The sequence below is a fragment of the Acidovorax sp. BL-A-41-H1 genome, from assembly GCF_051942715.1.
In genome coordinates this window covers 1-55,851 of sequence record NZ_JBPVJQ010000006.1, presented here as the reverse complement: position 1 = coordinate 55,851, position 55,851 = coordinate 1, and the positions used below count along the sequence as shown (strand labels likewise).

Annotated in this window: 49 protein-coding genes, 2 rRNA genes and 2 pseudogenes (1 of these 53 only partly in view); 19 read left to right on the top strand and 34 right to left on the bottom strand. The window is 65.5% G+C overall.

Annotated features, from left to right (window positions below; translation table 11 throughout):
* Positions 1-597 carry the 5' portion of an excinuclease ABC subunit UvrA gene (gene uvrA, locus ACTPOI_RS13525; protein WP_440109584.1) on the bottom strand. Its footprint begins 5,277 nt before the window's first position, so the window shows 597 of its 5,874 coding nt (coding positions 1-597); it begins with the start codon at positions 595-597; its stop codon lies off the left edge, out of view.
* 226 nt (positions 598-823) lie between these two features.
* On the opposite strand from uvrA, the gene ACTPOI_RS13520 reads away from it, so the two are divergent.
* Both ACTPOI_RS13520 and ACTPOI_RS13515 read left to right on the top strand, forming a co-directional pair.
* Positions 824-1,912, top strand: coding sequence for an ABC transporter substrate-binding protein (locus ACTPOI_RS13520; RefSeq protein ID WP_440112624.1), 1,089 nt, complete (start codon positions 824-826; stop codon positions 1,910-1,912).
* Between the two features lie 272 nt (positions 1,913-2,184).
* The gene (locus ACTPOI_RS13515; protein ID WP_440109582.1) at positions 2,185-3,300 is read left to right on the top strand and encodes an ABC transporter substrate-binding protein; all 1,116 of its coding nucleotides are present in this window, start codon (positions 2,185-2,187) and stop codon (positions 3,298-3,300) included.
* A 380-nt stretch (positions 3,301-3,680) separates the two neighbouring features.
* Here ACTPOI_RS13515 and ACTPOI_RS13510 read toward each other — a convergent pair whose 3' ends face one another.
* The 5 genes from ACTPOI_RS13510 to ACTPOI_RS13490 form a co-directional block, all read right to left on the bottom strand.
* The gene (locus ACTPOI_RS13510; RefSeq protein WP_440109580.1) at positions 3,681-3,896 is read right to left on the bottom strand and encodes a hypothetical protein; all 216 of its coding nucleotides are present in this window, start codon (positions 3,894-3,896) and stop codon (positions 3,681-3,683) included.
* Positions 3,897-4,002: 106 nt separating this feature from the next.
* Positions 4,003-5,676, bottom strand: a complete 1,674-nt coding sequence (locus ACTPOI_RS13505) for an MFS transporter (protein ID WP_069103755.1) — start codon at positions 5,674-5,676, stop codon at positions 4,003-4,005.
* A gap of 291 nt (positions 5,677-5,967) precedes the next feature.
* Positions 5,968-6,621 (bottom strand): 2-hydroxychromene-2-carboxylate isomerase, encoded by a 654-nt coding sequence (locus tag ACTPOI_RS13500; RefSeq protein WP_440109578.1) that lies wholly within the window; start codon positions 6,619-6,621, stop codon positions 5,968-5,970.
* Between the two features lie 110 nt (positions 6,622-6,731).
* Entirely contained in the window at positions 6,732-6,986 is a 255-nt protein-coding gene (locus ACTPOI_RS13495) for a DUF1289 domain-containing protein (protein WP_440109576.1), read from the bottom strand.
* Positions 6,983-7,480, bottom strand: coding sequence for a YbaK/EbsC family protein (locus ACTPOI_RS13490; RefSeq protein WP_440109574.1), 498 nt, complete (start codon positions 7,478-7,480; stop codon positions 6,983-6,985). Before ACTPOI_RS13490 ends, ACTPOI_RS13495 begins: the two co-directional genes overlap by 4 nt.
* Before the next feature lie 194 nt (positions 7,481-7,674).
* Between ACTPOI_RS13490 and ACTPOI_RS13485 the strand changes: the two genes are divergently transcribed.
* Positions 7,675-9,417 carry a diguanylate cyclase domain-containing protein gene (locus ACTPOI_RS13485; protein WP_440109572.1) on the top strand — a complete coding sequence of 581 codons (1,743 nt, stop codon included), beginning with the start codon at positions 7,675-7,677 and terminating at the stop codon, positions 9,415-9,417.
* On the opposite strand, the gene ACTPOI_RS13480 is transcribed toward ACTPOI_RS13485, so the two are convergent.
* Both ACTPOI_RS13480 and ACTPOI_RS13475 read right to left on the bottom strand, forming a co-directional pair.
* Positions 9,407-10,324, bottom strand: coding sequence for a hydroxymethylglutaryl-CoA lyase (locus tag ACTPOI_RS13480; RefSeq protein ID WP_440109570.1), 918 nt, complete (start codon positions 10,322-10,324; stop codon positions 9,407-9,409). The genes ACTPOI_RS13485 and ACTPOI_RS13480 overlap by 11 nt on opposite strands.
* A 108-nt stretch (positions 10,325-10,432) precedes the next feature.
* Entirely contained in the window at positions 10,433-11,350 is a 918-nt protein-coding gene (locus ACTPOI_RS13475) for a LysR substrate-binding domain-containing protein (protein WP_440109568.1), read from the bottom strand.
* A 109-nt stretch (positions 11,351-11,459) separates the two neighbouring features.
* On the opposite strand from ACTPOI_RS13475, the gene ACTPOI_RS13470 reads away from it, so the two are divergent.
* From ACTPOI_RS13470 to ACTPOI_RS13460, 3 genes are all read left to right on the top strand, one after another.
* On the top strand, positions 11,460-12,443 hold the full coding sequence (locus tag ACTPOI_RS13470) for a 3-hydroxyacyl-CoA dehydrogenase family protein (RefSeq protein WP_440112622.1): 984 nt from the start codon (positions 11,460-11,462) through the stop codon (positions 12,441-12,443).
* The gene (locus ACTPOI_RS13465) at positions 12,440-13,297 is read left to right on the top strand and encodes a 3-keto-5-aminohexanoate cleavage protein (protein WP_440109566.1); all 858 of its coding nucleotides are present in this window, start codon (positions 12,440-12,442) and stop codon (positions 13,295-13,297) included. Before ACTPOI_RS13470 ends, ACTPOI_RS13465 begins: the two co-directional genes overlap by 4 nt.
* Positions 13,298-13,366: 69 nt before the next feature.
* Positions 13,367-14,407, top strand: a complete 1,041-nt coding sequence (locus ACTPOI_RS13460) for a Bug family tripartite tricarboxylate transporter substrate binding protein (protein WP_440109564.1) — start codon at positions 13,367-13,369, stop codon at positions 14,405-14,407.
* Between the two features lie 39 nt (positions 14,408-14,446).
* Here ACTPOI_RS13460 and ACTPOI_RS13455 read toward each other — a convergent pair whose 3' ends face one another.
* From ACTPOI_RS13455 to ACTPOI_RS13415, 9 genes are all read right to left on the bottom strand, one after another.
* On the bottom strand, positions 14,447-14,905 hold the full coding sequence (locus tag ACTPOI_RS13455) for a DUF3592 domain-containing protein (RefSeq protein WP_440109562.1): 459 nt from the start codon (positions 14,903-14,905) through the stop codon (positions 14,447-14,449).
* Between the two features lie 38 nt (positions 14,906-14,943).
* The gene (locus ACTPOI_RS13450) at positions 14,944-15,864 is read right to left on the bottom strand and encodes a 2-hydroxyacid dehydrogenase (protein ID WP_440109560.1); all 921 of its coding nucleotides are present in this window, start codon (positions 15,862-15,864) and stop codon (positions 14,944-14,946) included.
* A gap of 63 nt (positions 15,865-15,927) precedes the next feature.
* Positions 15,928-17,955: an acetyl/propionyl/methylcrotonyl-CoA carboxylase subunit alpha gene (locus tag ACTPOI_RS13445; protein WP_440109559.1), complete on the bottom strand. Its 2,028-nt coding sequence runs from the start codon at positions 17,953-17,955 to the stop codon at positions 15,928-15,930.
* A gap of 115 nt (positions 17,956-18,070) precedes the next feature.
* Positions 18,071-18,790, bottom strand: coding sequence for a DUF4126 domain-containing protein (locus ACTPOI_RS13440; protein ID WP_440109557.1), 720 nt, complete (start codon positions 18,788-18,790; stop codon positions 18,071-18,073).
* A gap of 12 nt (positions 18,791-18,802) precedes the next feature.
* Positions 18,803-19,585, bottom strand: coding sequence for an enoyl-CoA hydratase/isomerase family protein (locus tag ACTPOI_RS13435; protein WP_440109555.1), 783 nt, complete (start codon positions 19,583-19,585; stop codon positions 18,803-18,805).
* Positions 19,582-20,100: a DinB family protein gene (locus ACTPOI_RS13430; protein WP_440109553.1), complete on the bottom strand. Its 519-nt coding sequence runs from the start codon at positions 20,098-20,100 to the stop codon at positions 19,582-19,584. The genes ACTPOI_RS13435 and ACTPOI_RS13430 overlap by 4 nt, the downstream gene beginning before the upstream one ends.
* Entirely contained in the window at positions 20,097-21,002 is a 906-nt protein-coding gene (locus ACTPOI_RS13425; protein WP_440109551.1) for a dienelactone hydrolase family protein, read from the bottom strand. Before ACTPOI_RS13425 ends, ACTPOI_RS13430 begins: the two co-directional genes overlap by 4 nt.
* Before the next feature lie 28 nt (positions 21,003-21,030).
* Positions 21,031-22,635: a carboxyl transferase domain-containing protein gene (locus ACTPOI_RS13420; RefSeq protein WP_440109549.1), complete on the bottom strand. Its 1,605-nt coding sequence runs from the start codon at positions 22,633-22,635 to the stop codon at positions 21,031-21,033.
* A 171-nt stretch (positions 22,636-22,806) separates the two neighbouring features.
* Positions 22,807-24,537, bottom strand: coding sequence for an AMP-binding protein (locus ACTPOI_RS13415; RefSeq protein WP_440109547.1), 1,731 nt, complete (start codon positions 24,535-24,537; stop codon positions 22,807-22,809).
* A 97-nt stretch (positions 24,538-24,634) separates the two neighbouring features.
* On the opposite strand from ACTPOI_RS13415, the gene ACTPOI_RS13410 reads away from it, so the two are divergent.
* The 4 genes and pseudogenes from ACTPOI_RS13410 to ACTPOI_RS13395 all read left to right on the top strand — a co-directional run bounded on the left by ACTPOI_RS13410 (position 24,635) and on the right by ACTPOI_RS13395 (position 28,445).
* Entirely contained in the window at positions 24,635-25,789 is a 1,155-nt protein-coding gene (locus tag ACTPOI_RS13410; protein ID WP_440109545.1) for an AraC family transcriptional regulator, read from the top strand.
* Between the two features lie 101 nt (positions 25,790-25,890).
* Positions 25,891-26,640, top strand: coding sequence for a glutathione peroxidase (locus ACTPOI_RS13405; protein ID WP_440109543.1), 750 nt, complete (start codon positions 25,891-25,893; stop codon positions 26,638-26,640).
* A 182-nt stretch (positions 26,641-26,822) separates the two neighbouring features.
* Positions 26,823-27,173: pseudogene (locus ACTPOI_RS13400) on the top strand (helix-turn-helix domain-containing protein); the annotation flags it as partial.
* Between the two features lie 603 nt (positions 27,174-27,776).
* Positions 27,777-28,445 carry a glutathione S-transferase family protein gene (locus tag ACTPOI_RS13395; RefSeq protein WP_440109541.1) on the top strand — a complete coding sequence of 223 codons (669 nt, stop codon included), beginning with the start codon at positions 27,777-27,779 and terminating at the stop codon, positions 28,443-28,445.
* Between the two features lie 48 nt (positions 28,446-28,493).
* On the opposite strand, the gene ACTPOI_RS13390 is transcribed toward ACTPOI_RS13395, so the two are convergent.
* The 4 genes from ACTPOI_RS13390 to ACTPOI_RS13375 all read right to left on the bottom strand — a co-directional run bounded on the left by ACTPOI_RS13390 (position 28,494) and on the right by ACTPOI_RS13375 (position 31,954).
* Entirely contained in the window at positions 28,494-29,918 is a 1,425-nt protein-coding gene (locus tag ACTPOI_RS13390) for a patatin-like phospholipase family protein (RefSeq protein ID WP_440109539.1), read from the bottom strand.
* A 15-nt stretch (positions 29,919-29,933) separates the two neighbouring features.
* A complete protein-coding gene (locus tag ACTPOI_RS13385; RefSeq protein ID WP_440109537.1) occupies positions 29,934-30,587 on the bottom strand; it encodes an HAD family hydrolase in 654 nt (217 codons plus the stop codon).
* 145 nt (positions 30,588-30,732) lie between these two features.
* Positions 30,733-31,203 (bottom strand): YchJ family protein, encoded by a 471-nt coding sequence (locus tag ACTPOI_RS13380; RefSeq protein WP_440109535.1) that lies wholly within the window; start codon positions 31,201-31,203, stop codon positions 30,733-30,735.
* Positions 31,204-31,255: 52 nt separating this feature from the next.
* Positions 31,256-31,954 (bottom strand): DUF4197 domain-containing protein, encoded by a 699-nt coding sequence (locus tag ACTPOI_RS13375; RefSeq protein WP_440109533.1) that lies wholly within the window; start codon positions 31,952-31,954, stop codon positions 31,256-31,258.
* A gap of 177 nt (positions 31,955-32,131) precedes the next feature.
* Here ACTPOI_RS13375 and ACTPOI_RS13370 point away from each other — a divergent pair, with 177 nt between their 5' ends.
* From ACTPOI_RS13370 to ACTPOI_RS13355, 4 genes are all read left to right on the top strand, one after another.
* Positions 32,132-32,611 carry a DUF421 domain-containing protein gene (locus ACTPOI_RS13370; RefSeq protein ID WP_440109531.1) on the top strand — a complete coding sequence of 160 codons (480 nt, stop codon included), beginning with the start codon at positions 32,132-32,134 and terminating at the stop codon, positions 32,609-32,611.
* A gap of 58 nt (positions 32,612-32,669) precedes the next feature.
* On the top strand, positions 32,670-33,041 hold the full coding sequence (locus ACTPOI_RS13365; RefSeq protein ID WP_440109529.1) for a DUF2237 family protein: 372 nt from the start codon (positions 32,670-32,672) through the stop codon (positions 33,039-33,041).
* Positions 33,042-33,191: 150 nt separating this feature from the next.
* Complete coding sequence (locus tag ACTPOI_RS13360) at positions 33,192-34,325, top strand: peptidoglycan-binding protein (RefSeq protein WP_440109527.1); 1,134 nt, start codon at positions 33,192-33,194, stop codon at positions 34,323-34,325.
* 28 nt (positions 34,326-34,353) lie between these two features.
* Positions 34,354-35,379 (top strand): NAD(P)-dependent alcohol dehydrogenase, encoded by a 1,026-nt coding sequence (locus ACTPOI_RS13355; protein WP_440109525.1) that lies wholly within the window; start codon positions 34,354-34,356, stop codon positions 35,377-35,379.
* Positions 35,380-35,523: 144 nt separating this feature from the next.
* Here the strand turns inward: ACTPOI_RS13355 and ACTPOI_RS13350 are convergent, their stop codons facing one another.
* Positions 35,524-36,591 (bottom strand): hypothetical protein, encoded by a 1,068-nt coding sequence (locus ACTPOI_RS13350; RefSeq protein ID WP_440109523.1) that lies wholly within the window; start codon positions 36,589-36,591, stop codon positions 35,524-35,526.
* A 173-nt stretch (positions 36,592-36,764) separates the two neighbouring features.
* Between ACTPOI_RS13350 and ACTPOI_RS13345 the strand changes: the two genes are divergently transcribed.
* The 4 genes from ACTPOI_RS13345 to ACTPOI_RS13330 all read left to right on the top strand — a co-directional run bounded on the left by ACTPOI_RS13345 (position 36,765) and on the right by ACTPOI_RS13330 (position 43,115).
* On the top strand, positions 36,765-37,424 hold the full coding sequence (locus ACTPOI_RS13345; protein WP_440109521.1) for a LuxR C-terminal-related transcriptional regulator: 660 nt from the start codon (positions 36,765-36,767) through the stop codon (positions 37,422-37,424).
* Between the two features lie 150 nt (positions 37,425-37,574).
* Positions 37,575-39,443 (top strand): ATP-binding protein, encoded by a 1,869-nt coding sequence (locus ACTPOI_RS13340; protein WP_440109519.1) that lies wholly within the window; start codon positions 37,575-37,577, stop codon positions 39,441-39,443.
* An 80-nt stretch (positions 39,444-39,523) separates the two neighbouring features.
* Positions 39,524-41,335, top strand: coding sequence for an ATP-binding response regulator (locus ACTPOI_RS13335; RefSeq protein ID WP_440109516.1), 1,812 nt, complete (start codon positions 39,524-39,526; stop codon positions 41,333-41,335).
* A 166-nt stretch (positions 41,336-41,501) separates the two neighbouring features.
* Positions 41,502-43,115 (top strand): methyl-accepting chemotaxis protein, encoded by a 1,614-nt coding sequence (locus ACTPOI_RS13330; protein WP_440109514.1) that lies wholly within the window; start codon positions 41,502-41,504, stop codon positions 43,113-43,115.
* A 228-nt stretch (positions 43,116-43,343) separates the two neighbouring features.
* Here the strand turns inward: ACTPOI_RS13330 and ACTPOI_RS13325 are convergent, their stop codons facing one another.
* From ACTPOI_RS13325 to ACTPOI_RS13280, 10 genes are all read right to left on the bottom strand, one after another.
* Positions 43,344-44,474 (bottom strand): acyl-CoA dehydrogenase family protein, encoded by a 1,131-nt coding sequence (locus ACTPOI_RS13325; protein WP_440109512.1) that lies wholly within the window; start codon positions 44,472-44,474, stop codon positions 43,344-43,346.
* A 40-nt stretch (positions 44,475-44,514) separates the two neighbouring features.
* On the bottom strand, positions 44,515-45,192 hold the full coding sequence (locus tag ACTPOI_RS13320) for an SDR family oxidoreductase (RefSeq protein WP_440109510.1): 678 nt from the start codon (positions 45,190-45,192) through the stop codon (positions 44,515-44,517).
* A gap of 76 nt (positions 45,193-45,268) precedes the next feature.
* Positions 45,269-45,907: a pyridoxamine 5'-phosphate oxidase family protein gene (locus ACTPOI_RS13315; protein WP_440109508.1), complete on the bottom strand. Its 639-nt coding sequence runs from the start codon at positions 45,905-45,907 to the stop codon at positions 45,269-45,271.
* A 34-nt stretch (positions 45,908-45,941) separates the two neighbouring features.
* Positions 45,942-47,021 (bottom strand): DUF695 domain-containing protein, encoded by a 1,080-nt coding sequence (locus ACTPOI_RS13310; protein ID WP_440109506.1) that lies wholly within the window; start codon positions 47,019-47,021, stop codon positions 45,942-45,944.
* 87 nt (positions 47,022-47,108) lie between these two features.
* Positions 47,109-48,302, bottom strand: a complete 1,194-nt coding sequence (locus tag ACTPOI_RS13305; RefSeq protein ID WP_440109504.1) for an acetyl-CoA C-acyltransferase — start codon at positions 48,300-48,302, stop codon at positions 47,109-47,111.
* Between the two features lie 80 nt (positions 48,303-48,382).
* Positions 48,383-50,185, bottom strand: coding sequence for a bifunctional isocitrate dehydrogenase kinase/phosphatase (gene aceK / locus ACTPOI_RS13300; protein ID WP_440109502.1), 1,803 nt, complete (start codon positions 50,183-50,185; stop codon positions 48,383-48,385).
* Positions 50,186-50,222: 37 nt separating this feature from the next.
* On the bottom strand, positions 50,223-50,882 hold the full coding sequence (can, locus tag ACTPOI_RS13295) for a carbonate dehydratase (RefSeq protein WP_440109500.1): 660 nt from the start codon (positions 50,880-50,882) through the stop codon (positions 50,223-50,225).
* A gap of 34 nt (positions 50,883-50,916) precedes the next feature.
* Positions 50,917-52,107 carry an isovaleryl-CoA dehydrogenase gene (locus ACTPOI_RS13290; protein WP_440109498.1) on the bottom strand — a complete coding sequence of 397 codons (1,191 nt, stop codon included), beginning with the start codon at positions 52,105-52,107 and terminating at the stop codon, positions 50,917-50,919.
* Positions 52,108-52,247: 140 nt separating this feature from the next.
* Positions 52,248-52,727, bottom strand: coding sequence for a PaaI family thioesterase (locus tag ACTPOI_RS13285; RefSeq protein ID WP_440109496.1), 480 nt, complete (start codon positions 52,725-52,727; stop codon positions 52,248-52,250).
* A gap of 62 nt (positions 52,728-52,789) precedes the next feature.
* Positions 52,790-53,185 (bottom strand): MerR family transcriptional regulator, encoded by a 396-nt coding sequence (locus tag ACTPOI_RS13280; RefSeq protein ID WP_440109494.1) that lies wholly within the window; start codon positions 53,183-53,185, stop codon positions 52,790-52,792.
* A 148-nt stretch (positions 53,186-53,333) separates the two neighbouring features.
* Here ACTPOI_RS13280 and ACTPOI_RS13275 point away from each other — a divergent pair.
* Positions 53,334-53,456, top strand: a pseudogene (locus tag ACTPOI_RS13275) (class II glutamine amidotransferase); the annotation flags it as partial.
* Between the two features lie 157 nt (positions 53,457-53,613).
* On the opposite strand, the gene rrf reads toward ACTPOI_RS13275, so the two are convergent.
* A 5S ribosomal RNA gene (gene rrf / locus ACTPOI_RS13270) occupies positions 53,614-53,726 on the bottom strand.
* A 144-nt stretch (positions 53,727-53,870) separates the two neighbouring features.
* A 23S ribosomal RNA gene (locus ACTPOI_RS13265) occupies positions 53,871-55,851 on the bottom strand; the annotation flags it as partial.

Genomic DNA, 55,851 nt, shown 5'->3' with positions numbered 1-55,851 from the left:
ATCCAGCACCTTGCGCGGGCCCGTAGGCGTGCCCACCTCGCGCTCGGCCTGTACCTTGGTGAAGCCGCTGGCCGACAGCCACTGCTCGACCTGCTCGGCACTGGTGTTGGCGGGCAGCTCGACCGGGAAGGTCAGCACCACGCGCGGGTCGCCCGCGACGGCACAGCGCGCGGCCAACTCGGCGTAAATGGTCTCCGGCGTGTCATGCCGCACCGGCTGCGCGGTCTGCTTGTCGAACAACTGGCCGGCACGGGCGAACAGCAGCTTCAGGTGGTCGTTCAGCTCCGTCATCGTGCCCACGGTGGAGCGGCTGGAGCGGACCGGGTTGGTCTGGTCGATGGCGATGGCCGGCGGCACGCCTTCGACCTTGTCCACCGCCGGCTTGTCCATGCGGTCGAGGAACTGGCGCGCATAGGCGCTGAACGTTTCCACATAGCGCCGCTGGCCCTCGGCATAGAGCGTGTCGAACACCAGGCTGGATTTGCCCGAGCCGCTGGGGCCGGTGACCACCGTGAGCTCACCGGTACGGATGTCCAGATCCAGATTCTTGAGGTTGTGCTGGCGCGCGCCGCGGATACGGATCAGTCCCTGGGTCATGGAAGGCAGTCTTTCGGGGGTAAGGCGGAAGATTCTAGGGATGCACCGCCCATCACGCCGCCACGCCTGAATTGCCCCCAGGAAACGCTGCACTGCTGACGCTGCTTTGCAGCACACGTAACGTTCGGAAACTACTGACGCGGTGGCCACCGCCGGTCGATAAACTGCTTTTGCTTTCAAAAAGACACAAGGAGACACGATGAAATCAGCCAAGAAGCTGGTCGCGATGGCGGCCCTTTTCGCTGCGGTGATACTGCCCGGACACGCGCAGATCCTGGTCGGCCAGACCGCAGGATTCAGCGGCCAGGTAGCTGCAGGGGTGCGCGAGACCACAGACGGCGCGCTGCTGTTTCTGGATGCGGTCAACGCCAAGGGCGGCGTCAACGGCCAAAAGATCGAGCTCGTGTCGCTGGACGACAAGTTCGACCCCAAGCTGGCTGCCGAGAACGCGCGCAAGCTCATCGAGGAGCAAAGCGTGGTTGCGATGTTCCTCACACGCGGTACGCCGCACACGCAGGCCATCATTCCGCTGCTGGACAAGAACGGCGTGCCGCTGGTGGCGCCTTCTACCGGGGCCATCGTGCTGCACCGGCCGGTGCAGAAATACATCTTCAACGTGCGCGCCACCTACCAGCGCGAGGCCGAAAAGGCCATGACCCATCTGGCCTCCATGGGCGTGAAGCGCATCGCACTGGTATCGGCCAACGACACCTTTGGTGATGACGGCATTGCCGGCGCTCTCAAGGGCCTGGCGGCCAGCAACCTCCAGCCCGTGGTGCAGGAAAAGTTCGACCGGGCAAAGCCCGACTTCGCCCCCATCGTGGCCAAGGCTGCCAAGGCCGATGCGCAGGCGGTACTGATGGTGGCATCGGGCACCGCGGTGGTCGATGCCACCAACGCGCTGCGCCAGGCCGGTTCGGCTGCACAGATCGTGACGCTGTCCAACAATGCCTCGAGCGGCTTCATCAAGAGCCTGGGCGCCAATGGCCGTGGCGTGATCGTGACGCAGGTGTTCCCCAACGAACGCGCCATGACGTTCCCGCTGGTCAAGGAAGCGCAGGACCTGGCCCGCGCCAAAGGCCTGGGCGACCTGAGCCCGGCCATGCTCGAGGGCTTTGCCGGCGCCAAGGTGCTGGTCGAGGGCCTTCGCCGCGCCGGCCCCAAGCCCACGCGCGAGAAGCTGCAGGCGGCGCTGGAGTCCATGCGCAAGTATGACCTCGGCGGTCTGGAGCTGAACTTCTCGCCCGAGGATCACACGGGCCTGGACTTCGCCGATCTCTCCATCATCGGCACGGACGGCAAGTTCCGCCGCTGAGCTAAGGCCGCGCTGCGCCGGTGCGCGGGCGCCCTGGCGATACGCGCGGCTTCGCCAGGCGCCATGCCGCAGGGCCGCGCCTTGACGGGGCTGGCGGCCCGGCAGGACGCGCCGGCAACGGCCGTCTGTGCACAGCACAGGCAGGCGCTTTGCACAGCCGCCATCGTGTGGTCCCCGCGCGCCACCGTCAGGTGTTTTCAGCTACGCATTTCTACAGATGCCACGCCGTGTGCCTTGCCTACACTGGCGCTCCTTCTTCACACACGATACACATGCACGCCATCTTCAAGCTTGGGCGGGTCGCCGCCATAGCGTCACTGGTGCTGGGCGTCGCCCATGCGCAGATCCTCATCGGCCAGACGGTGGGCATCACCGGCTCGGCAGCGGCCACGGTGGCTGAATCCATGCAGGGCGCAGCGCTGTACATCGACCATGTCAACGCGCGCGGCGGCGTGGGCGGGCAGAAGATCGAGGTCGTCTCGCTGGACGACAAGTTCGACCCCAAGCTGACGCTGGAGAACACGGTTACGCTCATCGAGCAAAAGGGCGTGATCGGCCTTTTCATGACGCGCGGCACGCCGCACACGCAGGGGATCATGCCGGTGCTGGATCAGCACGGCGTAGCTTTGGTGGGGCCTTCCACTGGCGCCATCGCGCTGCACCAGCCGGTCAGCAAATACATCTTCAACGTACGCGCGCCCTATCAGCGCGAGGTGGAAAAAGCCATCACCCACCTGAACACGCTGGGCGTCAAGCAGATCGGCGTGGTGCACGTGGACGACACCTTTGGCGCAGACGGCCTGGCCGGCGCGCAGGCAGGCTTCAAGGCCAACGGCATTGAGGCGCTGTTCGTCGAGAAGTTCGACCGGGCCAAGCCCGACTACAGCGCCATCGCCCCCCGCGTGGCGCAAAAGCAGCCGCAGGCGGTGATCTTCATCGGCACGGGCGCAGCCGTGGTGGATGGCATCAAGGCCCTGCGCGCAGCAGGCGTCACGGGGCAGATCGTGACGCTGTCCAACAACGCGTCGGGCGGCTTTGTGAAGGCGCTGGGCAGCCAGGCCCGTGGCGTGGTGGTCACGCAGGTGTTCCCCTCGGAGCGCTCGCTGAACTACCCGGTGATCAAGGAGGCCATGGACCTCGCGCGCGCACGCAGCCTGGGCGACCTGACGCCCGCCATGGTCGAAGGCTTTGTGAGCGCCAAGGTGCTGGTCGAAGGCATCAGGCGCGCAGGCCCCAGGCCCGACCGCGGCAAGCTGCACGCCGGCCTTGAAAGCATCCGCAAGTGGGACCTGGGCGGGCTGGAGCTGAGCTACAGCGCCACCGACCACAGCGGGCTTGATTTTTCCGATCTCTCGATCATCGGCAGCGACGGGCGCTTCAAGCGCTAGAAAGGGCCAGACGGGCCTTTCGAGGCCCGTGCAGCAAACTCGTCCACGTGAGGTACTGCTGACCGCCCGGTGAGCGTTGTCGGGAACAACGCTCGGAGCCGCCCAGATCGTGGCAGAGCCAGCATTGCGCGGGTTCGGGCGGCTGCGGGATCTGCCTCACGGATCAGGCAGGCCACCGCCGTGACTGCGCGTGGCCCTGGCAGCAATGCAGCCCGAAACGCCTTCAGCTCCTGGTTCGCCCCACGACCTCGGCAAGAGGTACGGTGCGGGCATGAGCTCTTGGTGAAACGCGCACCTGACCAGCCGACCAGCCGACCAGCGTCCGCCAGTCCTGCCGCGGGACTATCCGATCAGCACGCCCAACGCTTTGCAGAGCGGAATTACTTGGCTTCGCTGGCGCCCGAAGCAGGCGTGGCAGCAGTCGGCGCAGGCGCAGGCGTGGCGGCTGCAGAGGCAGGCGCCGCAGGCGCCGCAGGCGAATGCGAGGTGTCCGTGCCATGCTTTTCACCACCCATGTCCAGGTTGCTGCCGCCCTTGATGATCACAAACATGGCCAGCGCAGCAAACACGACAAATCCAACAGCAATCTTCCACATGGCAATTCTCCGTAATTGAGGTTCACTTAAAAAAAGGCCTTCCGGCAGGGAAGGCCCTTGATTAAGTGTCCCGGCGTTGCGGCCGGGACGCTGGGCGGACCCGATATCAGTCGTCTGCGTAGATGTCGTTGTTCTTGGTTTCCTTGACGAACAGGAGACCGATCACGAACGTTGCACCCGCGATGACGATGGGGTACCAGAGGCCGTGGTACATGTTGCCGTTCTGGGCCACCATCGCAAACGCAATGGTAGGCATCAGGCCACCGAACCAGCCGTTACCGATATGGTAGGGCAGCGACATCGAGGTGTAGCGGATGCGGGTCGGGAACATTTCCACCAGCATGGCGGCAATGGGGCCGTACACCATGGTCACGTAGATCACCAGGATCGTCAGGATCACGACGATCATGACCTTGTCGATCTTGGCGGGATCAGCCTTGGTGGGGTAGCCGGCAGCCTTCAGGGCATCAGCCACTTCCTTCTTGAAGGCGGCGATGTTCTTGGTGCTTTCTTCGTCGAACTTGCTGTTCACGACCTTGGCGGTGGGTGCTGCAATGACCTTGTCGCCGATCGTCACGGTCGATGGACCGGCAGCCGTGGCCGTCACGTTCTCGTAGCTCACCGAGTTCTGGGCCAGGAAGCGTTTGGCGATGTCGCAGGACTTGGTGAAGTCAATCTCACGGGCCACAGGGTTGCCCTGGAACGAGCAGTCGCCAGCAGGTGCCGACACCACGATCTTGTTCTTGGCCTGGGCAGCTGCCAGGTCAGGATTGGCGGCGTTCGTCAGCATGCTGAACAGCGGGAAGTACGTCACCACGGCCAGGGCCATACCAGCCAGGATGATGGGCTTGCGGCCGATCTTGTCCGACAGCGTACCGAAGATCACGAAGAACGGCGTACCGATCAGCAGCGACATGGCCACCAGGATGTTGGCAGTGGCACCGTCCACACGCAGCACGCTGGTCAGGAAGAACAGCGCATAGAACTGGCCCGAGTACCAGACCACAGCCTGGCCAGCCACCAGGCCGAACAGGGCCAGCAGCACGATCTTCATGTTCTTCCACTGGCCGAAGGCTTCGGTCAGCGGGGCCTTGGAGGTCTTGCCCTCGGCCTTCATCTTCTGGAAGGCAGGCGATTCGTTCATCGACAGACGGATGTACACCGAGATGCCCAGCATCACGATCGACACGATGAACGGCACGCGCCAGCCCCAGTCGGCAAAGGCGGCTTCACCGATGATGGTGCGGGTACCCAGAATCACCATCAGCGACAGGAACAGGCCCAGCGTTGCCGTGGTCTGGATCCAGGCCGTGTAGGCGCCGCGGGAACCTTGCGGAGCGTGTTCGGCAACGTACGTGGCAGCACCACCGTACTCACCGCCCAGCGCCAGGCCCTGCAGCATGCGCAGGATGATCAGGATGATGGGAGCCGCAACGCCGATGGTGGCGTAGTTGGGCAGGATACCGACGATGAAGGTCGATGCGCCCATCAGCAAGATGGTCACCAGGAAGGTGTACTTGCGACCGATCATGTCGCCCAGGCGGCCGAACACCAGCGCGCCGAACGGACGCACGATGAAGCCCGCAGCGAAAGCCAGCAGCGCAAAAATGAACGCAGCTTGCGGGTCGAGGCCCGAGAAGAACTGCTTGGCGATGATGGCCGCGAGCGAGCCGTACAGATAAAAGTCGTACCACTCGAAGACGGTGCCGAGCGAAGACGCGAAGATGACCTTTCGCTCTTCGGCTGACATCGGCCGCGGTGCGGGATGGGTGTTTGCCATGGGAATGTCTCCTGTTGGTTATTCAGACCGCCTGACAGCGGACTGCACGCATTCTTGGAGACGCCACTGACCACGCTCTGACGCCAAACCAACAGGAGCTTTCACCAAACTGACCGCTCTCTGACAACTTAGGGTGAAACCCGCACGCTTGCTTTCGACATGCGGGAGTTGCACGGTTTCAGGTGGTTGGCGGGCCTTCAGGGCTGACAACCGCGGGCTGCATGGCGCAATGATTTGTCAGCCTGAATCGAAATAACCGTGCGTTCTGGCAACGCCGCACGGCGGGCCGCATCAGCCCCGCGAGGGCAGGCCCGAGCCGATCTGCCCCACGGCATCCCACTGGCCGTTTTCAAACCAGGGGTCTGCATCCAGGTAGGCGCGCAGCATCGGCAAACCGTCCAGGCCCCAGAAAATTTTTCCGTCGACTTCAAACGCCGGTACGCCAAACACCCCGGCGGCCTGCGCGGCCTCGGTGTTGGCCCGCAAGAAGGCCTTGGGCGCTTCGCTCGCGGCATCCTGTCCCGGGCGGATCTGCTCGGCCAGCTCGACAGCCAGGGCACTTAGCCGCCCCGCGTCGAGCGCGTCGTGCCCGCCCTGCCACACGTGACGCAGCACGGCGCCGGCCACAAAGCGGTTGATGTGCCCGTCGTCGCTGCAGGCCAGCGACTGGCGCAGCAGTGGCAGCGGGTTGAACGGGTGGCGGGCAGGCATCTGCAGGGGTGTGCCCTGCGCATGGCCAAGCCATGTAACGTGGCGGTATGTCCAGTCGCGCTTGGGCGCAATCCCCGCAGGCCCGGGGTTGCCATGCTGTTGCAGCAGCGCGCCCAGCAGCACGGGCTTGTAGGCTACGCTGTAGCTCAGGCCTTCAAGCACCTCGGGCAAGCGCTCGAACGCCAGCCAGGCATAGGGCGACACAAAGTCGAGATAGAACGTGATGCGTTTCATGGCTGAGGTCTCCTTGGCAAATTCAGTTACTCATCGGCATTCGACACACGGTTCACCCGGGGATCGGGTCTGGGTGTGCATCCTTGTACGCAGGTTCTCGACAGACCCCGTCAGGCCGAAGGCGGGGCGATGCCCGCCCGCCCAAGCAGCTGCGCCCAGATGCCGCGCCGCAGGTCGGCATCGGCGCGTGACCAGATGCGGATTTCATCCAGCGTGCGAAAGCAGCCTTCGCAATGACTGCGGTCCGGCGACATGCGACACACCGAAATGCATGGAGAAGGCACCGGCTCAGCCGATTTTTGGTCAAAATGGCCTGCAGCGCCTGTTTCACTTGCCTTTATAGCTAGCAAATCGATAGCATTCATTGTGTGGAGGCCTCCTGCACCACGTCCACCACCGGCGCGCCCGTCAGCCGTGCCAGGTCTGACGGGTGCAGCGCAAACACGGCGTGCGGGTGCCCTGCAGCGGCCCACACCACCTCAAAGCGCAGCAGGTCGCGGTCGATCAGCGTGACCGGCGGTGTGGCATGCGCCAGCGGGGCCACGCCGCCGATGGAAAACCCGGTGCGCTGCTTGACGAACTCGGCATCGGCCCGCCCCACCTTGCCCACATGGGCCTCGACCTTTTTCTCATCCACACGCCGGTCGCCCGACGTCACGACCAGCACCGCAGCGTCGTCGCTCTTGCGGCGAAAGATGATGCTCTTGGCCACCTGACCGACCAGGATGCCCAGCGCATCGGCAGCCTGCTGCGCAGTGCGGGCAGCGTCGTCAAGCATCCGCGGCGCGTGGGGATGCCCTGCGCTCAGCAGCTCCGCGGCAACGCGCTGCATGCCCTCAGGAACGTTCTGTATATTCATGAAATGAAGGAGAATTGAAAGACACGGAAAGCATGTTATGGACGGCAGCAGCGCTACGTTGCTGCTTTCATCGCGCGGCCGGCGCAGCGGATCTCGGGTCTGCGAACCGTGCCGCACCGGCCAGGTATCGATTGACGCTCCGCCGCTCCCGCCACTGCCCTTGCTGGCGGATGCGAGCCCAACCTGCATTGTCCATGAAGCTGTTTCGCGCGTTCCTGTTGTTGTGCCTGGCCCTGCTGGGCGCACTGCCTGCCGCCAGCGCCTCACCCCTCGAGCTGCGCGCCGACCCGAACGGCCTATCGCTGGGCGGTACCGGGCATCTGCAGTGGCTGAGCGATGAAACGGGCCTGCTCTCGCTGGATGACGTAAGGAACCCCGTCCATGCGGGCCGGTTTGGCATGGCGCCGGGCGCTGCGCTGCGCGACACCTCCGGCAAGGCCCAATGGTTCCGGGTCGAGGTCGAGCAACGCGCACACGGTGGCGACTGGGTGCTGGCCACCTCGACCACGGCGCTGGGCGATGTGCGGTTCTACGGCCCGTTCGACGCGACTGGCAAGGCACTGGCTGCCCCAGTACACACCGGGCAGTCGCAGCCCTACGCCAGCCGGCCGCTGGGCAGCGAGCGCATCGTGATGCGCCTGCAGTTGCCGCAGCCGGGTACCTACACGGTGTATGCCCGGATCTCCAGCGAGGCGGCCCCGATCCTGGGTATTGCAGTGTGGGAGACGGCGCAGTACCTGCAATGGCGCCAGCACAAGCGGCTTTTTGACGGCATTTGCTACGGCATCCTGCTGGCCCTGCTGGTCTACAACACCGTGCTCGCCAGCGTTTTCCGCATACCGGCGTACGTGTACTACCTGGGTCAGTGCGTTTTTGCGCTGCTGACGCTGGCCGCCTACAACGGGCACGCCGCGCACTACCTGTGGGGCGATTGGCCATGGTGGCAAGAGCGCGGTCATGTAGTGCTGCCGGGCCTGTGGATCCTGTTTGGCGCCCAGTTCGCCCGCAGCTTCCTGGAGACCCGGCAGTTGCCCTATCTTGATCGACCGCTGCAGACCATGTCCTGGATCGCAGCCGGGAGCACCCTGCTGGGCCTGGCCGGGTGGTTCGGCGCTTCACAGACCATCAACGAGGTCCTGGCCAGCGTGGGCTCGCTGTTCTGCAGCGTTGCAGCAGTGGTGGTGATGCGCCGCGGCCTCGCTGCGGCTCGCTGGTACCTGGGGGGGCAGGCGCTGCTGTTCCTGTCGGCGCTGGGCGTGGTGCTGGTGAACTGGCAGGTGATGAATGCACCCTGGATCGTGGCGTACGGGCTGCAAAGCGGCGTGGCGGCCGAGCTGGTGGTGTTTGCCATTGCACTGAGTACCCGCATCAATGGCATGCGCGCCTCGCAGGAGGCGCTGCGCCTGCATGCCGATCACCTGGCCGAGGCCGCCGCCACCGACCCGCTCACCGGGCTGGCCAACCGGGCGGGCCTGGCGCAGGGCGCGGCCCGCATGCTCAACGATGGCTCACCCCATGCGCTGATGCTGCTGGACCTGGACTCTTTCAAGCCCATCAACGACCAGCACGGGCACGACGTGGGCGACGCCGTGCTGCTGGGCGTGGCCCACCGGCTGCAGGACCACATGCGCGCCGGCGACATCGTGGCGCGCCTGGGCGGGGACGAGTTCGTCATCCTGATCAAGAGCGACATGACCCAGGAGGATCTGTCCGCGCTGGCCCATCGCCTGGGCGCCGCGGTACGCCAGCCGCTGGACGTGGACGGCCGTTCGCTGTCCGTGGGGGTCAGCACGGGCATTGCGCGCTGTCCTCAGGACGGTCGCTCGCTGACCGAGCTGATGCGGTGTGCCGACCGGGCCATGTACGTGGCCAAGCAGACGGGCAGCGGCCACGCGTTCCACCGGGCCGACACCGGCCCGGCCCGGGCTACGCCGTAGCAGCTGCCCGCTTGTTGAGCAGCGCCACCGCCACACGCGACGCAGGCGCACGCCCCAGAAAACCGCTGACATACGCGCCCGCGTCGATGAGCTTGTCCAGGTCGATGCCCGTCTCGATACCCATGCCGTGCAGCATGTAGACCACGTCTTCGGTGGCCACGTTGCCGGTGGCGCCCTTCGCATACGGGCAGCCCCCCAGGCCGGCAATCGACGCCTGGAAGTTCCACACGCCCAGTTGCAGCGCTGCCAGCGTGTTGGCCAGCGCCTGGCCGTACGTGTCGTGAAAGTGGCCCGACACATCGTCGATGCCGAAATGCTGCAGCGTGGCCTCCAGCGCGCGCTGCACCTTGCCCGGCGTGCCCACGCCAATGGTGTCGGCCACATCCACGCGCTGCACTCCGATGCCCTTGAGCAGGCCGGCCAGGTAGGCCACACGCTCGGGTGCAATGTCGCCTTCGTACGGGCAGCCCACGGTGCAGCTCATGGCGCCGCGCACGCGGATGCCTGCTGCCAGCGCGGCCTGCACCACGGGCGCAAAGCGCTCGATGCTCTCGGCAATGCTGCAGTTGATGTTCTTGTGGCTGAAGGCTTCGCTGGCCGAGCCGAAGACCACGATTTCATCGGGCCTGTCCGGCACCGCCGCTTCAAAGCCCTTGAGGTTGGGCGTGAGCACCGAGTACGCCACGCCCTGCTGCCGCGCGATGCCGCTCATCACCTCATGGTTGTCGGCCATCTGCGGCACCCATTTGGGCGACACGTAGCTGGTCACTTCGATTTCCTGCAAGCCCGCGGCCTGCAGGCGGTGCACCAGCTCGATCTTGACGGCGGCGGGTACGGGGGTCTTTTCGTTCTGCAGGCCGTCACGCGGGCCGACATCGATGAGTTGAACGCGGGAGGGAATGCTCATGGGGCTACCAGTTCAAGAGGACACAAAACACCAAGGATGCTCCATTGTCTGGCGTGTTCCCCGCCAGGGCCACCCCATTTCCTGCCAGCCGATACGCCGGACCTGCCATCAGGCAACACCCGCATTCGCGCCTTCCACCTCGTCGCGCAGCAAGGCCACCATGGCCTGCGCAGCCAGCGACAGCGGCCGCCCGCGCAGCGTGATCAGCCCGATGGGCCGGTGCAGCACAGGCGCCTTCAGCGGCCGGGTGACCACTTCGGGCCGCTGCACCACCTGCGCGGCCAGCTCGGGCAGCGCGCTCACGCCCAGCCCTGCGGCCACCATGGCGGCAATGGTGGCCAGGTGCTCCACCTCGTAGCGGGGCGCAAAGCGGATGCGGTGGGTCAGCAGCGCCTCTTGCGCGTACTGGCGCACGCTGGTGCCAGCGGGCATCGAGATGTGGGGCAGCCCGGCCACATCGGCCCACGCCACGGCGCTGCGGCCGCGGGCCAGCGGGTGTTGGCGGCCCATCAGGAGCACAAAGCGGTCTGACACCAGCGGGGTGTAATCCAGGTCGGCGTACGCCGGGTTGGCTGCCGTCAGGGCAAAGTCCACCCGGCCCGCGCGCACCATGTCAAACGCCGGGCCGGCCAGGCTGTCAAACAGCTCCAGCTGCACGCCTGGGTACTGGGCGGCAAAGCGCGCGAAGGCACGGGGCACCGCCCCTGCAGCCAGCGACGGCAGCGCCGCCAGCGCAATGCGGCCCACCTGCAGCTGCGCCACCTCCTGCACGCGGCGCACGGTTTCATCCATCTGGTGGCGCAAAAAGCGCGCCTGTTCGGCAAACACCTCGCCCGCCTGCGTGAGCTGCACTGTGCGCGTGGTGCGGTCAAACAGCCGCGCGCCCAGCATGTCTTCGAGCCGGGCTACGGTGCCTGACACCGCCGACTGCGACAGGTGCATCTGCAGCGCAGTGCGCCGAAAGCTGAGCGTGTCAGCGAGTGACAGGAACACATCCACCTCTCGGGCAGACCAATTGATCTTCATAGCCGATCAGTCTATCGAAAAAGACGTCTGGACCGCGCAATGATGGCTGCCTAGACTGGCTGTCTAAGTGACTGGATTCGCCAAAAGACAAGGAGACAGGATGGACCCGATGGACAACAGCTCGCCACGCAACGCCCGCACCGTGGTCGTCGGTGGCGGCACCATGGGCGCCGATGTGGCCGTGGTACTGGCCCGGGGCGGCGCCCACGTCACGGTAATAGACCCCCATGCCGACCGCCGCGCCCTGCTGCTGCCCCACATCGCGCAAGAGCTGGCCGCCGCAGGCCAGGCCACCCACGCCGGCCCGGTGCAGGTATGCGCCACGCTGCAGGATGTGGACTGGAGCGGTGTGGTGCTGGTGGTGGAATGCATCACCGAGCAACTGGCGGCCAAGCAAACGCTGTTTGCCGAGCTGGAAGCCGTTGCCCCCGCCAACGCCGTGCTGGCCAGCAACAGCTCGGGCTTTCCCATCAGCGCCATCGCCCAGGGGCTGGCCACAGCGCAGCGCATGCTGGGGCTGCACTTTTTCATGCCCGCGCACCTGGTGCCACTGGTGGAGGTGGTGCTGGGCGAGCGCAGCGACCCGGCCCTGGGCACCTGGCTGCACGCCTTCATGCGCGGCTGCGGCAGCGTGCCGGTGCTGGTCAAGAAAGACAAGCCGGGCTTTCTGGCCAACCGCATGCAGCATGCGCTCTCGCGCGAGGCGTTTGCGCTCATCGACGAAGGCATTGCCTCGCCCGAAGACGTAGACGCCGCCGTGCGCTTCGGCTTCGGCTTTCGCTTTCTGGCGGCAGGCCCGGTGCTGCAGCGCGACCACGCGGGCATTGAGGTACACACCGCCGCCGCTGCCACCATGTACCCCACCCTCTCCAACACCGATGTACCCGCCCAGGCGCTGCGCGACAAGGTGGCGCAGGGCCAGCTGGGCATGAAGACTGGCAAGGGCTTTTTTGACTGGCCCGAAGACCGCAAGCGCGCGGAGCGTTCGCGCTACGACACGCTGCTGCGCCAGGGCCTGGCGCTGCTGGCCAGCGAGCTACCCACCATCGAGCCGCCGCCCGGCACCGCACCAAACACCGGAGATCTTTCATGACCGCTTCGCCCGCATCACCCGCTACTGCCAGCCCATGGGCCGACCCGCTGATCGTGACCGTGGCCCCCAACGGCGCCTACAAGCAGCCGGCCGATCATCCGGCAGTGCCCATCACGCCCGCCACCCTGGCCACCACGGCCAAAGCCTGCCTCGATGCAGGCGCCGCCATGCTGCACATGCACATCCGCGATGCGCAAGGCCGCCACAGCCTGGATGTGGAGGGCTACCGCGAGGCCCAGCGCGTGGTGCGCCAGGCCGTGGGCGATGCCATGGTGATCCAGATCACCAGCGAGGCCGCCAGCGTGTACCAGGCGCCTGCACAGATCGCCATGGTCGAGGCCCTGCAGCCCGAGGCCGTGTCCATCGGCCTGCGCGAGGTGGACAAGCCCGAGATTGGCGAAGCCGGCCTGCAGCGCTTTTTCACCGGTCTGGCACAGCGCCACACCATGGTGCAGGTCATCCTGTACGACGTGCCCGACCTGCGCCGCTGGCAGGCCCTGCGCGCCAGTGGCGTGGTGCCCGATGCGCCGTGGTTCCTGCTGTTTGTGCTGGGTCGGTACAGCGCCGGCCAGACCTCCAGCCCGCGCGACCTGCTGCCGTTTTTGAACGCACACGAGGGCGACGAGCCCTGGGCGGTATGCGCCTTTGGCGCAGCCGAAAACGCCTGCGTGGCAGCCGCTGCCGTGTTTGGCGGCCACGCCCGCGTGGGCTTTGAAAACAACCTGCTGTGCAAGAACGGCAGCCAGGCGCCCGACAACACCGCACTGGTGCGCCAGGCTGTCGAAGCCGGCGCTGCACTGGGCCGCCCGCTGGCCACTGCAGCCGACATCCGCCGGCGCTTTGGCGCAGCCTGATACACGCACCTCCTCCATCGACGCCAACCCGCACCAGACGGGCTCCATCCATCCCCACCGGAGACAGACATGCACACTGCAAACACCATTTCCACCGCCCTTTCAACCGCCATCAGACCCACTCGTCGCGCCGTTCTGCATGCCGCCTTTGCCGTACCGCTGGCACTGGGCATGGCAGGCCACGCTGCCGCGCAGACGGCGGCCACGGCCTTCCCCAGCAAGACCATCCGCTTCGTGGTGCCCTACCCGCCCGGCGGCCCCACCGACCTGATGGCCCGCATGCTGCAGCCCGAACTGCAAAGCCGTCTGGGCGTGCCGGTGGTGGTGGACAACAAGGGCGGCGCGGGCGGCAACACCGGCAGCGCTGAGGTGGCCAAACAGGCCCCCGCCGACGGCCACACCCTGCTGCTGGCTGCCAGCGGCCCCATGGCGGTGAACCCGTCGCTGTACGCCAGCATGCCGTTCAACCCGCTCAATGACCTGGTGCCGGTGATCCAGCTGTCGGCGTTCCCGCTGGTGCTCGAAGTGCATCCGTCATTGGGCGTGAAGACTCTGGCCGAATTCCTGGCGATGGCGAAGGCCGGCAAGCCGGTGCTGAGCTACGCATCCGCCGGCAACGGGACGCCGCAGCACCTGGCGGGCGAGCTTTTCAACACAACGGTCGGCGTGAAGATGGGGCACATTCCCTACCGCGGCGCGGGCCCTGCGCTCAACGACCTGATCGGCGGCCAGGTGAACGTGATGTTCGATATCGTGGGCAGCTCGCTGCCCCACATCCAGGCGGGCAAGCTGATACCGCTGGCCGTCACATCGAGCGAGCGTGCCAAGGTGCTGCCCAACGTGCCCACCATGGCCGAGGCCGGCATCGCGGGCTACCAGATCACCGGCTGGCACGGCATTGCAGTGCGCGCAGGCACACCGCAGGCCACGGTTGACAAGCTCAACGCCACAGTCAATGCGATCTTCAAGGAGCCCGCCTTTCGCGCCAAGTGGGAAGCCATTGGCACGCCGGTGGTGGCGGGCACAGCGGCAGATTTCGGCGCGCTCATCAAGGCCGACGCGCAGCGCCTGGGCAAGCTGGTGCGTGATGCCGGTGTGACGGTGGATTGAACCGGGCGCATGCCCTTTTGCGCATGGCAGCGCAGGGGGCTATGCGGCCGGTCTGGAACGCAGGCGCAGCAACAGCCAGCCCGCTGCGATGCCAATGGCGCTGGCCAGCAGCATCACGGCACCGGCCACGATCTTGACGGCGGTGGACCCGCTGATTTCGGCCTGCAACGGGTTCTGGGCAGAGTAGCGCACCGACACGGTTTCGCCCACCTTGTGGATCGCCTGCTGCTGTCGCGCAACCGGATCCGTGAAAGTCATTCGCCGCCCGTCACTGGCCACAAACTCGACCACGCTCTTCTTGGCAAGCCCCCGCCGGTGCGTGGGGCCCGTGCTGATTTCCTCATGCGCCACCACCCGGCCTTGGGTGGTGTGCGTGCCGCCCATCATGTTCAGGCCAGAAGCCAGCATCCACGCCGCACCCAGCCCCGTGAGAAGGCTGGGCACCAGCAGGATCCAGCCCAAGGGGCCCAGCAAGCGGCGTAACGTGAAGGTGCTCATGTTGCCATTCTCTGCGCTGCGAAACCGATGCCCGAGGGTCAGTACCCGCGACCCGGGTTCACCACCCCGGCCACGGCCCCGCCCTGCTCCAGCGCCACCATCTTGCGCGCAATCTGGGCGATGCTTTCATCACGCAGCGTGCGCGCCGAGGTGTGGGGCGTGACGGTGATCCGCGGGTGCGTCCAGAAAGCATGGCCCGCAGGCAGCGGCTCGGTGCGAAACACATCCAGCGTGGCTCCCGCCACGTGGCCGCTGTCGATGGTGGCCAGCAAGTCTTCGTCCACCAGGTGCGCGCCACGCGCCACATTGATGACGTAGGCGCCCGGTTGCAAGCGGGCAAGGGTGTCCTTGTTGATGACATTGGCCGTGTCGGGCGTGAGCGGCAGCAGATTGACCAGCACGCGGCTGGCGGCCAGAAAGTCGTTGAACTGCCCTGCCCCGGTGAAGGCCCGCACACCGTCGATGGCCTTGGGGCTGCGGCTCCAGCCGTTGATGGGAAAGTCAAACTGGGCCAATGCCTTGGCCACCCGCTCGCCCAGTACGCCCAGGCCCATTACGCCGATGGGGTAATCGCTGCGCAGGCGCGGCTTGCGGTAGCCCCAGCGGCCAGCGGCCGTGTCGGCCTCGTACCCATCAAATTCGCGAAAGTGGCGGATGACCGCATGGCACACGTATTCGGCCATCTGCACGGCCATGCCGGCATCATCCAGGCGCACCACCAGTGCATTGGGCGGGAGCTTGAGCTTGAGCAGCGCATCCACCCCCGCGCCGATGTTGAACAGCGCCTTGAGCCCCGGCTGCTCGTCCATGAACTGCTGGGGCGGTGCCCAGACCACGGCGTAGTCGGCCTGGGGGGCACCCGGTTGCCACACGGAAATATCGGCATCAGGCAGCGCGGCGGCCAGACCCTGCAGCCAGGGCTCGGGCTTGGTGTCGGTACAGCAAAAGGTGATTTTCATGGCGTGCAAGGGTAACGGGATTGCGCGCGCCACGCTGTCACGCGCAAGGCGCATCCACCGCTGTTACGCCTTTTCGGCCGCCACCAGCTTGAGCAGCTCGGCGCCTTCGGTCACCTGGTCGCCCGGCGCGTAAAGCAGTTCGGCCACCACGCCGTCGGCCGGCGCGGCAATGGTGTGCTCCATCTTCATGGCTTCCATCACGGCCAGCGGCTGACCCTTGGCCACCTTGTCGCCCGCCTTCACGGCAAACGACACGACCTTGCCAGGCATGGGGGCCGTCAGGCGCCCCCCTTCGGCCGCGGCCTCGCCCGCATGGGCCAGCAGGTCGATGGCCGTGATCTGCGTGGCGCCCAGCGGGGTGAAGATGTGGTCCACCTCGCCCTGCGCATACACGGCGGCACGGGTGCGCTGGCCGGCAAACTGCAGCGCGATGCCTTGCGCCACCGCGCTGAATACCAGCGGCCCCGCCACCTGCGCGGCGCCCTCGCCTACGGCCAGGTGCAGGCTGCCGCCACGCTCATACGTCAGCAGCGCCTTGGCGTGCTCGCCACCAAACTCGAATTCAAAGCGGCGTTGCACCACGCCATGGGTATGGAAACCATCGCGGCGGCTGAACGGGTCCACGCCTTCGCTGGCGCGCTCGTGCAGCAGGGTCTGCGCCACGGCGGCCGCAGCGGCCAGCGGCAGGCCCACGGGCTCCTGGTGAAACAGCACGGCCTGTTCGCGCGGGATCAGCGCCGTATCGAGCCTGGCTTGCGCAAACGCGTCCGTGCGCGCCACGCGTCGCAAAAACTGCACGTTGGTGGCCAAGCCGACGATGTGGGTCTGCGCCAGCGCTTCATCGAGCCGCGCCAGCGCCTGCTCGCGCGTGTCGCCGTGCACGATGAGCTTGGCCACCATGGAGTCGTAGAACGGGCTGATCGCATCACCCTGGCGCACGCCAGAGTCCACACGAACAGCACCCCGTTCAAACGTCACGCACTCGGGCAGCGCATACACGTTGAGCGCACCGGTGGCGGGCAGGAAGTTGTTGTCGGGATTCTCGGCGCAGATGCGCGCCTCGATGGCATGGCCGTGGATGCGCAAGTCTTGCTGCTTGAGCGGCAGCGGCTCGCCCGAGGCCACGCGCAGCTGCCACTCCACCAGGTCCAGGCCCGTGATGGCTTCCGTCACGGGGTGCTCCACCTGCAGACGGGTGTTCATCTCCATGAAGAAGAACTTCATGTCTTCGGGCTTTTCATAGCCGCCCGGCTGCTCCACGATGAATTCCACCGTGCCCGCGCCCACATAGTTCACGGCCTTGGCGGCGGCCACGGCGGCCTCACCCATCTGCCGGCGCAACGCGGGCGTCATGCCAGGGGCGGGGGCTTCTTCCAGCACCTTCTGGTGGCGGCGCTGCACTGAGCAGTCACGCTCGAACAGGTACACGCAGTTGCCGTGTGTGTCGCCAAACACCTGGATCTCGATGTGGCGGGGGCGCTGCACGTATTTCTCCACCAGCACGGCATCGTCGCCAAAGCTGTTGATGGCTTCGCGCTTGCACGATTCGAGCGCGGCCGCAAAGTCCTCTGCCTTGTCCACCGCGCGCATGCCCTTGCCGCCGCCGCCCGCGCTGGCCTTGATGAGCACGGGGTAGCCAATGCGGTCGGCCTCGCGCTGCAGCAGGGCCGGGTCCTGGTCGCTGCCGTGGTAGCCGGGTACCAGCGGCACGCCAGCCTTTTCCATCAGCTGCTTGGACTCGGCCTTGAGCCCCATGTCCTTGATGGCCGAGGCGGGGGGACCGATAAAGACCAGGCCCGCGGCGGCACAGGCCTGCGCAAAGTCTTCGTTTTCGCTCAGGAAGCCATAGCCCGGGTGAATGGCCTGCGCCCCCGTGGCCTGGGCGGCTTCGATGATGCGCTCCCAGCGCAGGTAGCTTTCCTTGGGGGCGCTGCCGCCAATGTGCACGGCCTCATCGCACACGGCGACGTGCTTGGCACTGGCGTCGGCATCGGAGTACACGGCGACGGTCTTCACGCCCAGGCGCTTTGCCGTAGCAGCCACTCGGCAGGCAATCTCGCCGCGGTTGGCAATGAGGATCTTTTTAAACATGGTGCCCTCCTGCGGCGAGATCGCCTGCGCACGCTGCGCGTGCCATGCGATTTATCGAAACGGTTGGCAAGCAACCGTTTTCCCCACGATTGGCAATCAGGATTTTGTTGAACATTTAGGCCACCTTGGCAGAACCAGAAAAGAAAGAAGACAGGCGCCGCACCACGGCGCGCAGAAACTTGAACAGCACCAGCAGCAGCAACACCGACACCACCACCATCACGACCAGTGCAAAGCCGAACGCCACTGGATGCTGCGTGGCCAGCCACACCACCGCGACCACCAGGCCGTCTTCCAGGAACGACAGGCCCCAGTTGGAAAACGGTTCAGGCGAGGTATTCACCGCCGCGCGCGTGGTCATCTTGGTGGCCAGCGCCGTGGCCGACAGCGACCCACCCAGCAGCCCCGCCACCACGGCCATGGTGGCGTTGTCGGCACCGAACACGCCGTAGGCCAATGCGGCACCGGCCGGCACGCGGATGAAGGCGTGGATGGCGTCCCACGCGCTGTCCACCCACGGCACCTTGTCGGCAAAAAACTCCACCATGAGCATGAAGCCACTGACGAGCAACACCAGCGGATGCTCCAGCATGGCCAGGCCCGGCGGCAGCGGCATCCAGCCCAGCACACCCATCATTCCGACCAGAAAAACCACGGCATACAGCCGGAACCCGCTGGCCCAGCCCAGTGCAGCCGCCAGCGCCATCAGGCCGTGCATGTCGAGCTGCGCGGTGGCGGTGGCCGCAGCGTCGCCCACGGCGCGTGCGGTGCCGCCATCGACATGCAGCCCCAGCGTGTGGAGCCACTGCACGATGTTGAACCAGAGGGTGTCCATGGGCGATACCGGTCAGCCCAACCAGTTGGGCTTGCGCTTGGCAAGGAAGGACTGCACGCCCTCCTTGCCCTCATCGCTGGCACGGATTTCGGCGATGCCTTGCACCGTAGCGGCGATCAGCCCGGCATTGATCTCACGCTCAGCCACATCGATGACCAGCTTCTTGCACACGCGCACTGCGTTGGGGCTGGCGGCAGTCAGTGCCTTGAGCAGCTCGTCCACCTTGGCGTCGAGCTGGTCGGCCGCGACCACCTCGTGCACAAAACCAATGCGCAGCGCATCAAACGCGCCAAAGCGCTCGGCCGTGAGGAAGTAGCGGTGCGCGGCGCGTGCGCCCATGGCACGGATCACATACGGGCTGATGGTGGCGGGAATGAGGCCCAGCTTCACTTCGCTGAGGCAAAAGCCCACCGTGTCCACCGCCACCGCCATGTCGCATGCGGCCACCAGGCCCATGCCACCGGCGTACACGTCACCTTGCACGCGAGCGATGGTGGGCTTGGGGCACTCGTAGATCACGCGCAGCATCTCGGCCAGCTTGTCCGCGTCCGCGATGTTTTCATCGCGCGTGTAGTCGGCCATGCGCCGCATCCAGTTGAGGTTGGCACCGGCGCAAAACGCGGGGCCCTGCGCAGCCAGCACCACGGCGCGCACGTCGGTGCGGCTGCCCACTTCGATGAACGCTGCGGTGATCTCGGCAATGACTTCGTCGCTGAAAGCGTTGCGGATTTCGGGCTGCGCGAGGGTGATGCGCGCCACCGCGCCTTCGTAGGTGATGTGCAGGTTTTGGCTCATGGCATGGCTGCGGCCTGTTCGGCCCGCAGAAAGTAAATCAGGTCGAGCACCGGGCAGGGATGGCCCAGTGCCGTGAGCGCGGCGGTGATCTGGCCGCGGTGGTGCGTGCCGTGGTTGAACACATGCGCCAGCGTGGCCGCAAAGGGCATCGATACCGGCTCGCCGTTTGTGGTCGTGTAGGCCAGGTCACCCTCCCAGCGGTCGGCGGGCCAGCGCGTGATCAGCGGCTCCCAGCACGCAACGCCGTCGCGCAGGCGCTGTGCCAGTGCAGTACGGTCGGCCTCGGCCTCGGTATCCAGCGCCAGGGCGGGCGAGCGGCCTTCGTCAAACCGCACGAACCACAACAGGTGCTCGCCCACCAGCAGGTGGTTGAGCGTGCCGTGGATGCTGCCAAAGAACAGCCCCACGTTACGCCGGTAGTCTGCGTCGGGCACGGCAGCTACTGCCTCCAGCAGGCGGGCGGTGGCCCACGCGTTGTAGCGCGCCAGCAGCATGAAGTGTTGGGTCGGATTCATGGTGCCGCCCGGGTGCCAAGCACCCGGCTCCAGAAGGATTGCAGGGCCGCCAGCGACTGCGTGCGCGCCTGCGGGTTGCCGCCCTGGTGCACGCCCTTGGCCGAGGTGCCGTTAGGCACATCGCCGCGCAGACGCACGGGGGTGGTTCCGTCAAAGCCGTGATAGCTGTCTTCGTACACATGCACCGTGACATCGGTGCCCGCACGGGCCTTCAGGGTGGAGGCCCAGTCCACGCAGGGCTGGGCCGGGGTCCAGTCGTCCAGCGCGCCCAGTTGCATCAGCAGGGGCACGCCTTCGATCTCTGCCTTGCGCTTGAGCAGGGGGACGCAGCCCGGGTAGAACACCGCAGCGCCGGCCAGCGAAGGTTCGCCCGCCTGCGGATGGGCGCGGCGCTGCTCCAGCAGGTTCAGGGTGGTGGTGCCACCGTTGGACCAACCCATCACCCCGATGCGCTGCGCGTCCACGCCCAGCTGTGCAGCAAGCCACACTAGCGCGGCCCGGGCGTCCTGCACACGGTCGTTCACGCCCACGCTTCGGTCGCTGTAGCGCGTCTGGCACACGTCGCTGAGGTTACGCGAGCCAAAGCTGTCGGGCATGAGCACGGCGTAGCCTGCGGCGTGCAGCGTATCGGCCGTCTCGCGGTAGCGCGACGACAGCGCGCCGCCCTTGGCATACAGGCCGCCGCAGCCATGCAATGCCATCACGGCTGGCTGCGCAGGCAGCCCGGTCTGCGTGGCTGCGGGCAGCCAATGCGCGCGCAGCACGGTGCCGGACGGTAGCGGTATTTCCACGCGCTGCATCTCGGGCGCCGCATGGACCAGCGCCGGGCCCAGCAACGCAGCAGCGCAAAGCAGCAGACGCTGCACACAGAGGGTAGGGCCAAGGCGGGCAAAGAGGGGCATGGCGGTGCGGCGCTGCAGGTCTACGCAATCACATGCGGAACAGGCCGAACTTCGTGTCTTCAATCGGCGCGTTGCGCGTGGCCGCCAAGCCCAGCGCCAGCACGCGGCGCGTATCGGCGGGGTCTATTACGCCGTCGTCCCACAGGCGTGCCGTGGCGTAGTAGGGGTGGCCCTGGTCTTCGTACTGGCGGCGGATGGGGGCCTTGAAGGCTTCTTCCTCTTCCATCGTCCACTGCCCGCCCTTGGCCTCAATGCCATCACGCTTGACGGTGGCCAGCACACCGGCGGCCTGGTCACCGCCCATCACGCTGATGCGCGCGTTGGGCCACATCCAAAGGAAGCGGGGGCTGTACGCCCGGCCGCACATGCCGTAGTTGCCGGCGCCAAAGCTGCCGCCAATGATGATGGTGAACTTCGGAACACTCGCCGTGGCCACGGCCGTGACCATCTTGGCGCCGTTGCGGGCAATGCCCTCGTTTTCGTACTTGCGGCCCACCATGAAGCCGGTGATGTTCTGCAGAAAGACGAGCGGAATCTTGCGCTGGCAGCACAGCTCGATGAAGTGAGCGCCTTTCAGGGCCGACTCGCTGAACAGGATGCCGTTGTTGGCGATGATGCCGACCATCATCCCCTCGATGCGCGCAAAGCCCGTGACCAGCGTGGTGCCGTAGCGCGCCTTGAACTCGTCGAACTCGCTGCCATCGACGATGCGGGCAATGATCTCGCGCACATCAAACGGCTTGCGCGTGTCCACGGGGATCACGCCATACAACTCTTCTGCTGCAAATTTAGGAGCAGCGGGGGATTGATCTGCGGGGGCCTGCGGCTTGTTTTTATTCAAATTGCGCACGGCGTTGCGGGCGAGCTGCAGCGCATGCATGTCGTTCTGCGCCAGGTGGTCAGCCACGCCCGACAGGCGCGTGTGCACATCGCCACCACCCAGGTCTTCGGCGCTCACCACCTCGCCCGTGGCAGCCTTCACCAGCGGTGGTCCACCAAGGAAAATGGTGCCCTGGTTCTTGACGATGATGGACTCGTCGCTCATGGCCGGCACATAGGCGCCGCCCGCCGTGCACGATCCCATGACCACGGCGATCTGCGAGATGCCGATGGCGCTCATGTTGGCCTGGTTGAAGAAGATGCGACCGAAGTGGTCGCGGTCGGGGAACACTTCGTCCTGGTTGGGCAGGTTCGCGCCGCCCGAGTCCACCAGGTAGATGCAGGTCAGGTGGTTCTGCTGCGCCACCTCTTGCGCGCGCAGGTGCTTCTTGACGGTGAGAGGGTAATAGGTGCCGCCCTTCACCGTGGCGTCGTTGCACACGATCATGCAGTCCACGCCGCTCACGCGGCCAATGCCTGCGATGAGCCCCGCGCTGGGTGCGTCGTTGTTGTACATGTTCAGCGCAGCCAGCGGCGCCAGTTCAAGGAATGGCGTGCCGGGGTCCAGCAGCATCTGTACACGTTCGCGCGGCAGCAGCTTGCCGCGTGCGGTGTGCTTGGCGCGGGCGGCCTCACCACCGCCCTGGGCCACCTTGTCGAGCTGGGCGCGCAGGTCGTCCACCAGCGTGCGCATGGCAGCCGCGTTGGCCAGAAAGTCCGCCGAGCGGGCGTTGAGTTGGGTGTCGAGAATCATGCAAGCTCCATCGATATCTTGGGATTACGTAGCGCCACCGGCTGGCCGGTGGCACTGAAGGCCGCGGAGCAGGCCAGGCGCGGGCCGCCGTGGAACCGGCTTTGCCGGGCCAGTGGCGGCGTCCCCCTGGAGGGGGAAGACGCGAAGCGGCTCAGGGGGTGCTTCATTACCTTAAGCAGTCTTTTGTTCTTCCAGGCCCAGCAGATCCTTCATCTCGTCGCGGATCTTGAACTTCTGGATCTTGCCCGTCACCGTCATCGGAAAGCTGGTGACAAAGCGGATGTAGCGCGGCACCTTGTAGTGCGCAATCTGGCCCTTGCAGAAGGCGCGGATGTCATCCTCGGTGGGCTTCGTGCCGGGCTTGGCGATGATCCAGGCGCAGAGTTCTTCGCCGTACTTCTGGTCGGGCACGCCCACCACCTGCACGTCCTGCACCTGCGGGTGGCGGTACAAAAATTCCTCAATTTCGCGCGGGTAGATGTTCTCGCCGCCGCGGATCACCATGTCCTTGATGCGGCCGACGATGTTGACGTAGCCCTCGTCGTCCATGGTGGCCAGGTCGCCGGTGTGCATCCAGCCTTCGGCATCAATGGCCTCGCGGGTCTTGGCTTCGTCGCCCCAGTAGCCGTGCATCACCGAATAGCCCCGGGTGCAGAACTCGCCGCGCGCGCCACGCGGCACCACGGCGCCGGTTTCGGGGTCCACGATCTTGATCTCCAGGTGCGGCTGCACGGTGCCCACCGTCGATACGCGCTTGATAAGCGGCGTGTCGGTGCTGCTCTGGCAGCTCACCGGGCTGGTCTCGGTCATGCCGTAGGCAATGGTGATTTCGCGCAGGTTCATCTGCTCCACCACGCGCTTCATGACCTCAGTGGGGCATGGCGAGCCGGCCATGATGCCGGTGCGCAGGGTGCTCAGGTTGAACTCTGCAAAGCGCGGGTGGTCCAGCTCGGCGATGAACATGGTGGGCACGCCATGCAGGCCGGTGCAGCGCTCGTCCTGCACCGTCTGCAGCACCGTCAGCGGGTCAAAGCCGTCGTTGGGGTACACGATGGTGGCACCGTGCGTGAGGCAGGCCAGGTTGCCCAGCACCATGCCAAAGCAGTGGTACAGCGGCACGGGGATGCACAGGCGGTCGTCGGGCGTGAGTTTCATGCACTCGCCGATGAACAGCCCGTTGTTGAGGATGTTGCGGTGCGTGAGCGTGGCGCCCTTGGGAAAGCCCGTGGTACCGCTGGTGAACTGGATGTTGATGGGGTCGGTAGCCTTGAGCGTGGCTGCCAACTGGGCCAGGCGCGGGTCGGCGGCGTTGCCGCGTGCGATTAGGTCGCTAAAGCGGAGCAGGCCCGGCTCGTCGGCACCCTGCCCGGCTTCGTCGATCCACACCACCGTATGGAGCAGGGGCAGCTGTTGCGACTCCAGCTGGCCGGGTGTGCCGTGCGCCCACTCGGGCGCCAGCTCGCGCAGCATGCCCAGGTAGTCGCTGGTCTTGAAGCGCGCCATGGTCACCAGCAGCTTGCAGCCCACCTTGTTCAGCGCGTATTCCACCTCCGACGTGCGATACGCCGGGTTGATGTTGACCAGCACCAGGCCCACCTGCGCGGTGGCCAGCTGCATCAGCACCCATTCGGCGTTGTTGTGCGACCAGATGCCCACGCGGTCGCCGGGCTGCAGGCCCATGCCCAGCAATGCGCTGGCCAGGCGGTGCGCCTCGGCCTGCAGCTGGGCGTAGGAGTAGCGGCGGCCCTGGTGCACGCTGACCAGCGCCTCGCGGTCGGGCTGGCGGGCCACCATGTCGGCAAAGAATGCGCCGATGGTCTGCTCGATCAGGGGCACATCCGTGGCGCCACGGGCGTGGCTGTCCACGGGGGGGGCGGAGTGGGTTATGGCTGCACTCGTCACGGGTGTTATCTCCTTGGCTTTGCCATCGGCCCGGCCACGGGGGTCTCGGGCGCCGGTTTGCAAGCATAGAAGCCTGCACCCCGGAGAGGTTGCCACAATGGTTGCAAATCGTGCCACGGCTGGCACACTCTGCGGCGTGAAACCGCCCGCCCCGCCCCACACCCGCCTGCCCTCACCCTCGGCAGCCCCAGCTGCCACGTCCGCCGCACCTGCTGCTACGCCGATAGCCTTCGTGCGCGCCATCGCACTGGCTTACGCGCAGCGCGGCCTGAGCCCCGCACGCGCCCTGGCCCAGGCACAAATCGCGCCGCAGCTGCTGCAGGACGACAGCGCACGCATCACTGCCTGGCAGATGGAGCAGATCTCCGACGCCGCCATGCAGGAGCTGGACGACGAGGCCCTGGGCTGGTTCAGCCGCCGCCTGCCCTGGGGCAGCTACGGCATGCTGGCGCGCGCATCCATCAGCTCGCCCACGCTGCAGGTGGCCCTGGCCCGCTGGTGCCGCCACCACGGCTTGCTGGCGGATGACATTACGCTGCACCTCACCACCACCGGCGACACCGCCACAGTGACGATCACCGAGGCGCGCGACCTGGGCCCGCTGCGCGAGTTCTGCCTGGTGTCGGTGCTGCGCAATGCCCACGGCCTGGCGTGCTGGATGGTGGACTCGCGCATTCCGCTGATCGCAGCCGAATTTGCATTTGCCGCGCCTCCCCATGCCGATGCATACGCCGTGCTGTTCCGCAGCCCGGCCGCCTTCAACGCGCCGCGCACCGCCCTGCACTTTGACGCCCGCTACCTGCACCTGCCCCTGCGCCGCGACGAACAGGCCCTGCGCCAGATGCTGCAGCACGCCCTGCCGCTTACGGTGCTGCACTACCGCCGCGACCGCCTGCTGGTGCAACGCGTGCGCCAGCTGCTGGCGGTGCCGCTGCCAGGCCAGCCCGCGCACGCTCTGCCGCAGCACAGCGCCGAATCACTGGCCGCGCTGCTGCATGTGTCGCCGCGCACATTGCATCGCCAGCTGAAGGAAGAAGGCGCCACGCTGCAGGGCCTGAAAGACGACGTGCGCCGCACGCGTGCGGTGGAGCTGCTGCACCGCACGCAGCGGCCGATCAAGCAGGTGGCGGAGGCGGCGGGCTTTGAGAACGAGAAAAGTTTTATCCGGGCGTTTCGGGGGTGGACGGGGCAGTCGCCTGCGGAGTTTCGGCGCTTGGGAGGGGGCAGCGGAGGCACGGTGGAGCAAGGTTGACCCCGGATGTAGGGCAAAAATGCCGCGCATTCAGCCCATGGCCTACAGCTGGAGGCGGTCGTTGCCCGGAAGATGCGGCCCGATCCCACCGAAAGCCGCCCATGACCCAACCTGCGTCCCGCGAGGGCCAACCCGTTCCACAAGTCAGGTTCCGTTACCGCGCCGACGGCGACTGGAAGGAAACCAGCACTGAGGCGCTCTTCAAGGGCCGCACGGTGGCCGTTTTTTCGCTGCCGGGCGCCTTTACGCCGACCTGCTCCAGCACCCACCTGCCCCGCTTCAACGAACTGGCTCCCGTCTTTCGCGAGAACGGGGTGGACGAGATCGTCTGCGTTGCCGTGAACGACCCCTTTGTCATGGAGGAATGGGCCAGGAGCCAGGAATGCAGCAACGTCTTTCTGCTGCCGGATGGCAACGGAGCGTTCACCAGTCAGATGGGCATGCTGGTGGACAAGAGCGACCTGAATTTCGGCCAGCGGTCCTGGCGCTACTCGATGCTGGTCCGGGACGGAGTGGTCGAGAAGATGTTCATCGAACCCGACGCGCCTGGCGATCCGTTCGAGGTGTCGGATGCCGACACGCTGCTGCACTACGTCAACAAGGATGCAAAGCAGCCTGACGAGGTGGCACTGCTCACACGCGAAGGCTGCGCTTTCTGCACCGCGGCGAAAAATGCACTGAACGACGCCGGGATCACCTTTGCCGAGGTGGACCTGCCGCACAGCATCCGCACCCGCGCGCTGGGCGCCATCGCTGGCGCTCGCACGGTTCCGCAGCTTTTCGTCAATGGCAGGTTGATCGGCGGCGGCGAGGCCCTGCAGGACTGGGTGCGTCGTCAGGCGCCTGCCTGAGCAAGAGCAGCGGGCGCGAAGCGGCGCGGCCGTGCGAGACCGGATGCAAACCGGGTGGCGTGTAGGTAGCCCTCTAGACTCTGGCGATATCCCCGTCAGCCTCATCAGCCTCATCAGCCTTCCCTGCCCATGCCCCACCGCCAGCATTGCATCAGCGCCGGGGCGAACAGACCCCACGATAGATGCTGCAGCACGCCCGGCACCTGACTGTGCTGCGATACCGCCGCGACTGCCAGTCGGGCCAGCCCGTACACGCCCTGTCCCAATACAGTGCCGAATCACTGGCTGCGCTGCTGCATGCGTCGCCGCGCACGTTGCACCGGAAGCTGAAGGAGGAAGGGGCCACGCTACAGAACCCACAGGACGAAGTGCGCCGCACCCGCGCGGTGGAGTTGCTGCACCGTACGCAACGCCCTATCAATCAGGTGGAGGAGGCGGCGGCGGGGTTCGAGAACGAGAAGAGTTTTATCCGGGCGTCCAGAGGGTGGACGGGGCAATCACCGGCAGAGTTTCGCAACACGAAGAGAATGTAGGCGCCTTCGCCTTGCAGGCAACCCAATTTGCCCTTCATCTGTATTGTTTTTGCCCTATGCACCTCTTTACACGCGTCCGAACGATACTTTGGTTATGCCTATCGGTTTCCCTTTATCTTGGGTTCCTATCAAGCTTCGTTGTGACCACAACTGCAGCCACATTCACAACCACCTTTCTGACAGTTTATTGGCTGCTCCGACATAAGGACCTGCTGGCAAAGAAGTACCTTGCCGATGAGTCTTCGACCAAGCGAGATCTCCAATACCGGCATGTGGAGAACAACAGGCCACGACTGAAGGATTTGGCCCCTGGCATAGTCGTTGTGGGCGGCGTATTGATATATATCGGATACGAAATTTCTCTCGGAACAATATCAACGCGCACGCTACAGTTTGTTCACAGCATCCTAGGCCTGCATGCCAGCATCGCATTAATGGTTTTCTTGGGCACTTTTCTGTCTGTTCGTGGGTTGGAAATCATTGTTGGAAGCCGGCTGAATAAGTGATCAGCACTGCCGCCGTAAGGCAGTACATCGGGAAGGCGCCGACGCAAGCTCCCCAATAAGCGGTACGGAAAATCACCTCGAGAACGCAACTATTCCCATGCTCCACCTCCACCACTGCATCAGCGCTCGCTCCTTCCGCCCCCTGTGGATGCTCGAAGAGCTGCAACTCCCGTACACCCTGCACATGCTGCCCTTCCCGCCCCGTGCCAAGGCCCGGTGGTTTCTGGACGAGAACCCGCTGGGCACGGTGCCGCTGCTGGTGCAGGGCGATGTGCGCATGACCGAATCGGCGGCGATGTGCCAGTACCTGGCAGCCACGCACCCGGATGCGGGGCTGGATGTGGCGCCCACCCACCCGGCCTACGGGGCGTACCTGAACTGGCTGCACATGAGCGATGCCACACTGACGTTTCCGCAGACGCTGGTGCTGCGCTATGGCCGCTTTGAGCCTGCAGAGCGGCAGCAGCCGCAGGTGGTGGAGGATTACAGCCGCTGGTTTCTGGCAAGGCTGCGGGCGGTAGAGACGGCGCTGCAGCGAGGCGAGTACCTGTGCGCGGGCCGCTTCACGGCGGCGGATGTGGCGGTGGGGTATGCGCTGCTGCTGGCCCAGCACCTGAAACTGAACGAGCAGTTTGGCCCGGCCACGCAGGCGTACTGGCAGCGGCTGCAGCAGCGGCCCGGATACCAGCGGGCGATGGCGGCACAGTTGCAGGCGGCAGACGAGCAGGACGTGCCGGACACACCGGCGCCTGATGTGCGGCCCTGAGAGCAGACGGGGTGCAGTTGGCAGCGATTCCTTGTGCGTGTGCCTCTGTCAGTCCATGGCCTGCAGCCCCGCTGGCGACACAGGGCGTTGCTCCAGCGACTGCAGCAGCGCCCGGAACTCCGGCGCATTGCGCAGCACGCTGCCGCCGGCGGCAATCAGATCAGTGACCTCATCCTGCGTGATGGAGAACGCCGTGGGCACTTGCAGCAGGCGGCGGCGGGCGACGTCGTCCGGCGCGTCGCGCAGGTTGACGGGGATGACGTGGATCTCGGCATCGGGTGCGAAGGCGTCCGTACCGGTGGCGCCGCCAGAGGCCAGCGCCTGGCGCCACTGGCGGGTAATGTCGCGCAGAAACTCCTGCGTCTCGCGCGTGGCGCGGGCGCCGGAGCCGAACAGCAACGCGTCCACCACCTGCGCCATGTTGGGCACCTGGTCGCTCATCTCGATCCTTTCGGACGGGTCGCGCTCGGCATTCACGGTGATCAGCACCAGCTTGCGGATGGTGGCGGGAGGTATGCCGACCTCGCTGAAAGTCTGGCGCAGGCCCCCGCCGGCCAGGGCGCGGTCCAGCAGGCGCTGCACGCCCAGGTTGTCGGCCAGGCCGCCATCCACCAGGTGGATGTAGGGCTTGCTCTTGGCGTCGGTGTAGCTCAGCTCGTGCGCGCGGTACAGGCGGGCGCGGTAGTCGGCCGGTGCACCGGCCGCAGCGGCGCGCGGCGGCAGCTGCCGGGGCGGGCAGCGGTCGGCGTAGTTGCGCAGCGTCATGGGGCTGAGCAGCAGGGGCACGGCCGATGAAGACGCCACCGCAAACGACAGCGGCACGCTGCGCAGGTCCGAGCAGATCAGTGAAAACTGTTCCCAGGTGAACTCGAAGCCCGCGCCCAGCGACATGTCGGTGGCGGTGATGAACAGCTGCGGGTGGCGCGGGCGCCGCTCCACGTCGCCAAAGGTCATGCCCTTGTAGAGGTCGTCCAGCCGCCGCGCCAGCAGGTGCGAGCGGCCCAGCCAGGGCGAGGTCAGGTCCAGCAGGTTGCCCGGGCGCAGGGCCTGGGTGATCAGGCTGTTCTGGAAGTTGTCGCGCAGAAACTCCTGCTCGAACCGGGGCAGGCCGTCGATGCCGTGAGCCGCCAGGTAGGCCGCCACGATGCTCCCGCCCGATACGCCGCTCACCACATCAGTGGCGTCCAGCAGCGTGGTCTCTTCGCCGTTCCACTGGTAGCGCGTTTCCTGCATGGCGGTCAGCACGCCAAAGCCGAAGGCCGCAGCCCGCGCACCGCCACCCGACAGCGTGATGGCCACCAGCATGGTCGGGTCACGCTCGGACTTGCGCACGGGCAGGTTCTGCTCTTCGGGCGGCAGGGGCTCGTTGATCCATGGCTTGCCCGACGCGCAGCCCGCCAGCAAGGCCGCCGCCAGCACCAGCGCCAGTGCGGCCACCATTCTTGGAAACCGGTCCATGCGTGCGCGGGTCATCGCGATGTCTCCAGGTCAGCAGCCCAGCAGGGCGGGCAGGTCGGCCATGCTGGCAAACACGTGGGCAGCGCCCGCCGCCACCAGCGGTTCACCATGGCCCAGCGGCGCATAGGCATACACCGTGGCGCCAGCGGCCACGCCTGCCATCACGCCGGTGACGGTGTCTTCCACCACGGCGCAGCGGGCGGGGTTGGCCTGCAGGGCGGCAGCGGCGGCCAGGTACACGTCGGGCGCGGGCTTGGTGGCGGGCATTTCATGGCCACTGAAGATGCGCCCTTCAAAGTACGGTGCCAGCCCCACCTTGGCCAGCTGCAGCTCGACCTTGTAGCGGTCTGCCCCCGATGCGCAGGCAATGCGCCCGCCGTGGTGCGCATGCACGCGCTCGATGGCGGGGTGGATGTGGGCGATGGCGGTCAGCTCGTCGGCCAGGCGGGTGTTGCGGCGCGCGTAGAACTCGGCCATCCATGCATCCGTCAGCGGGCGGCCGGTGTGGGCCTCGATGCGGGCGGCCTCGCTGCGCACGGTTTTGCCGATGAAGATCTCCATGCACTGCGCCGGGCTGATGGGCCAGCCAGCTTCGTTGAGCATGGTGCACAGCACGCCGTTGGTGATGGGTTCGCTGTCCACCAGCACGCCATCGCAGTCAAACAGGATTGCTTCAAATTTCATAGCATTAAGGGCAAATAGAACAAGCGCTACAGGCACTTTTCATTCAAAAACGGGCCTGAGAGTGCCTGCAGGGCCACTCCAGGCGCTATCCAGACGCCATCCGGGTGCATGGGCCGCTGCGGGCCCGCGTCACTGGCACTGGCAGTCAGTCCATCTGGTCGCCATCTACATAAAGCCACTGTCCCGCTTCGCGCACGAACCGGCTGCGCTCATGCAGGCGCACCGCGCGGCCGCCCACCCGGTAGCGGGCCACAAACTCCACTTCGGCGCGGTCGTCGCCGGTGGGGCGGTGGCTGCGCACCGTGAGGCCAAGCCACCTGGCCCCGGGCTCAAAGTCGAGCGTAGCCGGGCGGGTGGTGTGGTGCCAGGTGGCCTGCAGGTAGTCGGCGCGCTGCAGCACAAAGGCGGTGTAGCGCGAACGCATCAGGCTTTCGGCGTCGGGTGCGCCCGCCGCAGGCGCATCAGGCACTGCGGGCGAGACCGGCGCCACGGCGCTGTCGACATAGCGGCCGCAGCAGTCGGCATAGGCCAGCGGCCGGGCACGGCTGCCGCTGCCATGCAGGCGCCCGCAGGGGCAGGGTTGCGCAGCAGTGGCGCTGGCGAGGCTGGATCGCATGTGGGATGGTCGGGCTGAGCAAGGAAGGGGCAGGAACGGGGAGCGCGCGATGTCAGCGCAGCGTGCCAAACACCTTGCGCACGATGGCGCTGCCGGCCCCTGCAGGGTCCTGGCGGATGCGGCGCTCTTCCTCGCCGATCATGAAGTACAGGCCGTCCAGCGTCTTGCCGGTGACGTACTGGGCCAGGTTGGCTTCTTCAGGCTTGAGCAGACCGAAGCCCGCGGCCTTGCCGGCCACGGCGTTGTACTTTTGCGTCAGGCCCACTTTCTCGGTGGCCTGGTTGACCACGGGCAAAAAGCGCTCGCCCAGTGGCAGCCGCGTCTTCTCGGCGAAGAACGCCGTCACCGACGTGCTGCCCCCCATGAGGATGTTCTTGGCGTCGGTCACGGTCATGTTCTGCACGGCCTTGACCAAGAGGTCCTTGCCCATGGGCACAGCCTCTTCGGCGGCGCGGTTCATGGCGGTGACGAGCTCATCCACCCGCCGCCCCTGCCCCATTGATTTGAGCACCTTGGCCGCGTCCTGCAGATAGCCGGGCAGGCCGATGCGCACCTGCGGGTTGCCCAGGAAGCCGTCGGTACGGCCCAGCAGCGCCACTGCCGCCTGCGCACCCTGGCCCAGCGCGGCCTTCACCCCGCTGGACGCATCGGCGTTGGTGAGATCGCCCAGCGACAGGGCCCGGGCGTGTTGAGCACTAGCGCACAGCAGCGCCCCCGCAAGGCTGGTGTGGACGAACTGGCGGCGTTGCATGGTGCGGGTACTTTCGGTAAGGGCGGAAGCTGACGGTGCCCGCCGGGCCATCCGGCAGTGAAGGCGCACCGTGCAGGGACCGGGCGGGAAATTGCCCCGGATTCTCGCTCAGCGCACCAGGGTCAGGCCGCGCACCGTAGACTGGCCCGACCCAAGCATCCAACGAGGAACCTTGCAATGTGGCAAATGAGTGTGCCGTGGTGGGAGTTTGTGCTGCGCGGCGTGGTGGTGTACCTGTTTTTGCTGGTGTTCCTGCGCCTGTCGGGCAAGCGGCAGACGGTGCAGTACGAGCCGTTTGACCTGATCCTGCTGCTGATCCTTTCAAACGCAGTACAAAACTCGATGAACGCGGGCGACAACTCGCTGGTGGGCGGGCTGGTGTCGGCCAGCACGCTGATGCTGCTGCATGTGGCGCTGGCACGGCTGGCATTCCATTTTCCGCGCGTCGGGCGCTGGGTGGATGGCAAGGCCCAGGTGCTGATCCACCAGGGCGAGCTGAACCAGGCGGTCATGCGCAAAGAGCTGCTGACCCGCGACGATCTGGAGGCAGCCCTGCGCGCGGGCGGCTGCCTGCACGCACACGAGGTGGAGCGCGCCACCATCGAGACCAATGGTCAGATCACGGTGGTGCTGCGCCGCCGCGGAGCGGATGGCTGACCGGTCATGCGCCCACAGCAAGAATCCCTGATCTCAACCCCAACTCCTGCGACCTGACATGACTGCACTCAACGTTCTGGGCACCATGCTGATGCCCTGCTCCTACGACCCGCTGACCGGGTTCTACCGCGACGGCTGCTGCAACACCGACGAGCACGACCACGGCACCCACGTGATCTGTGCGCGCATGACGCAGGAGTTTCTGGATTTTTCGCTCTCGCGTGGAAACGACCTGGTCACCCCCCGGCCTGAATACCGTTTTGCAGGGCTGCGGCCCAACAACCGCTGGTGCCTGTGCGCCCTGCGATGGAAGGAAGCCTACGAGGCCGGTGTGGCGCCGCCCGTGGTCCTGGAATGCACGCATGCGCGCGCGCTGGAGTTCGTGACGCTGGCGCAGCTGCAAGGCGCGGCGTTGTCCAGCAGCAGCTGACGCCGCCGCCAGGCGCCGTAGCGGGCAGCGGGCCGGGTGAGTGGCAGCCGGCACCCTACTTCAGTCGGGTTGCCGGGTGCGGGTGGCACGGCGAAAGATCAGGACTTTGTGTTCCTTCCTTTCGCTGTGCTTGCAGCCCATCCCGCCACCATGACCACCACCTTTCCCGCGGGCCCGCAGCCCGCTGTATCCGCTGCGTCTTCACCCCGTTCTTTCGCCCCGCTGCGCCTGTGCGCGGTGGGCACTGCCGTGGCCGCTGCGCTGCTGCTCAGTGGCTGCGAAACCACCAACATGCGCATGGGCAGCGCCGAGGCCAAGACCGTGGCCACGGGCAGTGCGGCCGGTGCCGCCAATGCCAACGCCAGCGATGCGCTGGAGCGCTGCGAAAGCCCGCTGGGCACCGTATCGCTGATCGAAAACCAGCAGGCCGGCTGGTACACCATCCTGCGCGACCAGTACCGCCTGCCGCCCACTGCCAACCTGCTGCGCCTGCTGGTGCAGCAATCGAACTGCTTTGTGGTGGTGGAGCGCGGCGCCGCGGGCATGAACGCCATGACGCGCGAGCGCGCACTGATGCAGTCGGGCGAGATGCGCCAGGGCAGCCAGTTTGGCCAGGGGCAGGTGGTGGCGTCCGACTACGGCCTGTCGCCCGAGATCGTGTTCCAGAACAACAACGCCGGGGGTGCCTCGGCATCGCTGGGCGGCCTGGTGGGCGGGCGCGCGGGCGGCCTGCTGGCCGTGATTGGCGGCAGCCTCAACACCAAGGAGGCGAGCGCACTGCTCACGCTGATCGACAACCGCTCGGGCGTGCAGGTGGCGGCCTCGGAAGGCAGCGCATCGAAAACCGACTTTGGGGCCATGGGCCAGCTGATGGGCGGCTCGGGCGGCGCGCGCATGGGTGGCTACTCCAACACGGCCGAGGGCAAGGTCATTGCCGCGGCCTTCATGGATGCGTTCAACCAGATGGTCGTGTCCCTGCGCAACTACAAGGCCCAGAGCGTGCGCGGCCAGGGCCTGGGTGGCGGCGGCCGGCTGGCTGTGGATGGCGCTGCACCACCGGCGCAGACATCGGCCGCCCGTACAGCCGCCGGCGCACAGGCTGGCGTGGCTATGCCACTGCGCGACGCACAGGCCCGGCTGAACGCCCTGGGCTACAACACGGGCACGCCCGACGGTGCCATGGGCCAGCGCACGGCCGCAGCGCTGCGCGCCTTCCAGAAGGACAAGGGCCTGCCGCAGAGCGGGCGGCTGGATGCCGCTACCGCCGACGCGCTGGCGCAATGACCGAAATGACCGGCTCGGCCCTCTCCTCTTGCAGCACCGTACCACCGTGAAGGTGATCGAGTGCACGCGCTACGGTACGCCCGAGGCGCTGCAATGGGCAGAGCGCCCGATGCCCCGGCCCGGCAGCCACGAGCTGCTGGTGCGCCTGGTGGCCACCACGGTCAACAGCGGCGACTGGCGCGTGCGCGCACTGCATCTGCCTCCAGGCTTTGGTCCGCTGGGCCGCCTTGCGCTGGGCCTGCGCCGGCCGCGGCAACCGGTGCTGGGCACTGAATTTGCGGGTGTGGTGGAAGACACCGGCGTGCTGGCATGCCGTTTCAGGCCGGGGGACCGGGTGTTTGGCTTTACAGGGTCACGCATGGGCTGCCATGCCGAATACCTGTGCATGGACGAATACGGGCCGGTAGCGCCCACGCCACCCCAGCTCGGTTGCGAGCAGGCAGCGGCGCTGTGCTTTGGCGGCAGCACCATGCTGCACTACTACCGCCGTGCCAGTTTGAATGCGGGCGAGCATGTGCTGGTGATCGGCGCCAGCGGCACGGTGGGCTCGGCCGCGGTGCAGCTGGCGCGCAACCAGGGGGCAAGGGTGACGGCGGTGTGCAATGCCGTCCATGCGCCTCTGATGCAACGGCTGGGTGCGCTTCACACCATCGACCCGGCGCGGCATGACTTCACGGCGCTGGGCGAGCGCTACGACGTGGTGGTGGACTGCGTGGGCACTTTCCCGATCGACGACATGCTGGGCGTGCTGGCCCCGGGCGGGCGCCTTCTGCTGCTGGCAGCAGGTCTGGGCGACCTCATGCGGGCGCCCTTGCTGGGCCGCTCGCGCGGGCTGCGCGTGATGGCAGGGCCTGCGCAGGAGCGCGCGTCCGATGTGGCCGAACTGGCTGCGCTGGCCGCTCGCGGCGAATTCATACCCGTCATCGACAGCGTATTCCCTTGGGCCGAGTTTCGCCAGGCCCATGCCCGCGTGGAAAGCCGGCGCAAGGTGGGCACGGTGGTGCTGCGGGTGGGGGGCCTCGCCCCGGCGCAGCCATCAACATCGCTGGTCTGACGCAGGCAGGCCGGGAGCGGGTCACACCGTCTTTCATCGGGTGAACCACCACCGCGCCAGCGCGGCGCGGCTCGATCCCCTGCAGCTATGCCCCGCTGTCCCCACCCTGGCCGGTCGGACCTGCCAGGGCAGGAGCGCCGGCTGTCAGTTCTGCGTGTAGCAGATCCTGTTGGGGATGATGGTGTTGGTATAGCTCTCCACGCTGGCCGCGGTCGGGAACACCGTGGGGGTCTGGTCACTCACGATGCACAGGCGCGAGCCCGTGCGTGCCCACACCGCGCGCGATGTCAGCCCCGATGGCTGGGTCCACAAGCCCCAGAACGCGGTGAGTGTTGCCGTGCTGCCATTGCGGTCGAACACCACCGTGCCCACATCGCTCAGCGGCCCGGCCACCACACCGGCGCCCGAGCAGCTGGCGTCGCTGTACGTGGCTGCGCCGATCTGTGCGGTCACACGGGTGTCGCTCTGGCGCGTGATGCGCCACAGCGAGCGCCCCCACTGGCCTGGCCGCACCTGGCTGCAGAACTCCTGCTTCCAGTCGCCCTCGGGCAGCGCCACCACCGTGCCGCAACTCACCTCGACCGAACCGACGTTGGCGGCAGACACCGTGCCCGCGCCGTTGCGCACCGTGCAGGCCTGCCCGGCAGGCTGCGTGCGCACGCTGACGGCATAGGCCGCGCCACCGGCCAGCGGCGTGGCAAAGGTGAAGCCACCATTGCCGGCCAGCGCCAGGTCATCGCCGCCATTGTTCTGCAGCACCACGGTGCCGCCCGCCAGGCCCGCCACCGAGCCGCCCACGGTGTACGTGGCAGCAGGCAGGTTTTCGCAGCGCACTTGCACGTCCACCACGTTGGCCGTGGCCCTGCCGCTGCCCTGCGCCACGGCGCAGCGCTGGCCAGCCGGCTGCGTCTTGACCGTGACGGCATACGCCACGCCACTGTCGAGCCGGGTGACGAAGACGAACGAGCCGTTGGCACTGACTGCCAGGTCGTCGCCCGCATTGTTCTGCAGCGTCAGCGTCTTGCCGCTGCCCAGGCCAGCCACCGTGCCGCCAATGGTGAAAGCGCCAGCCGAGGGGGGTGGTGTGGTGCCGTTGCCGCCGTCATCGCCGCCACCGCAGCCGGCCAGCAGGACGGCAGCCACGGCCACCGGCGTCCACCGGAAGGCGGTCCGGGCGCGGCGCCCGCGGCCAGGCGTTCTTGGATGGGTCATGAACAGAAACCTCCTTGTCGTGAAGAAGGGCGGATTCTGTGCAGTGCATGATGCTGCGCGTAACCCTACCGGGGTAGGGTTTGCGCGCCACCCTCCCCGGGGCACACTTGGCAGAATTTGCCCTGGCTCACAGGGCCCATTCCGGGCCGCACCGTCCCGCCACCGGTAACGCCATGTCTTCGTATGCACTGATTCTTGACGACCACCCACTGGTGGCGCGCGGCGCTGCCGAATTCCTGCGTGCGCGGCTGCCGTACCTGGAAGTCGTGGTGGCGAGCCACGCACAGGAATTTGCACCGCTGGTCGCAGAGCGCGGCCCACCGGCTATTGCGCTCATCGATTTCTGGCTGTCCGACGGCGCCAGTCTGGAGCTGGTGGCCCAGGTGCGGGCCCTGTGCCCCGGCACGGCACTGGCCGTGATCAGCGGGGATGACGACCCCGCCGTGGCAGACCGGGTGCGGCAGGCCGGGGCGCACGGCTTCATCCACAAGCAGGCGCCGCCAGAGGTGTTTGCGCAGGCAGTGGAAGCGCTGCTGGGTGGCCTGGCGTGGTTCATGCCGCCAGCCGCGGCCCACGGGCAACCTGCCCGCAGCCGCGACATGCCCGTGACGCCCGCAGAACTGGGGCTCTCGGTGCGTCAGGGCGAGGTCCTGGCGCTGGTGCTGCAGGGCCTGCCCAACAAGCGGATCGCGCTGCAGTTCGACCTGTCTGAAAGCACTGTCAAGGAACACATGAGCGCCATCCTGCAGCGCCTGGGTGCCCGCACGCGGGTGGAAGCCATCACGCAGCTGCGCGGGCGCCGGCTGGTGCTGCCACCGACCCCGGTCGACTGAGATGCGGGGGGGGCCATCCTTTTTGTGCGCATTCCTGCCGTGGGCAGGCTCGCCCCGCGCAGCGGGCGGAGTGCAGGTCACAGCACCGCTGGCAAGGGAAGAAGCGCGGCCGCGTGCGGCGGCCCATGGCCCTGCACGGGGCATTCGGTGATGGACACATCGTTCTGGCGCCGCTGGTTTCCGCGCCCGCTGGACGGCAGCGAGCTGGGCGAGCGCGGCCATGTGCGCATGCTGGAGCTCACGCACCAGCGGCTGGTGCTCAGCATCTGCGCCATGCCGCTGCTGGGGGCGCCGCTCACCATGTGGTTCCAGGGCCTGGGGCGCGATCCGCTGGGGCTGGGCCTGTGGACGGCGCTGTACACGGTGGCCGCGCTGGCCGTGTGGCATCAGGCGCGGCGGCTGCGCCACAGCAGGCAGGTACCCCAGGTGCAGGACGACGCACAGTGGCTGGCGCAATGGCGGCCCCGTGTACGGGCCACCAGCCTCATCCACGCGCTGGGGCTGGCGGCGCTGGGCGCCATCGTGGTGGCTACGCCGGGCCGGGCGCACTACGACTTCATCCTGCTGCTGCATGTGACGCTGGCGGTAGTGATTGTGGGCAACGCCACGTTTCAGCTGCCCTCGGTCGGCATGTTTTTGCGCATGTACGGACTGGGCTGGGGCGTGGCCACTGTGGTGCTGCCGGTGGTGCTGATGCAGTGGCCTTCGCTCATGCACGGCCCGGGCGATGCGGGGGGCGGCGATGCCTCGCCCTGGCGCTTCATCATTCCGGTGTCGCTGCTGCTGCTGATTGCGCTGTACCGCCACGCAGTGGTGGCGAACAACTTTTTTGTGCAGCAGGTGCGACTGGAAGAAGAAAGCCTCCACCTGGCCCGGCAGGCGCGCCTGGCCCATGAAAAGGCCGAGGCCGCGCTGGCGGACAAAAACCTGTTCTTGCGCACTGCGAGCCACGACCTGCGCCAGCCAGTGCACGCCATGGGCTTTCAGATCGAGGCCATCCGCCAGCGCAACCACGACCCTGCGCTCACGCCCGCGCTGGAGGACCTGCGCCACAGCGTGCAGTCGGTGCACCTCATGTTCAATGCGCTGCTGGACCTGTCGCGCATCGAAAACCGGGCGTTGCCTGAACGCCTGGTGCCCGTCGCACTGCCCCCCCTGCTGGGCGACATGGCGCAGCTCTTCCGAGAGGAGGCCGCCGGGCTGGGCCTGGCGCTCCGGGTGCGCGTGCCGGCCGGGGGCGCCACCGTGCTGGCAGACCCCGTGCTGCTGCGCCAGTCGCTGGTGAACCTGGTACACAACGCCTTGCGATACACCGGGCGCGGCGGCCTGCTGCTGGCGGCCCGCCGGCGCGGCAACTGCTGGTGCGTGGAAGTGTGGGACACCGGCCTGGGCGTGGCGCCGGAAGACCACGCCCGCATCTATGAGCCCTTTTACCGCCCGGCCCACACTGCGCCCTTGCACCAAGCGGGGCACGGGCTTGGGCTGGCCGTGGTGGCGCGGTGCGCAGAGCTGATGGGCGCGTCGCACGGAATGCGCTCGCGGCCCGACCGCGGCTCCTGCTTCTGGCTGCTGCTGGCCGCAGCGCCAGACACGCCGCAGGATCAGGCCACTGGAGCGTCGAGTTCCACGCCCTTCAGCCCATTGACTGGGCGGTGCCTGGTGGTGGACGATGACCCCCATGTGCTGCGCGCGTGGTCGTCCATGATGGCCAGCTGGGGCCTGGAGACCCGTACCGCCAGCGATGCAGCCGCGGCCCTGGCAGCCCTCGATGCAGGCTTTGTGCCCGACGCGATCTTCTGCGACCAGCGCCTGCGCAGCGGCGATAGCGGCTTTGACGTATTGCGCGCTCTGCTGGAACGTTGCCCGCGCGCACGCGGTGCCATGGTGAGCGGCGAACTGGACGCACCCGAGCTGGCTGCCGCACAGGCGCAGGGCTATCTGGTGCTGAGCAAACCGGTGGATGTGTTGGCGCTGCATGCACTGCTGCGGAAGTGGCTCGCACGGCAGTCGGAAGACTGAGCCATGGCTGCCGACCGAAGGGGCTGCAAAGCCATCGGACCGGCAAGTGGTGCCTTCGCGCGCACCCAGAATATGCCACCATGACAACGCCCGTGTCCGACACCGCTTCAGACCCGCCCGAGAAAGAGACTCCTAGCGACGAAGGGCGAGTGCGGCTGCTCACCGCGTCCTTCACTCGCTTGCGGGTCGGTGTGCTGGCAATGCCCTTCATTGGAATGCTGTTCGCGCTTTTGTTTGCATGGCAAGGCGGCAACCCCGCGGGGCTTCTGGCATGGAGTGCGCTGTATGTGCCTGCCCTGTGGGGCGTGCGCCGCCTGCACCAGCGCTACCTGCAAGACCAGGCAGAACGCACGGCCGCCGATGTGCTGGCCACCTGGCAGCGGCGCCTGCAAAAGGTTGCGCTGTGCCACGGGCTTGCGCTGGCCTCCACGGTGGCGCTGACGATGGACGGCGCCACATACGACTTCATGCTGCTGCTGCACGTCACGCTGATGGGCATTGCTGCCATCAACGCGGTGCAGATGACCGCCAACCTGCCGATGTACCGCGCCCAGTACGTCGGCATGGCCTGCGGGCTGGTGCTCATGCCCTGGGCGTTCCCGGACCACTGGTACTTTGCGCTGCCCATGGCGGTCGTGATGAACATCGTCATCTACCAGAGCTCGCTGAACGTGCAACGCTTTTTCGTGCGCCAGATGGTGCTTGAAGAGCGCAGCCGTGATCTGGCCGACCGCTACCGCGCGGCCAGCAGTGCCGCACTGGAGGCGCTGGCTGAAAAGAACCATTTTCTGGGCGCAGCTGCGCATGACCTGCGCCAGCCCGTGCACGCCATGGCCCTGCTGGCTGAAGCCATCGCGTTGCACGGTCAGCATGACGCCCGGCTGGCCCCGCTGTTGCAGCAATGGCGCCTGAGCATGCGCTCGGTGAACCACATGTTCAACACGCTGCTGGACCTGTCACGCATCGAGTCCGGGACCATGAAGGCGCGCCCTGCAGCGGTTTCCATCGCGCAGCTGCTGGATGAAGTGGGCCTGCAGTTCGGCGAAGACGCGCGGGCCCGCGGGCTGGCGCTGCGCCTGCGCCGCGCGCAGCCCGATGCCCTGCTCTGGGCCGACCCGGCACTGGTGCGGCAGGCGCTGTTCAACCTGGTGCACAACGCGCTGCGCTACACAGCGCACGGCGGCGTTCTGGTAGCCGCACGCCGGCGGGGCGGGCTGTGGTGCCTGGGCGTGTGGGACACGGGCACAGGCGTTGGCGAGCAGGAGCAGACGCGCATCTTTGAGGCCTTCTACCGCGGCGAGACGGCCCACGCAGACGCGCCTGGCGGCCACGGGCTGGGCCTTGCGGTGGTGGCGCGTTGCGTGGCTCTGATGGGCGCACGGCAAGGCATGCGCTCGCGCTCTGGCCGGGGCTCTTGCTTCTGGATCGCTGTGCCCGCGGCGCTGCCCGCAGATATCGTTCCCCGTGTGGTGCCGATGGCCCCTGACCGGGCGGGTACGCCATCACCTGGCTTGCGCGGACGTTGCCTGGTGGTGGACGACGAGCCCCAGGTCCTGCAGGCCTGGATGGCACTGCTGGACGGCTGGGGCCTGCATGTGCGCACCGCCAGCGGCCTGCAACAGGCATGGGAGCACCTCGACGCCGGGTTCGTGCCCGATGTGGTCCTGTGTGATGAACACCTAGGTCAGGGCAGCAGTGGCTTCACTGCGTTGCGCGCCTTGCTCGAACGCTGCCCCGGTGCACGCGGAGCCATGGTAAGTGGCGAAATTGATACACCCTCGCTGCGCGAAGCGCAGGACGACGGCTACCTGGTGCTGTACAAGCCGGTCGATCCCCAGACCCTGCAGGACCTGCTGATTCGCTGGCTGGAAATGGATAAAAACGGGCTCTAGCACTTATTCCAAATTGGCCGCTTCGCTATGAATATTGAATTTCATGGACTGCCCTGCAGACGCCCCTCTGGCACACATGCCGCGAATGGCAACGACTGGTGGAAGACCGCTTGCGCACAATTGATCAAATTGATATATTTGACATTGCTACAACTTAGGGCCCACCATGCAACGCTCTTCCCTGTCTACTGCGCAGCGCCTGATGCTCGGTTTTGGCCTTGTCATCACGCTGCTGGTGCTGTGCATCGCTTTCTCGTACCGCGCCCTCACGGTGTCGAATGAATCAATGCAGACCATCTACGAAGACAGGACCGTGGCATTGGGGCAGCTGAGTGACATCCGCTACCTGATCGCCCGCAACCGCATCATCATGATGGACGCCCAGGAAAGCCGGGATGCCGCACTGGTGCAGCGCCGGATGGCCGAATACGACACGAACACCCAGCGCGCTACCGAGATCTGGAAGGCATATTCCGCCACCTTCCTCACGCCAGATGAAAAACAGCTCGTCAAGCAAATGGAAGATGAATGGGCTACCTATCGCGACAAGGCCGAGAAGCCCACGGCAGAGGCCCTGCGAAGCCAGAAATTTGAGGACTCGGCCACGGGATTCAAGGCCATCAGCAAGCTTTCGCCGCCAGTGCAAAAGACGCTGGATGCGCTGATCCAGCTGCAGGTGAAGGTGGCAAATGACACTTACACGGACGCATCTTCGGTCAATGCCACGACGCTGACGACGCTCCTGGGCCTGGGTTTGTTTGCCGTGGTTGCACCGGTGGCCGCAGCCCTGGTGATCGTGCGCAAGATCGTGGGCGTGCTCGGTGCTGAACCCCACGAACTGGCGTTCGAAGCGACGCGTATCGCGGAGGGCGACCTCACCCACCAGAACGGTCGCATCATTGCTACCGGCAGCGTGATGGCCAACATGGACACCATGCGCAACCGCCTGAACCAGGTGGTGAACATGGTGCGCGAAAGCGCCGAGGCCGTGGCGGCATCGAGCGGCCAGATTGCCCAAGGGACGCAGGACCTGTCGGCACGCACGGAAGAGCAGGCCTCTTCGCTGGAGCAAACCGCGGCATCGATGGAGCAGATGGCCGCCACCGTGGGGAAGAACTCCGAAGGTGCCGACGGCGCCCACCAGATGACGACCAGGGCGTCGGCCATTGCCCACGAGGGTGGGGAAGCCATGGCGCGCATGGTGGAGACCATGAAGGACATCCAGACCAGCTCGCAGAAGATCGCCGACATCATCGGCGTGATCGACTCGATCGCGTTCCAGACCAACATCCTGGCGCTGAACGCCGCGGTGGAGGCAGCGCGCGCTGGCGAGCAAGGCCGCGGGTTTGCCGTGGTGGCCACCGAAGTGCGCGCCCTGGCCAGCCGCTCGGCCGACGCCGCCAGGGAGATCAAGACCTTGATCCACACCAGCGCAGAGCGGGTGAACCAGGGTAGTACCCTGGCCATGGCTGCTGGCGAGACGATCAACAAGGTGGTGACCAGCATCCGCGATGTGGCCACCGTGATGAGCGAAATCCGGCACTCGGCCTCGGAGCAGACCGCGGGCATCGGGCAGGTGAGCGATGCCATGGGCCAGATTGACCAGACCACCCAGCAGAACGCCGCGCTGGTGGAGGAGATGGCGGCAGCGTCATCGCACCTCAAGCAGCAATCGGACACCCTGGTGAACGCCGTGGCGAGCTTCAAGCTGGAGCATGTGGTGCCCGGCACGCCAGCACCAGGCCGCCGCCCTGCACAGGCCCGGTTGGCCGCGGCCTGAGCAGGGCGCGGGTGGCGGTACCGACATCGCAGGCGACCAGCAGGGCGATGACGCAATGCAACAGGTCACCCGAGGGCGGCCTGTTGCATCTTTACCGTTCACGCGCGAGGGGCAGGGCGAGCATCCATGGCGCGCAAAGAATCCGACGGTCTGGGCGGCCGTGCGCAGCGCTGCTGGTGTGGCTGCCCCGGGCCCCGCGCGTGGTAATGCCCCTCACCGGCGTTTCTATCAAGCCAGCGCGCGCTGGATGATGATCTTCTGTACGTCGCTGGTGCCTTCGTAGATCTGGCACACGCGCACGTCGCGGTAGATGCGCTCCACCGGGAAGTCGCTCACCACGCCGTATCCGCCCAGCGTCTGGATGGCGGCGCTGCACACCTGCTCGGCGATCTCGCTGGCAAACAGCTTGGCCATGGCGGCTTCCTTGAGGCAAGGGCGGCCAGCATCGCGCAGCGCGGCGGCGTGCCAGATGAGCTGACGCGCGGCTTCAAGCTGCGTGGCGCAGTCGGCCAGGCGAAAGCCCACGGCCTGGTGGTTGAAGATGGCGGTGCCAAAGCTCTGGCGGTCCTTGGAATACGCCAGCGCAACGTCAAAGGCGCTGCGCGCCATGCCCAGGCTTTGCGCGGCGATGCCGATGCGGCCGCCTTCGAGCGCGCCCAGGGCGATCTTGTAACCCTCGCCCTCCGCGCCGATCAGGTTTTCGGCGGGGATGCGGCAGTTGTCGAAGTTGATCTGCGCGGTGTCGCTGCTGTGCTGGCCCAGCTTGTCTTCCAAACGCGCCACCGTGTAGCCGGCGCTGCTGGTGGGCACGAGGAAGGCGCTCATGCCCTTCTTGCCCGCGCCTTTGTCCGTGACGGCGATGACGATGGCCACATGGCCGTTCTTGCCGCTGGTGATGAACTGCTTGACGCCGTTGATGACGTATTCGTCGCCCTGTTTGACGGCGGTGGTGCGCAGGGCGGAGGCGTCGGAGCCCACATGCGGCTCGGTCAGGCAGAACGCGCCCAGCATTTCGCCGCGCGCCAGGGGCGTGAGCCAGTCGCGCTTTTGCTGTGCATTGCCGTAGCGCAGGAGGATGGCGTTAACAGGGCAGTTGGTCACGCTGATGGCGGTGCTGGTGCCGCCGTCGCCCGCAGCGATCTCTTCGAGCACCAGTGCGAGCGTGACGTAATCAAGGTTGGCGCCGCCGAACTCTTCGGGCACACAGATGCCGTAAGCGCCCAGCGCGGCCAGGCCCTGGTGGGCGTCTTTCGGGAAGTGGTGTTCCTTGTCCCAGCGGGCGGCGTGGGGCCACAGCTCGGTCTGGGCGAAGTCGCGCACAGCGTCGCGGATCATTTCCTGGTCTTGGGTCAGCAGCATGAGGGTGTCTCCAGAGTCGTTGTTCGGCAAAAAAAGCGGGCTACCAATGGGATGCGCGGCGGCCGTCGTGGTGCAGCAGGCGGCCCTTGTCGGCGGCGGTGACACCAGCCACGGTGCTACGCAGGCCGTGCACGCTGGTCTGCACCGAGAGCGGCGCACTGCCGCCGCCCATGTCGGTCTGCACCCAGCCGGGGTCGATGGTGATGAGCGTCGCTCCGGGGTAGCTGTGCTGGGCCGCGGCCACCGCCATGTTCAGCGCGGCCTTGCTGGTACGGTACAGCCACGCATCGCTGCCGGGCACGCTGCCGATCTGCGACATGGATGACGAGAGGAACGCAAACACGCCCCCCGCTTCGGCCACCAGCGGGGCCACCTGCGGCAGGGCCTGCATGGCGCCCAGCACGTTGGTGTGCATGACGGCGTCAAAGTCCTGCTGCGTGGGCGGCGTGAGCGCATCGGGCCGGCGGATGACCCCCGCCACGTACCAGGCCTGGTCGAGCTTTTCACCGTCGAGTTGCCAGGCCAGGCCGCTGATGCTGGCGGGATTGGCCACGTCGAGCGTGAGCACTTCGGCGCCCAGCGCCTGCAGCGCCTCGCGCGCAGCATCGTGGCGTACGGTGGCGATGACGCGGTGGCCGTCGGCCAGCGTCTGGCGGGCCAGCTCGAGCCCGATGCCGCGCGAGGCGCCGATGATGAGTACAGACAGTCTTTTTGGCATCAAATCAGCCTCTGGTCCAGGTATCAATTGCCCCCATTGCTATTATTTTCATAGCAATAGGATTGTGACAAGCCCATCATGGTGGCGTCCCGGGCTGTTGCTCCAGCGCCAGCTGGGCCCGGTAGCGCTCGGCCATGGCGGCCGCGGTCTCAGGCGGAGTGGTCAGACCCAGCTGGTCGTGGATCATCTGGTTCATGCTGGGCAGCACGGCGCGGTCTTGCTGCGCGCCAGGCTGCCACAGCCGCGACCGCATGAATGCCTTGGAACAGTGCAAGTAAGCCTCGGCCACGCGCACCTCGATCACCAGGCGGGGGCGCTGGCCGGTGGCGGCAAACAGGTCGGTCAACGCCGCTTCGTCGCGCAGCCGGGCGGTGCCGTTCACGCGCAGCGTTTCGTCCACGCCGGGGATGATGAACAGCATGCCGATGCGCGGATCGGCCAGCAGATTGGTGAGCGTATCGAGCCGGTTGTTGCCCCCGGCGTCAGGCAGCAGCACGGTGTGGGCGTCTGGCGTGCGCGCGAAGCCGGGAACGCCACCGCGAGGCGATGCGTCCAGCAGCGCGCCCTGAGCAGCACCGGCGCTGGCCAGCACGCAAAAGGGCGACAGGGCAATGAAGCGCTGGCAATGCGCGTCTAGCCGGGGCTGCTGCTTTTTCCGAGCGCGCTCGGCGGGTGCCGCATACAGGGCGCGCAACTGGGCCAGTGTTTCGATCATCGCTATGCCTTGAATTTCGGTTACGGGCACCTGCTCACATCAGGTAGGCAGCGTACTCAAAGTAACCGGACCATGCCGGGTCGAAGCGAGACTTCACTTCCAGCGATGCGGCTTCCTGTCGCAGCAGCAACGGCGCCAGCGTTTGCCGGGCCAGCTTTTCATCGGCCACGTAATACAGCGCCTGCCGGCGGCCCGCCCGCACCATGGTGAGCACCAGAATGCCCAGCTGCGGCACCTGCAGCAGCGTGGCAGCCTGGTCATGCAGCGCCTGGGCCGCGGCCAGCGCAGCGGCATCCGGTATCGCCAGGTCGAGGGTGAGCGCGCAGGTCAGGTCGGCGCGCATGGCCACCGCGTTGGCACTGGTGTTGATCATCACGGCACCCGTCTCTGCGCGGCCCTCCCCGTCGCTGTCGGTATCGACATCCACCGCGTTGCCCTCGTCATCCACGGCACAGTCGAACTGCAGCTCCAGAGCATCCCAGGCCCCGTCGCCTTCCGGGAACAGGCCCGTACGGCCCAGTGCGTTCAGCCAGAAGGCGTCGAACGCGGGTTGCAGGTCGGCCAGTGCGGTCCAGGTGGCATCGCGATCGTGGTGGCCCTCGTCCACAAAGTCCACCGCGCCTACCTTCACGGCAAAGTCGTATTCGCCCAGCACATGGTCCACCATGATGAAAGCCATGTGCTGTGCATGCTCTTCAAAGCCGGACGGCACGGCGCAGACCAGCCGCAGCTCCAGCGCCACCTGGCCGCCATCCTGTTGCAGTGCGACCAGCACGTCGCGGGTGGACATCTCGAAGCCCTCCATGCCCAGCGGAAAGTCGGGCTCGGTGCTGCGCGGACGCAACGCAGCCACGCGGTAGGCGCGCAGAGGCGGCGCGGCGGCTGCCACCTGCGCGGCCAGCGGAAACAGCTCGAGGCTGCCCTGTGCGGTGACGATCAGGTCCACACCGGCGCGGTCGGGGCTGGCGATCAGCTCCAGCGCGAGACCCGGCAGATGGGTTTCGACCAGGGCGTTCGCCTGCTCTACCCAGTCGGCGGGCGAGAGGTCGAGCCAGCTGGGCTCCTGCGCGGCAAAGGCGGTCCAGAACGTGGCGATGTCGGCGTGAGAGGTCATGGAAGTCCTGGAAGATGCTGCAGGAAAAGGTGGGGACCTGCACGCGGGCAGGCCCGCTGCGCCACTGCAGGCCCGCGGACGGTGGCGTCAGACGAGTTCGAGCGCCACGGCGGTGGCCTCGCCGCCGCCGATGCACAGCGTGGCCAGGCCCTTGGTCAGGCCACGGGCCTTGAGCGCATGGATCAGCGTGACCATGATGCGGGCGCCGCTGGCGCCGATAGGGTGGCCGAGCGCGCAGGCGCCGCCATTCACGTTCACCTTGTCGTGGGGCAGGTCCAGCTCTTTCATCAGCGCCATCGGCACCACGGCAAAGGCTTCGTTGATTTCCCACAGCTGCACGTCGCCCACCTGCCAGCCGGCCTTGGCCAGCGCCTTCTGCGTGGCACCCAGGGGTGCGGTGGCAAACCATTCGGGCTCTTGCGCATGGGTCGCGTGGCTCACGATGCGGGCCAGCGGCTTGCAGCCGAGCTTTGCGGCCGTGGACGCGCGCATCAGCACCAGCGCGGCAGCGCCGTCATTGATGCTGGAGCTGGACGCGGCGGTGATGGTGCCGTCCTTCTTGAAGGCCGGCTTGAGCGAAGCGATCTTCTCGAGCTTGACCTTGCCGGGGCCTTCGTCCACCGACACGACGGTCTCGCCGGCACGGGTCTTGACGGTAACGGGCACGATCTCGGCAGCAAATGCGCCGGACTCGGTAGCGGCCTTGGCGCGCTGCACGCTGGCGGTGGCAAAGGCGTCCTGCTGCTCGCGGGTGAACTGGTATTTGGCGGCGCAGTCTTCTCCGAACGTGCCCATGGAGCGGCCCGCTTCGTAGGCGTCTTCCAGGCCGTCGAGCATCATGTGGTCAAAGATGCGGTCGTGGCCCAGGCGGTACCCGCCGCGCCCCTTTTGCAGCAGGTAGGGCGCGTTGGTCATGCTCTCCATGCCGCCTGCCACCATCACATCATGCGTGCCGGCCAGCAGCATGTCGTGCGCCATCATGGCGGCCTTCATGCCCGAGCCGCACATTTTGCTGAGCGTGACAGCGCCGGCGCCCTTGGGCAGGCCGCCCTTGAAGGCGGCCTGGCGCGCGGGGGCCTGGCCCTGGCCGGCCATCAGGCAGTTGCCGAACAGCACTTCGCCCACGGCATCAGGCGCGACACCCGCGCGCTCGATGGCAGCCTTGATGGCGGCTCCGCCCAGGTCGTGCGCGGTCAGGCTGGAAAAATCGCCCTGCAGCGAACCCATGGGGGTGCGGGCTGCGCCGACGATGACGATAGGGTCTTGTTGCGATGTGGACATGGAGGGCTCCTGTGCAGTGAATGGGTGTGTGGTTCGAGAGCGGTTCGGGGAAGCGTTGATGGCGCAGCAGCCTCAAGCCTTCAGGATCGCTTTCCGCGCGGGAAGCGACGGTCTGCGTCATACGGGAACACATCCAGCATCTGGCCGGCGAGGATGCGCTCCTTGTGGGATTGCCAGAAAGCGGGGTCCAGCAGGTCGGCGTGGTGCTGCAGGAAGACCTCGCGCACGGCATCATTGCCCAGCAGGAACGGGGCGAAGGTTTCTGGAAACACGTCACGGGGGCCCACGGTGTACCAGACGTCGGCGCTCATCTCTTCTTCCTCGTTGCGCGGTGTGGGCACGCGGCGGAAGTTGCAGTCGGTAAGGTATTCGATTTCGTCGTAGTCGTAGAACACGACCTTGCCGTTGCGGGTGATGCCAAAGTTCTTCCAGAGCATGTCGCCGGGGAAGATGTTGGCGGCTACCAGGTCCTTGATGGCATTACCGTATTCAATGACGCTGCGCTCCATCTGGCGGTGCGCCGCAAGGTCAGCCAGGCCTGCGTCGAAGGCCTCCTGCAGGTAGAGGTTGAGCGGGATCATGCGCCGCTCGATGTAAAGATGCTTGATGATGACTTCAGTCTGGCCGTCGCCGTCACGGTCACTGATTTCCAGCTGGCTGGGTGCGAACTTCTCGATCTCGGCAATCAGGGCGTCGTCAAAACGGTCACGCGGAAAGGCTACCTCGCTGTACTCCAGCGTATCGGCCATGCGCCCCACGCGGTCATGCTGCTTGACCAGCAGGTATTTGCCCTTGACCTGCTCGCGCGTGGTCTCCTTCTGGTGCGGGAAGTGGTCCTTGATGAGCTTGAACACGAACGGAAAGCTTGGCAGATCAAACACCAGCATCACCATGCCCTTGATGCCCGGCGCAATGCGAAACCGGTCGCTGGAGTGGCGCAGGTGGTAGAGGAAGTCGCGGTAGAACAGCGTCTTGCCCTGCTTGGCCAGGCCCAGGGCGTTGTAGATCTCGGCCCGCGGCTTGCGCGGCATGAGGCTTCGCAAGAACTGCACGTAGGCGCTGGGGATTTCCATGTCGACCATGAAGTACGCGCGCGCAAAGCTGAACAGCATCTGCAGGTCGTCTTCGCCGAACAATGCCGCATCGATGTACAGCAGGCCATCGTCGCCATGCAGGATGGGCAGCGCAAACGGCAGCTCGGCGTAACCATTGATGATCTTGCCCACCACATACGCACCCTTGTTGCGAAAGAACAGGCTGGTGAGCACCTGCACCTGGAAGTTGGTGCGCAAGCGGGTGCCGTCAAGGCGCTGCCGCAGCGCGCCGAGAACCAGCGCAGCATCGCGCGGCAGATCGGCAAACGGCCGCTGCAGCTCGAAGTTTTCAAGGATCGCCTGCAGTGTGCCTTGCAGACCGTCCTTGGCTGGATAGTAGGCGCGGTACGTGGGACGCGCAGCCAGCTCCTCGTTTTCGATGTATTCGGTACTGACGGCTGGCCGCACGAAGATGAAATCGTTGTGGAAGTGCGTGCGGTGCAGGATCTTGGTGGTGACCGAGTTGAAGAAGGTCTCGGCCAGCTCGGGCTGCCGGTGGTTGACCAGCAGGCCGATGTAGTGGAGCTTGGTCTGGTGCCATACGTCCATCGGCTGCGTACCCGCACGGAACTCCTTCTCCAGCCGGCGCACGCATTCCTTGACGCGCAAGTCGTAGAACTCGATACGTTCGCGCTGGGCCCGCTGCTGGCCGTGCCAGTCCGCTGTTTCGAAGCGGTGCTTGGCGCGCGCCGACTCTGTCCGGAATAACCGGTAGTGGCGGTTGAAGCCGTCCATCATCGCCTTGGCGATGGCATAGGCCTCGGGGGCGTCCAGCCTTTGCGGAAACATGGAGGTTGCGCCTTGCAAGAGCCGGGGTGGCTAGCTACTACTGCCGACGCACCGCAGCGACGCCAGCGATGGCTGCACGGTAGAGTGAGTCGAGCCCTTCGGTGCTGTCCACGCTCATGTGCAGGTTGTTGATCAGGCCGTCCTTGAGCCCATAGCACCAGCCATGCAGCGTGACCTTCTGGCCGCGCCCCCAGGCGTCCAGCATGACGGTGGTCTGCGCCACGTTGACCACCTGTTCGATGGCGTTGAGCTCGCAAAGCACGTCATGGCGCCACTGCGGGTCAGTGGACGCCAGCAGGTCGCGGTGGCGGTCGCGCACGTCGGTGACGTGGCGGATCCAGTTGTCGGCCAGGCCCACACGCTTTCCGTCCAGCGCGGCCAGCACGCCGCCACAGCCGTAGTGGCCCACTACCATCAGGTGCTCGACCTGGAGCTGGTCGACAGCGTACTGGATGGTGGACAGGCAATTCAGGTCGGTGGGCACCACCACATTGGCGACGTTGCGGTGCACAAATACTTCACCCGGCTCCAGCCCGGTGATCTGGTTGGCGGGGACGCGGCTGTCAGAACAGCCTATCCACATGTACCGGGGCGTTTGCTGGGCCAGCAGCGCCGTGAAGAACCCGGGGCGTTCAAGCTCCATCTGGGCTGCCCAGCTGCGGTTGTGAACAAACAGGTCTTCGATCGATGTGGACATGGCTTCCTTGAAATGCGCGGGGCAACGCTATGTGTCAGCAGGTTTCGGCAAACAGCTCACGTCCGATCAGCATGCGGCGGATCTCGCTGGTGCCCGCGCCAATCTCGTACAGCTTTGCGTCGCGCCAGAGGCGACCCAGCGGATACTCGTTGATGTAGCCATTGCCACCAAAAATCTGCACACCCTCGCCTGCCATCCAGGTCGCCTTTTCGGCGCACCAGAGGATGACGCTGGCGCAGTCCTTGCGGACCTGGCGCACGTGGTCCGTGCCTAGCATGTCGAGGTTCTTGGCCACCGTGTATGCGAAGGACCGCCCGGCCTGCAGCACGGTGTACATGTCAGCCACTTTGCCCTGGATGAGCTGGAATTCGCCGATGCTCTGGCCGAACTGCTTGCGGTCGTGAATGTAAGGGATGACGTTGTCCATCACCGACTGCATGATGCCCAGGGGGCCACCGGTGAGCACCGCACGCTCGTAGTCCAGCCCGCTCATCAGCACCTTGGCGCCCTGATTGAGCCCGCCGAGAATATTCGCCGCAGGCACTTCTACGTTGTTGAACACCAGTTCGCCCGTGTGGCTGCCGCGCATCCCGAGCTTGTCGAGCTTTTGTGCAATGCTGAAACCCGGCATGCCCTTTTCGATCAGGAAAGCGGTCACGCCACGCGCACCCAGTTCAGGCTCGGTCTTGGCATAGACCACCAGTGTGTCTGCGTCCGGCCCGTTGGTGATCCACATCTTGCTGCCGTTGAGAAGGTAGTACCCTCCCTTGTCCTCGGCCTTGAGCTTCATGCTGATGACGTCCGAACCCGCGCCAGGTTCGCTCATGGCCAGTGCGCCAACATGCTCGCCACTGATGAGCTTGGCAAGGTACTTCTGCTTCTGAGCCTCGGTGCCGTTGCGGTTGATCTGGTTCACGCACAGATTGCTGTGGGCGCCGTAAGACAGGCCCACGGATGCGCTCGCGCGCGAAATCTCTTCCATGGCCACCATATGCGCGAGGTATCCCATGGCAGCGCCGCCGTAGGACTCTGGAACCGTGATGCCCAGTACGCCCAGCTCGCCCATCTTCTCCCACAGGTCCATGGGGAACTGGTCATTGCGGTCGATGTCCGCAGCACGCGGAGCGATCTCGGCCTGTGCAAAGTCACGCACAGCGTCGCGCAACGCGTCGATGTCCTCGCCCAGCTGAAAGTTCAAGCCCGGGATGTTGGCAGGGATGCTCATGGTGTCTCCTCTAACGAAATGTGAAGGATGAATGGGACGGCGCAGGACGATGAGCCGATAGGGATATCTGTCAGATCAAAGGCTGAAGCGTGGGACGACGAGGTATGTTGTGCGGCGCACTGCTGGAACACGCTTTCCAGTCAGCCTTGGAGGCCATCACGCCCACTGACTGCCATTAGCGTGCTGCCCATCGTTGCGATCAATTTTTCACTGCTGGCATCAAGCGCATAGGCTCTGCCTTCACACACCGTGATCGTTCGCCCGGGTTTGATTACACGCCCTTCCATGCGGAATCGCTCGCCTTGGGCGGGCGCCAGCAAGTTGATCTTGAATTCGATGGTCAGCACCGCGCTGTCTTCGCTCATCAATGTGAAGCCCGCATACCCGCAAGCGGAATCCAGCGCCGTGGCCACCATTCCGGCGTGAAGGAATCCATGCTGCTGCGTAAGCCCGGAGGCCCAGCCGAGGGTGATGTCCACCGAACCAGGCATTACGGCGCTCAGGCGCGCGCCGAGAGTGTGCATTGCGCCTTGGCGCGCGAAGCTGTCGCGTACGCGCTCTTGGTAGTGGGCGCATCGGGGCTCGAACGCCGGCCCTGTGACGCCTATCTGCGCTGTCATGGCTCATGGACTCCGTGGAAAATGACGTTGACGTTTACGTTGACGTAAACGTCAATTATCGGTCATTTTTTGCTATCGATGTTTAGCAACAGCGCTCGTGCTTCCTGTTCGTGCTCCAGCACTTCTTCCAGATTGGCCTGCAGGTCGGCCATCTGCTCCTCGATCTGCTTGCGATGCAGCGTCAGGACGTCGAGGAACTTGCGCAGCTGAACCCCCGTGTCCCGCGGGCTGTCGTACAGATCAATGATCTCTTTCGCCTCAGTCAGCGAAAGGCCGAGCCGTTTCGCCCTAAGTGTCAGTCGCAAGCGAGTGCGATCACGTGCGCTGTAGACACGGTTTCGGCCCCCAGCCCCCGCCCTGTCTGGCTGCAGTAATCCCATGTCTTCGTAGAAGCGGATGGCGCGCGTCGTAAGGTCGAACTCTTTCGCAAGATCACTGATGGTGTAACTGGTGGCCATGGGGTGTTTCAAGAGCTCTATCGCAGGGACGATATCGTTGTTCTCGTCGAACGCTGGAGATTTCACTATGACGTTTACGTTAACGTCATTTCAGTAATCCTAACGCATCAAGAGACTTCTGAACATCACGCTCGCAGCATCTGCGTACACGGGCGCGAGCGACCGGGTTGCGGTCATTGTGACGAGCCCGCTGACGACGAACGAAACGTGGACGGCATTCGAGCCTGGAGAGCTGCTGGTGTTTTCGGAAGGAAGAAGGCTGGAGAGCTGAGCGGGGGGAAGGTCCCCATCAGGCAGACACGCGCTGCCTCAATCTTCAGAACGCGATCACATGAACCAGTAGAACTAATTGCTGATTCACTTTTCAGACCCGCAAAGCAAAACGCCCTTCTACTCGAACGAGCAGAAGGGCGGTTTGGGCTGTAAGAGCCTGACGATGACCTACTTTCACACGGGAACCCGCACTATCATCGGCGCAAAGTCGTTTCACTGTCCTGTTCGGGATGGGAAGGAGTGGTACCAACTTGCTATGGTCATCAGGCATAACTTGGTGTCGGGCTGCTCTGGGAGCAACACAACGAATTCATAGAGTTTGGAATCAGATTTTTGTGTCTTTTGACTGCGTCAACTTGGCATAACAATCTTTGAGCTTATCGCAATCACTTGCGTTGGCAATCAAAGTTATAGGGTCAAGCCGCACGAGCAATTAGTATCAGTTAGCTTAACGCATTACTGCGCTTCCACACCTGACCTATCAACGTCCTGGTCTTGAACGACTCTTTAGGGGGCTCAAGGCCCCGGCAGATCTCATCTTGAAACGAGTTTCCCGCTTAGATGCTTTCAGCGGTTATCTCTTCCACACTTAGCTACTCGGCAATGCCACTGGCGTGACAACCGATACACCAGAGGTGTGTCCACTCCGGTCCTCTCGTACTAGGAGCAGGCTTCCTCAAATCTGCAGCGCCCACGGAAGATAGGGACCAAACTGTCTCACGACGTTTTAAACCCAGCTCACGTACCTCTTTAAATGGCGAACAGCCATACCCTTGGGACCGGCTACAGCCCCAGGATGAGATGAGCCGACATCGAGGTGCCAAACACCGCCGTCGATATGAACTCTTGGGCGGTATCAGCCTGTTATCCCCAGAGTACCTTTTATCCGTTGAGCGATGGCCCTTCCATACAGAACCACCGGATCACTATGTCCTGCTTTCGCATCTGCTCGACTTGTCAGTCTCGCAGTTAAGCACGCTTATGCCATTGCACTATCGTCACGATGTCCGACCGTAACTAGCGTACCTTCGAACTCCTCCGTTACGCTTTGGGAGGAGACCGCCCCAGTCAAACTGCCTACCATGCACTGTCCCCGATCCAGATAATGGACCTAGGTTAGAACCTCAAACACACCAGGGTGGTATTTCAACGTTGGCTCCATGAGATCTAGCGACCTCACTTCAAAGCCTCCCACCTATCCTACACAGATCTGTTCAAAGTCCAATACAAAGCTACAGTAAAGGTTCATGGGGTCTTTCCGTCTTTCCGCGGGGAGATTGCATCATCACAAACATTTCAACTTCGCTGAGTCTCAGGAGGAGACAGTGTGGCCATCGTTACGCCATTCGTGCAGGTCGGAACTTACCCGACAAGGAATTTCGCTACCTTAGGACCGTTATAGTTACGGCCGCCGTTTACTGGGACTTCAATCAAGAGCTTGCACCCCATCATTTAATCTTCCAGCACCGGGCAGGCGTCACACCCTATACGTCCACTTTCGTGTTTGCAGAGTGCTGTGTTTTTATTAAACAGTCGCAGCCACCGATTTTTTGCAACCCCGTTGGGCTCGCCTTGTACAGGTTCACCTACTTGGGGCATACCTTCTCCCGAAGTTACGGTATCAATTTGCCGAGTTCCTTCTCCTGAGTTCTCTCAAGCGCCTTAGAATACTCATCTCGCGCACCAGTGTCGGTTTGCGGTACGGTCGTCAATAGCTGAAGCTTAGTGGCTTTTCCTGGAAGCAGGGTATCACTCACTTCGTCTGCAAGCAGACTCGTTATCACCCCTCATCTAAGCCCGGCGGATTTGCCTACCAGGCACGACTACAGGCTTGAACCAACATATCCAACAGTTGGCTGAGCTAACCTTCTCCGTCCCCACATCGCACTATTGATCGGTACAGGAATATTGACCTGTTTCCCATCAGCTACGCATCTCTGCCTCGCCTTAGGGGCCGACTCACTCTACGCCGATGAACGTTGCGTAGAAAACCTTGCGCTTACGGCGAGGGGGCTTTTCACCCCCTTTAACGCTACTCATGTCAGCATTCGCACTTCTGATACCTCCAGCATCCGTTACCAGACACCTTCACAGGCCTACAGAACGCTCTCCTACCACTTGCAATAAATTGCAAATCCGCAGCTTCGGTAACTGGCTTAGCCCCGTTACATCTTCCGCGCAGGACGACTCGATCAGTGAGCTATTACGCTTTCTTTAAATGATGGCTGCTTCTAAGCCAACATCCTGACTGTTTTAGCCTTCCCACTTCGTTTCCCACTTAGCCAATTTTAGGGACCTTAGCTGGCGGTCTGGGTTGTTTCCCTCTTGAGTCCGGACGTTAGCACCCGGTGCTCTGTCTCCCAAGCTGTACTCGTCGGTATTCGGAGTTTGCA

What these genes read in the sequence shown, in the direction of transcription:
- ACTPOI_RS13490 (WP_440109574.1), bottom strand. Translation starts at nt 7,480, where the DNA reads ATGAATATACAGAACGTTCCTGAGGGCATGCAGCGCGTTGCCGCGGAG.
- ACTPOI_RS13440 (WP_440109557.1), bottom strand. Translation starts at nt 18,790, where the DNA reads ATGGACACCCTCTGGTTCAACATCGTGCAGTGGCTCCACACGCTGGGG.
- ACTPOI_RS13450 (WP_440109560.1), bottom strand. Translation starts at nt 15,864, where the DNA reads ATGAAAATCACCTTTTGCTGTACCGACACCAAGCCCGAGCCCTGGCTG.
- ACTPOI_RS13310 (WP_440109506.1), bottom strand. Translation starts at nt 47,021, where the DNA reads ATGACCTCTCACGCCGACATCGCCACGTTCTGGACCGCCTTTGCCGCG.
- ACTPOI_RS13505 (WP_069103755.1), bottom strand. Translation starts at nt 5,676, where the DNA reads ATGGCAAACACCCATCCCGCACCGCGGCCGATGTCAGCCGAAGAGCGA.
- ACTPOI_RS13320 (WP_440109510.1), bottom strand. Translation starts at nt 45,192, where the DNA reads ATGCCAAAAAGACTGTCTGTACTCATCATCGGCGCCTCGCGCGGCATC.
- ACTPOI_RS13475 (WP_440109568.1), bottom strand. Translation starts at nt 11,350, where the DNA reads ATGAAGATCAATTGGTCTGCCCGAGAGGTGGATGTGTTCCTGTCACTC.
- ACTPOI_RS13460 (WP_440109564.1), top strand. Translation starts at nt 13,367, where the DNA reads ATGCACACTGCAAACACCATTTCCACCGCCCTTTCAACCGCCATCAGA.
- ACTPOI_RS13500 (WP_440109578.1), bottom strand. Translation starts at nt 6,621, where the DNA reads ATGAAACGCATCACGTTCTATCTCGACTTTGTGTCGCCCTATGCCTGG.
- ACTPOI_RS13405 (WP_440109543.1), top strand. Translation starts at nt 25,891, where the DNA reads ATGACCCAACCTGCGTCCCGCGAGGGCCAACCCGTTCCACAAGTCAGG.
- ACTPOI_RS13335 (WP_440109516.1), top strand. Translation starts at nt 39,524, where the DNA reads ATGACAACGCCCGTGTCCGACACCGCTTCAGACCCGCCCGAGAAAGAG.
- ACTPOI_RS13385 (WP_440109537.1), bottom strand. Translation starts at nt 30,587, where the DNA reads ATGAAATTTGAAGCAATCCTGTTTGACTGCGATGGCGTGCTGGTGGAC.
- ACTPOI_RS13280 (WP_440109494.1), bottom strand. Translation starts at nt 53,185, where the DNA reads ATGGCCACCAGTTACACCATCAGTGATCTTGCGAAAGAGTTCGACCTT.
- ACTPOI_RS13470 (WP_440112622.1), top strand. Translation starts at nt 11,460, where the DNA reads ATGGACAACAGCTCGCCACGCAACGCCCGCACCGTGGTCGTCGGTGGC.
- ACTPOI_RS13390 (WP_440109539.1), bottom strand. Translation starts at nt 29,918, where the DNA reads ATGACCCGCGCACGCATGGACCGGTTTCCAAGAATGGTGGCCGCACTG.
- ACTPOI_RS13455 (WP_440109562.1), bottom strand. Translation starts at nt 14,905, where the DNA reads ATGAGCACCTTCACGTTACGCCGCTTGCTGGGCCCCTTGGGCTGGATC.
- ACTPOI_RS13315 (WP_440109508.1), bottom strand. Translation starts at nt 45,907, where the DNA reads ATGATCGAAACACTGGCCCAGTTGCGCGCCCTGTATGCGGCACCCGCC.
- ACTPOI_RS13515 (WP_440109582.1), top strand. Translation starts at nt 2,185, where the DNA reads ATGCACGCCATCTTCAAGCTTGGGCGGGTCGCCGCCATAGCGTCACTG.
- ACTPOI_RS13435 (WP_440109555.1), bottom strand. Translation starts at nt 19,585, where the DNA reads ATGAGCCAAAACCTGCACATCACCTACGAAGGCGCGGTGGCGCGCATC.
- ACTPOI_RS13305 (WP_440109504.1), bottom strand. Translation starts at nt 48,302, where the DNA reads ATGTCCACATCGCAACAAGACCCTATCGTCATCGTCGGCGCAGCCCGC.
- aceK (WP_440109502.1), bottom strand. Translation starts at nt 50,185, where the DNA reads ATGTTTCCGCAAAGGCTGGACGCCCCCGAGGCCTATGCCATCGCCAAG.
- ACTPOI_RS13420 (WP_440109549.1), bottom strand. Translation starts at nt 22,635, where the DNA reads ATGATTCTCGACACCCAACTCAACGCCCGCTCGGCGGACTTTCTGGCC.
- ACTPOI_RS13345 (WP_440109521.1), top strand. Translation starts at nt 36,765, where the DNA reads ATGTCTTCGTATGCACTGATTCTTGACGACCACCCACTGGTGGCGCGC.
- ACTPOI_RS13340 (WP_440109519.1), top strand. Translation starts at nt 37,575, where the DNA reads ATGGACACATCGTTCTGGCGCCGCTGGTTTCCGCGCCCGCTGGACGGC.
- ACTPOI_RS13285 (WP_440109496.1), bottom strand. Translation starts at nt 52,727, where the DNA reads ATGACAGCGCAGATAGGCGTCACAGGGCCGGCGTTCGAGCCCCGATGC.
- ACTPOI_RS13325 (WP_440109512.1), bottom strand. Translation starts at nt 44,474, where the DNA reads ATGCTGCTGACCCAAGACCAGGAAATGATCCGCGACGCTGTGCGCGAC.
- ACTPOI_RS13370 (WP_440109531.1), top strand. Translation starts at nt 32,132, where the DNA reads ATGTGGCAAATGAGTGTGCCGTGGTGGGAGTTTGTGCTGCGCGGCGTG.
- ACTPOI_RS13425 (WP_440109551.1), bottom strand. Translation starts at nt 21,002, where the DNA reads ATGCCCCTCTTTGCCCGCCTTGGCCCTACCCTCTGTGTGCAGCGTCTG.
- ACTPOI_RS13410 (WP_440109545.1), top strand. Translation starts at nt 24,635, where the DNA reads ATGGTTGCAAATCGTGCCACGGCTGGCACACTCTGCGGCGTGAAACCG.
- ACTPOI_RS13465 (WP_440109566.1), top strand. Translation starts at nt 12,440, where the DNA reads ATGACCGCTTCGCCCGCATCACCCGCTACTGCCAGCCCATGGGCCGAC.
- ACTPOI_RS13365 (WP_440109529.1), top strand. Translation starts at nt 32,670, where the DNA reads ATGACTGCACTCAACGTTCTGGGCACCATGCTGATGCCCTGCTCCTAC.
- ACTPOI_RS13375 (WP_440109533.1), bottom strand. Translation starts at nt 31,954, where the DNA reads ATGCAACGCCGCCAGTTCGTCCACACCAGCCTTGCGGGGGCGCTGCTG.
- ACTPOI_RS13330 (WP_440109514.1), top strand. Translation starts at nt 41,502, where the DNA reads ATGCAACGCTCTTCCCTGTCTACTGCGCAGCGCCTGATGCTCGGTTTT.
- can (WP_440109500.1), bottom strand. Translation starts at nt 50,882, where the DNA reads ATGTCCACATCGATCGAAGACCTGTTTGTTCACAACCGCAGCTGGGCA.
- ACTPOI_RS13290 (WP_440109498.1), bottom strand. Translation starts at nt 52,107, where the DNA reads ATGAGCATCCCTGCCAACATCCCGGGCTTGAACTTTCAGCTGGGCGAG.
- ACTPOI_RS13495 (WP_440109576.1), bottom strand. Translation starts at nt 6,986, where the DNA reads ATGAATGCTATCGATTTGCTAGCTATAAAGGCAAGTGAAACAGGCGCT.
- ACTPOI_RS13380 (WP_440109535.1), bottom strand. Translation starts at nt 31,203, where the DNA reads ATGCGATCCAGCCTCGCCAGCGCCACTGCTGCGCAACCCTGCCCCTGC.
- ACTPOI_RS13520 (WP_440112624.1), top strand. Translation starts at nt 824, where the DNA reads ATGGCGGCCCTTTTCGCTGCGGTGATACTGCCCGGACACGCGCAGATC.
- ACTPOI_RS13445 (WP_440109559.1), bottom strand. Translation starts at nt 17,955, where the DNA reads ATGTTTAAAAAGATCCTCATTGCCAACCGCGGCGAGATTGCCTGCCGA.
- ACTPOI_RS13395 (WP_440109541.1), top strand. Translation starts at nt 27,777, where the DNA reads ATGCTCCACCTCCACCACTGCATCAGCGCTCGCTCCTTCCGCCCCCTG.
- ACTPOI_RS13510 (WP_440109580.1), bottom strand. Translation starts at nt 3,896, where the DNA reads ATGTGGAAGATTGCTGTTGGATTTGTCGTGTTTGCTGCGCTGGCCATG.
- ACTPOI_RS13360 (WP_440109527.1), top strand. Translation starts at nt 33,192, where the DNA reads ATGACCACCACCTTTCCCGCGGGCCCGCAGCCCGCTGTATCCGCTGCG.
- ACTPOI_RS13485 (WP_440109572.1), top strand. Translation starts at nt 7,675, where the DNA reads ATGAAGCTGTTTCGCGCGTTCCTGTTGTTGTGCCTGGCCCTGCTGGGC.
- ACTPOI_RS13480 (WP_440109570.1), bottom strand. Translation starts at nt 10,324, where the DNA reads ATGAGCATTCCCTCCCGCGTTCAACTCATCGATGTCGGCCCGCGTGAC.
- ACTPOI_RS13430 (WP_440109553.1), bottom strand. Translation starts at nt 20,100, where the DNA reads ATGAATCCGACCCAACACTTCATGCTGCTGGCGCGCTACAACGCGTGG.
- ACTPOI_RS13350 (WP_440109523.1), bottom strand. Translation starts at nt 36,591, where the DNA reads ATGACCCATCCAAGAACGCCTGGCCGCGGGCGCCGCGCCCGGACCGCC.